49 protein-coding genes, 2 pseudogenes and 1 riboswitch (1 of these 52 running past the window's edge) are annotated in these 57,671 nt (G+C 41.6%); of the genes and pseudogenes, 20 read left to right on the top strand and 31 right to left on the bottom strand.

What is annotated here, in order from left to right:
• Both ACEYW6_RS23835 and ACEYW6_RS23830 read left to right on the top strand, forming a co-directional pair.
• Positions 1 to 351, top strand: partial view of an AbrB family transcriptional regulator gene (locus ACEYW6_RS23835; protein WP_412981701.1) — the 3' portion only. The gene continues 834 nt to the left of window position 1, outside the view; 351 of the gene's 1,185 nt are visible here — the last part of the coding sequence; its start codon lies beyond the left edge, outside the window; its stop codon occupies positions 349 to 351.
• Positions 352 to 455: 104 nt separating this feature from the next.
• Positions 456 to 1,271, top strand: coding sequence for a DUF1838 domain-containing protein (locus ACEYW6_RS23830; protein ID WP_412981700.1), 816 nt, complete (start codon positions 456 to 458; stop codon positions 1,269 to 1,271).
• A gap of 8 nt (positions 1,272 to 1,279) precedes the next feature.
• On the opposite strand, the gene ACEYW6_RS23825 is transcribed toward ACEYW6_RS23830, so the two are convergent.
• Both ACEYW6_RS23825 and glsA read right to left on the bottom strand, forming a co-directional pair.
• Positions 1,280 to 1,546 (bottom strand): response regulator, encoded by a 267-nt coding sequence (locus tag ACEYW6_RS23825; protein WP_412981699.1) that lies wholly within the window; start codon positions 1,544 to 1,546, stop codon positions 1,280 to 1,282.
• A 199-nt stretch (positions 1,547 to 1,745) separates the two neighbouring features.
• Positions 1,746 to 2,732: a glutaminase A gene (gene glsA / locus ACEYW6_RS23820; protein ID WP_412981698.1), complete on the bottom strand. Its 987-nt coding sequence runs from the start codon at positions 2,730 to 2,732 to the stop codon at positions 1,746 to 1,748.
• Positions 2,733 to 3,626: 894 nt separating this feature from the next.
• Here glsA and ACEYW6_RS23815 point away from each other — a divergent pair.
• The 6 genes from ACEYW6_RS23815 (at position 3,627) to ACEYW6_RS23790 (ending at position 10,650) form a co-directional block, all read left to right on the top strand.
• Positions 3,627 to 4,730 (top strand): septal ring lytic transglycosylase RlpA family protein, encoded by a 1,104-nt coding sequence (locus ACEYW6_RS23815; RefSeq protein WP_412981697.1) that lies wholly within the window; start codon positions 3,627 to 3,629, stop codon positions 4,728 to 4,730.
• A gap of 189 nt (positions 4,731 to 4,919) precedes the next feature.
• Positions 4,920 to 6,521 (top strand): bifunctional pantoate--beta-alanine ligase/(d)CMP kinase, encoded by a 1,602-nt coding sequence (locus ACEYW6_RS23810; protein WP_412981696.1) that lies wholly within the window; start codon positions 4,920 to 4,922, stop codon positions 6,519 to 6,521.
• Between the two features lie 642 nt (positions 6,522 to 7,163).
• Positions 7,164 to 7,766 carry a superoxide dismutase gene (locus ACEYW6_RS23805; RefSeq protein ID WP_190894228.1) on the top strand — a complete coding sequence of 201 codons (603 nt, stop codon included), beginning with the start codon at positions 7,164 to 7,166 and terminating at the stop codon, positions 7,764 to 7,766.
• A 266-nt stretch (positions 7,767 to 8,032) separates the two neighbouring features.
• Positions 8,033 to 8,239: a hypothetical protein gene (locus tag ACEYW6_RS23800; protein WP_190894227.1), complete on the top strand. Its 207-nt coding sequence runs from the start codon at positions 8,033 to 8,035 to the stop codon at positions 8,237 to 8,239.
• Between the two features lie 91 nt (positions 8,240 to 8,330).
• A complete protein-coding gene (locus ACEYW6_RS23795; RefSeq protein WP_412981695.1) occupies positions 8,331 to 9,467 on the top strand; it encodes an AIR synthase related protein in 1,137 nt (378 codons plus the stop codon).
• A 496-nt stretch (positions 9,468 to 9,963) separates the two neighbouring features.
• Entirely contained in the window at positions 9,964 to 10,650 is a 687-nt protein-coding gene (locus ACEYW6_RS23790; protein ID WP_412981694.1) for a PHP domain-containing protein, read from the top strand.
• An 85-nt stretch (positions 10,651 to 10,735) separates the two neighbouring features.
• On the opposite strand, the gene ACEYW6_RS23785 is transcribed toward ACEYW6_RS23790, so the two are convergent.
• The 6 genes from ACEYW6_RS23785 to ACEYW6_RS23760 all read right to left on the bottom strand — a co-directional run bounded on the left by ACEYW6_RS23785 (position 10,736) and on the right by ACEYW6_RS23760 (position 15,341).
• A complete protein-coding gene (locus ACEYW6_RS23785) occupies positions 10,736 to 11,440 on the bottom strand; it encodes a precorrin-2 C(20)-methyltransferase (RefSeq protein WP_412981693.1) in 705 nt (234 codons plus the stop codon).
• A gap of 2 nt (positions 11,441 to 11,442) precedes the next feature.
• Entirely contained in the window at positions 11,443 to 12,069 is a 627-nt protein-coding gene (locus tag ACEYW6_RS23780) for a precorrin-8X methylmutase (RefSeq protein ID WP_412981692.1), read from the bottom strand.
• Positions 12,070 to 12,117: 48 nt separating this feature from the next.
• On the bottom strand, positions 12,118 to 13,749 hold the full coding sequence (gene cobG / locus ACEYW6_RS23775) for a precorrin-3B synthase (protein WP_412981691.1): 1,632 nt from the start codon (positions 13,747 to 13,749) through the stop codon (positions 12,118 to 12,120).
• A riboswitch (cobalamin riboswitch) is annotated at positions 13,738 to 13,870 on the bottom strand. (Overlaps the previous gene by 12 nt.)
• A 129-nt stretch (positions 13,871 to 13,999) precedes the next feature.
• Complete coding sequence (locus ACEYW6_RS23770; protein WP_412981690.1) at positions 14,000 to 14,416, bottom strand: hypothetical protein; 417 nt, start codon at positions 14,414 to 14,416, stop codon at positions 14,000 to 14,002.
• Positions 14,413 to 14,709: a hypothetical protein gene (locus ACEYW6_RS23765; protein ID WP_323199601.1), complete on the bottom strand. Its 297-nt coding sequence runs from the start codon at positions 14,707 to 14,709 to the stop codon at positions 14,413 to 14,415. Before ACEYW6_RS23765 ends, ACEYW6_RS23770 begins: the two co-directional genes overlap by 4 nt.
• 35 nt (positions 14,710 to 14,744) lie before the next feature.
• Complete coding sequence (locus tag ACEYW6_RS23760) at positions 14,745 to 15,341, bottom strand: DUF3177 family protein (protein ID WP_412981689.1); 597 nt, start codon at positions 15,339 to 15,341, stop codon at positions 14,745 to 14,747.
• Positions 15,342 to 15,583: 242 nt separating this feature from the next.
• Here ACEYW6_RS23760 and ACEYW6_RS23755 point away from each other — a divergent pair, with 242 nt between their 5' ends.
• On the top strand, positions 15,584 to 15,766 hold the full coding sequence (locus ACEYW6_RS23755) for a hypothetical protein (protein ID WP_412981688.1): 183 nt from the start codon (positions 15,584 to 15,586) through the stop codon (positions 15,764 to 15,766).
• A 461-nt stretch (positions 15,767 to 16,227) separates the two neighbouring features.
• On the opposite strand, the gene ACEYW6_RS23750 is transcribed toward ACEYW6_RS23755, so the two are convergent.
• Positions 16,228 to 16,473, bottom strand: a complete 246-nt coding sequence (locus ACEYW6_RS23750) for a Calvin cycle protein CP12 (RefSeq protein ID WP_190894217.1) — start codon at positions 16,471 to 16,473, stop codon at positions 16,228 to 16,230.
• Between the two features lie 369 nt (positions 16,474 to 16,842).
• On the opposite strand from ACEYW6_RS23750, the gene ACEYW6_RS23745 reads away from it, so the two are divergent.
• Both ACEYW6_RS23745 and ACEYW6_RS23740 read left to right on the top strand, forming a co-directional pair.
• A complete protein-coding gene (locus tag ACEYW6_RS23745) occupies positions 16,843 to 18,078 on the top strand; it encodes an FIST N-terminal domain-containing protein (protein WP_196508610.1) in 1,236 nt (411 codons plus the stop codon).
• Between the two features lie 226 nt (positions 18,079 to 18,304).
• Entirely contained in the window at positions 18,305 to 18,478 is a 174-nt protein-coding gene (locus ACEYW6_RS23740) for a hypothetical protein (RefSeq protein WP_412981687.1), read from the top strand.
• Here the strand turns inward: ACEYW6_RS23740 and ACEYW6_RS23735 are convergent.
• Both ACEYW6_RS23735 and ACEYW6_RS23730 read right to left on the bottom strand, forming a co-directional pair.
• Complete coding sequence (locus tag ACEYW6_RS23735; RefSeq protein WP_196508608.1) at positions 18,446 to 18,901, bottom strand: cupin domain-containing protein; 456 nt, start codon at positions 18,899 to 18,901, stop codon at positions 18,446 to 18,448. The genes ACEYW6_RS23740 and ACEYW6_RS23735 overlap by 33 nt on opposite strands.
• Before the next feature lie 152 nt (positions 18,902 to 19,053).
• Positions 19,054 to 19,833, bottom strand: a complete 780-nt coding sequence (locus tag ACEYW6_RS23730; RefSeq protein ID WP_412981686.1) for a cysteine hydrolase family protein — start codon at positions 19,831 to 19,833, stop codon at positions 19,054 to 19,056.
• An 84-nt stretch (positions 19,834 to 19,917) separates the two neighbouring features.
• Here ACEYW6_RS23730 and ACEYW6_RS23725 point away from each other — a divergent pair, with 84 nt between their 5' ends.
• The 4 genes from ACEYW6_RS23725 to ACEYW6_RS23710 all read left to right on the top strand — a co-directional run bounded on the left by ACEYW6_RS23725 (position 19,918) and on the right by ACEYW6_RS23710 (position 25,619).
• Positions 19,918 to 21,315 carry an amidohydrolase gene (locus tag ACEYW6_RS23725; protein WP_412981712.1) on the top strand — a complete coding sequence of 466 codons (1,398 nt, stop codon included), beginning with the start codon at positions 19,918 to 19,920 and terminating at the stop codon, positions 21,313 to 21,315.
• Positions 21,316 to 21,920: 605 nt separating this feature from the next.
• The gene (locus ACEYW6_RS23720) at positions 21,921 to 22,301 is read left to right on the top strand and encodes a hypothetical protein (RefSeq protein ID WP_412981685.1); all 381 of its coding nucleotides are present in this window, start codon (positions 21,921 to 21,923) and stop codon (positions 22,299 to 22,301) included.
• Between the two features lie 57 nt (positions 22,302 to 22,358).
• A complete protein-coding gene (locus ACEYW6_RS23715) occupies positions 22,359 to 24,626 on the top strand; it encodes a caspase, EACC1-associated type (protein WP_412981684.1) in 2,268 nt (755 codons plus the stop codon).
• A 132-nt stretch (positions 24,627 to 24,758) separates the two neighbouring features.
• Entirely contained in the window at positions 24,759 to 25,619 is an 861-nt protein-coding gene (locus ACEYW6_RS23710; protein ID WP_412981683.1) for a hypothetical protein, read from the top strand.
• Here the strand turns inward: ACEYW6_RS23710 and ACEYW6_RS23705 are convergent.
• Positions 25,616 to 31,075, bottom strand: a pseudogene (locus tag ACEYW6_RS23705) (AAA family ATPase). The gene ACEYW6_RS23710 and the pseudogene ACEYW6_RS23705 sit on opposite strands and share 4 nt — an antisense overlap.
• A gap of 232 nt (positions 31,076 to 31,307) precedes the next feature.
• Between ACEYW6_RS23705 and ACEYW6_RS23700 the strand changes: the two are divergent.
• Entirely contained in the window at positions 31,308 to 32,516 is a 1,209-nt protein-coding gene (locus ACEYW6_RS23700; protein ID WP_412981682.1) for a NupC/NupG family nucleoside CNT transporter, read from the top strand.
• A 41-nt stretch (positions 32,517 to 32,557) separates the two neighbouring features.
• Here ACEYW6_RS23700 and ACEYW6_RS23695 read toward each other — a convergent pair whose 3' ends face one another.
• Positions 32,558 to 32,983, bottom strand: a complete 426-nt coding sequence (locus ACEYW6_RS23695) for a hypothetical protein (RefSeq protein WP_412981711.1) — start codon at positions 32,981 to 32,983, stop codon at positions 32,558 to 32,560.
• Positions 32,984 to 33,312: 329 nt separating this feature from the next.
• On the opposite strand from ACEYW6_RS23695, the gene ACEYW6_RS23690 reads away from it, so the two are divergent.
• Positions 33,313 to 36,570, top strand: coding sequence for a PAS domain-containing protein (locus tag ACEYW6_RS23690; protein WP_412981681.1), 3,258 nt, complete (start codon positions 33,313 to 33,315; stop codon positions 36,568 to 36,570).
• Between the two features lie 1,031 nt (positions 36,571 to 37,601).
• Positions 37,602 to 39,317 carry a fasciclin domain-containing protein gene (locus ACEYW6_RS23685; RefSeq protein ID WP_412981680.1) on the top strand — a complete coding sequence of 572 codons (1,716 nt, stop codon included), beginning with the start codon at positions 37,602 to 37,604 and terminating at the stop codon, positions 39,315 to 39,317.
• A 299-nt stretch (positions 39,318 to 39,616) separates the two neighbouring features.
• On the opposite strand, the gene ACEYW6_RS23680 is transcribed toward ACEYW6_RS23685, so the two are convergent.
• The 15 genes from ACEYW6_RS23680 to phnG all read right to left on the bottom strand — a co-directional run bounded on the left by ACEYW6_RS23680 (position 39,617) and on the right by phnG (position 52,571).
• Positions 39,617 to 40,282 (bottom strand): class I SAM-dependent methyltransferase, encoded by a 666-nt coding sequence (locus ACEYW6_RS23680; RefSeq protein ID WP_412981679.1) that lies wholly within the window; start codon positions 40,280 to 40,282, stop codon positions 39,617 to 39,619.
• A gap of 713 nt (positions 40,283 to 40,995) precedes the next feature.
• Positions 40,996 to 41,928, bottom strand: a complete 933-nt coding sequence (locus ACEYW6_RS23675; protein WP_412981710.1) for an alpha/beta fold hydrolase — start codon at positions 41,926 to 41,928, stop codon at positions 40,996 to 40,998.
• 234 nt (positions 41,929 to 42,162) lie between these two features.
• Positions 42,163 to 42,669 carry a DUF4112 domain-containing protein gene (locus ACEYW6_RS23670; RefSeq protein WP_196508595.1) on the bottom strand — a complete coding sequence of 169 codons (507 nt, stop codon included), beginning with the start codon at positions 42,667 to 42,669 and terminating at the stop codon, positions 42,163 to 42,165.
• A gap of 90 nt (positions 42,670 to 42,759) precedes the next feature.
• Entirely contained in the window at positions 42,760 to 43,269 is a 510-nt protein-coding gene (locus ACEYW6_RS23665) for a transposase (RefSeq protein WP_412981678.1), read from the bottom strand.
• Between the two features lie 242 nt (positions 43,270 to 43,511).
• A complete protein-coding gene (gene phnM / locus ACEYW6_RS23660) occupies positions 43,512 to 44,648 on the bottom strand; it encodes a phosphonate metabolism protein PhnM (protein WP_412981677.1) in 1,137 nt (378 codons plus the stop codon).
• Positions 44,649 to 44,711: 63 nt separating this feature from the next.
• On the bottom strand, positions 44,712 to 45,437 hold the full coding sequence (gene phnL, locus ACEYW6_RS23655) for a phosphonate C-P lyase system protein PhnL (protein WP_412981709.1): 726 nt from the start codon (positions 45,435 to 45,437) through the stop codon (positions 44,712 to 44,714).
• 104 nt (positions 45,438 to 45,541) lie between these two features.
• On the bottom strand, positions 45,542 to 46,315 hold the full coding sequence (phnK, locus tag ACEYW6_RS23650; RefSeq protein WP_412981676.1) for a phosphonate C-P lyase system protein PhnK: 774 nt from the start codon (positions 46,313 to 46,315) through the stop codon (positions 45,542 to 45,544).
• 45 nt (positions 46,316 to 46,360) lie between these two features.
• Positions 46,361 to 47,245, bottom strand: a complete 885-nt coding sequence (locus ACEYW6_RS23645; protein ID WP_412981675.1) for an alpha-D-ribose 1-methylphosphonate 5-phosphate C-P-lyase PhnJ — start codon at positions 47,243 to 47,245, stop codon at positions 46,361 to 46,363.
• 152 nt (positions 47,246 to 47,397) lie between these two features.
• Positions 47,398 to 47,958: a phosphonate degradation HD-domain oxygenase gene (locus ACEYW6_RS23640; protein ID WP_412981674.1), complete on the bottom strand. Its 561-nt coding sequence runs from the start codon at positions 47,956 to 47,958 to the stop codon at positions 47,398 to 47,400.
• Between the two features lie 38 nt (positions 47,959 to 47,996).
• Entirely contained in the window at positions 47,997 to 49,205 is a 1,209-nt protein-coding gene (locus tag ACEYW6_RS23635) for an alpha-D-ribose 1-methylphosphonate 5-triphosphate diphosphatase (RefSeq protein WP_412981673.1), read from the bottom strand.
• A 56-nt stretch (positions 49,206 to 49,261) separates the two neighbouring features.
• Positions 49,262 to 49,678, bottom strand: a complete 417-nt coding sequence (locus tag ACEYW6_RS23630; RefSeq protein ID WP_412981672.1) for a fosfomycin resistance glutathione transferase — start codon at positions 49,676 to 49,678, stop codon at positions 49,262 to 49,264.
• Entirely contained in the window at positions 49,675 to 50,880 is a 1,206-nt protein-coding gene (locus tag ACEYW6_RS23625) for a carbon-phosphorus lyase complex subunit PhnI (RefSeq protein WP_412981671.1), read from the bottom strand. Before ACEYW6_RS23625 ends, ACEYW6_RS23630 begins: the two co-directional genes overlap by 4 nt.
• A gap of 123 nt (positions 50,881 to 51,003) precedes the next feature.
• Positions 51,004 to 51,456: an N-acetyltransferase family protein gene (locus tag ACEYW6_RS23620; RefSeq protein WP_412981670.1), complete on the bottom strand. Its 453-nt coding sequence runs from the start codon at positions 51,454 to 51,456 to the stop codon at positions 51,004 to 51,006.
• Complete coding sequence (gene phnH, locus ACEYW6_RS23615) at positions 51,446 to 52,048, bottom strand: phosphonate C-P lyase system protein PhnH (protein ID WP_412981669.1); 603 nt, start codon at positions 52,046 to 52,048, stop codon at positions 51,446 to 51,448. Before phnH ends, ACEYW6_RS23620 begins: the two co-directional genes overlap by 11 nt.
• Positions 52,049 to 52,115: 67 nt before the next feature.
• Positions 52,116 to 52,571, bottom strand: a complete 456-nt coding sequence (gene phnG, locus ACEYW6_RS23610; RefSeq protein WP_412981668.1) for a phosphonate C-P lyase system protein PhnG — start codon at positions 52,569 to 52,571, stop codon at positions 52,116 to 52,118.
• Positions 52,572 to 52,795: 224 nt separating this feature from the next.
• Here phnG and phnF point away from each other — a divergent pair, with 224 nt between their 5' ends.
• On the top strand, positions 52,796 to 53,524 hold the full coding sequence (gene phnF / locus ACEYW6_RS23605) for a phosphonate metabolism transcriptional regulator PhnF (protein ID WP_412981667.1): 729 nt from the start codon (positions 52,796 to 52,798) through the stop codon (positions 53,522 to 53,524).
• A 39-nt stretch (positions 53,525 to 53,563) separates the two neighbouring features.
• Here phnF and phnE read toward each other — a convergent pair whose 3' ends face one another.
• The 3 genes from phnE to phnC form a co-directional block, all read right to left on the bottom strand.
• On the bottom strand, positions 53,564 to 54,337 hold the full coding sequence (phnE, locus tag ACEYW6_RS23600) for a phosphonate ABC transporter, permease protein PhnE (RefSeq protein ID WP_412981666.1): 774 nt from the start codon (positions 54,335 to 54,337) through the stop codon (positions 53,564 to 53,566).
• A gap of 75 nt (positions 54,338 to 54,412) precedes the next feature.
• Positions 54,413 to 55,414, bottom strand: a complete 1,002-nt coding sequence (gene phnD / locus ACEYW6_RS23595; protein WP_412981665.1) for a phosphonate ABC transporter substrate-binding protein — start codon at positions 55,412 to 55,414, stop codon at positions 54,413 to 54,415.
• 212 nt (positions 55,415 to 55,626) lie between these two features.
• Positions 55,627 to 56,424 carry a phosphonate ABC transporter ATP-binding protein gene (gene phnC / locus ACEYW6_RS23590; RefSeq protein WP_412981664.1) on the bottom strand — a complete coding sequence of 266 codons (798 nt, stop codon included), beginning with the start codon at positions 56,422 to 56,424 and terminating at the stop codon, positions 55,627 to 55,629.
• A 908-nt stretch (positions 56,425 to 57,332) separates the two neighbouring features.
• Here phnC and ACEYW6_RS23585 point away from each other — a divergent pair.
• Positions 57,333 to 57,593 (top strand): annotated as a pseudogene (locus ACEYW6_RS23585) (hypothetical protein); the annotation flags it as partial.
• Positions 57,594 to 57,671: the final 78 nt, after the last annotated feature.

The raw sequence follows: 57,671 nt of genomic DNA, 5'->3' as shown, positions 1-57,671 counted from the left end.
TTGGGTCAAATGCTCCTGGGAATTACTATTGGTGAATATTGGGGAGACAAACCCAACTTTAGGAAGCGGACTGTCGGCTATGCCTTGATCTCTGTGGGGATGACCCTCATAGCCGGAGCGATCGCTGCTATACTTGCGATGCAATTAACCTCTTGGGACTGGTTAACCTGTCTTTTAGTCACAGCCCCAGGAGGATCAGCAGAAATGATCCTAGTTTCCCTGACATTAAATCATAATGTTGAAATTGTCACAACTGGTCATTTAGTGCGACTAATTGCGATTAATAGTTCCCTACCACTTTGGCTGTTTTTGTTTCGCCGTCTGGATGAGCAACTTTCTGAATCAGTTTAATTGCCGAAGTATTGGGCATGGGGCATTAGTTTTTGACTAATGACTAATAACAAAGATGCAGGTTAGCTTATTCTTTTGTTATCCAGATACTAAGGATGCTTTAGATGGTTGCCCAAATTCAAGAACTTGAAGCGCAGCACTGGGTTAAAACTCGTTCTTCCCTCGACCCTACCGAATCCACTTTCCTGATTTGGAAAGGTAAAATTTACGCCTTTATCCCCGGCGAGAAAAAACAACTCCTGTTTAAGATGCTGGGATTGAGTGTTAGCAGATGTATTCCCACAGCAGAGGGGAGCTGGGATTTTACTTCCAGGGAACTGACTTACTACCTCAACCCAAAAACAGATGAGGTTTTATCCAAATGGGAGAATCCTTGGACAGGCGAGACAGTTCCAGTGATTCACGTTGCTAATAATCCTGTACAGGGTAAGTTTGAGGGAAATTTTCCCGCACAAGTAGATGGTGACAGCACAACTTTTGTTTTTGATATATTTCCCTATTACCCCAATCCCTTAGCAGACGATCCCAAATTTGCCGAATACAGCCCAAATCCAATTTATCAGGCAGCGGAATTATTTAAATTAACTGTGCCAACCGCAGATTTATTCAACACAGCCCTCTCCTCTGTTTCTGAACTTAAACTGAGTTGGGATCGGATTGGTCAATGGCTTCCCTGGATGAAAATGGGCGATCGCCCCGGTCAACTGATCTACAGTGCTGTTGGTAGCAAAGTCAATGGTTTAACAGAACTGCCCCCATTGCTGCAAGACGAAATTAATAACCGTATTCCTTTATATAAAAAAGCCCCAAAAGCATTGATAGATGGGGAAGATATGACTTCCTGGTTGTATTTTCAAAAGCACTTTCCAGCTTACTTGGCTGGTGAAATCTTCCCGCTTCCCCAAGCAGAAGAATTTTGACGTTAGAGCTAAGTAGACCGAATCAGGCTAGATATTGCTTGCACTAACGTCATTGGCTCTATTGGCTTAGAGATATGCTTGTGGAAACCTGCTTTTAGTGCCTGTTGCTGATTCATCTCTCCAGCATAGACTGTCAAGGCGATCGCTTTTATCTGTTCGCCTTGTACAAACAAGTTTCTCACTTGCTGTATCAACATGTAACCGTCTACATCCGGCATCCCAATATCACATATATAGGCAACTCGACTGTGTTTAACAGAAATGAAAAGGCTCAATTAGTTATTAGATTTATAACAAGCTCAATAATACATCCAGCTAAAAGCAAATAAATTTAATATCCAATTAAAATCTCATTTAAGCTGGCGGCTGTATTTTTTGAAATTCTTTAATGGCTTTGATATGGGCTTCATTTACCTTTATATGCTCCTCTACTGCTTTTGAAAATACATCTGTTGTTTTAACTTCAAGCAAAATTTATTGAAATTTAACCTCCTGACCTGAACAATCAAATAAATGTAAACCTAACCGTTGGGAAAGTTCTTCACACACCTTCACCCCCCGCACACTATTACCACGCACATCCAGCAGCGGCGAAAAAACTCCAATGCCCATCTTATTGGGTACAACAGCGATAATTCCACCACAAATACCGCTTTTCGCCGGAATCCCAATTTTATAAGCCCACTCACCTGCAAAGTTGTACATCCCACAGGTATACATAACACTCAAAATATCTTTGATGTAACGCTTATCCACCGCCGATTCTTTGGTGATGGGGTTAATACCTCTGTTAGCAAGGGTAGCCGCCATTACTGCTAAGTCTTGGCAATTCACCATCACAGCACACTGCTGGAAGTAAAGATCCAGCGACTCTTCAATGTTCCGGTCAATCATGCCAAAGTTGAGCATCAGATGCGCCATTGCACGGTTGCGATGCCCTGTACTCCGTTCTGAGGTAAAAACTGAAATGTCAACGAACACGTCGCGGCCAATATATCGCTTGAACATATCCAGCATTCGGTTGAGGCGTTCGGTTGGCCCGGAACCTTTAATTAAGCTGGTGGTTGCGATCGCTCCAGCATTTACCATTGGGTTATAAGGTCGCTTCGATTGCTCATCCAAAATAATCGCGTTGAATGCATCCCCCGTCGGTTCCACGCCAACTCTAGTCAATACGTAATCCAGTCCATGATCTTCTAAGGCAAGTCCATAAGCAAATACTTTGGAAATTGACTGAATGGTAAAGAGGTGATCGTAGTCGCCTACTTTGTAAACCTGACCATCTACTGTCACAATGCAAATGCTGAACAAGTCCGGGTTTGCCTTTGCCAGTTCTGGAATAAATTTCGTTACTGCACCCTCCCGCACTGACTTGTACTGGGAATGCAACTCGTTGAGAACAGCTAATAATGGCGATGGTTCTATTTTAAAATCTCCTTGATGTGCTTGGTTTGTCGTCATGCTGATAGCATTCCCCAAAATACTCACTATATATAGTAGGGGTGCAGCTGTACATCCCTAAAATTGGAAAGATTTTGGACAAGACAGCTTGCTCTAAAACATGATACTTGAGCAACTACTTAGGGTAAAAAGCAATCATTGTTATTTTTGATACTAATAAAAAATCATCTCCAAGCGATCGCTAAGTTTTCTTAATTTTTGAGTCATTCATCCTGAAAAATATTAAGTTGAGTATTTCCCTTTTTTTTATACTCAGTAATACTAGTGCAGCAAGTTATATATATTACTAGTTTCAGTCTAGTTATGGAGAATAAAAGTCATGATTAATCTAAGTAGAAAAAACTTTGAAACAAGATATTAAACTCAAACTAATCTGCATAATTATTTAAGATGTAACTCATATCACGACTTATTCATAGGGAAATCTGAATATTTCATTAAATAAGTGATTTTGAGTATTTATGCCGTTGCCATTTAATGAAAGTTATATTACCTTCTTATAGGAAATAGAAAAAATATATGTAATGTAGAATACACGGGTAGTTACGAGCCTTTAGAACAGATGTGAATAGGGTATCGTTACTTTGGTGTGGAATAAGCGTAAAGTCTTTTTAAGAAATTTTTGACTTGCTAAAAAAAGCGTTACATAGCCAAAGCCCCTATTTGAGAAAGGTTTCGCCCTTAAAATTGGAATTGGAATTAGAGAAAGCTGCCAATAATTACGCTAAAACCCTGATCCCCAAGCCAAAAGGTTCGTGTTAGTCTGTTGCAGTTATAAATAACAAAGTGAAAACGGAACGAGTTCGAGTTTTTCAGAAGGGAATTCACTTTCATTAGTGAAAAATCCCGCGAGTTATAAAACTTAAGTTCTACAGTCGCTTTAAAAACGGACGCATGAATCAAAGACATTTGTGGATTATTGTTACCCTCTCTATGGCTGTTTTGGGCATACCCTCAGTCGGTTGCACTCAAACCACCAAGGGGAATGCGCTAGCTTCCCAAAAATCACCTGCCCCTGAAGTGGTGAAGGTGGGAGAGTACCAATCCAGAGCAGGGAAACAAACCTTGGATGCTGTGATTACAGAAATTCATCCTCACAACATTAGAGGACGTAAGGCGGCAACCCTTTTTATCCGAAATATACCTGTTCTGACCTTTTTGAGTTCTGTATCAAATACGAATCTTGAAACTAAAAAAGTTGGTGAAATTCGAAATACTAGGGGCGTACAATCGTACGCCCTTATTGCTAGCAATTCATCAAATGGACTAAATGCTGGGAACGTAACAGATGTGAGTAACCAGATTAGCTACGGTGACAATGACCCGGTTCAGATAGCTGGTGTAATAGCAGCTAAGATCAACCAGTTGAATCGGGAAAATGTAGACGGGAGTAAGATTAGCGTAAGTTGGAAAGCAGGGGAAAAATCTACTGCGAATCAAGCGCAAAACAAAAGCGCCCCTCTCCAGCAAAATGGCGATCGCTATATAATCAAAATTAATGGCGAAGAATTGGTCGAAATCAACGAAGGTACACGACTAGCAGATAGCACTAACAATCTGGCGCAAGATGCATTGCAAGCAACCAATCGCCTGCGGAGGCTACTAGGCAATGCATCTCCCTTAAAAGAGATTGCTAATTTACCAGTGCGTCAACCAATATCAATGCCAAAGCAGCCTCAACAAATTGCCCTAGGCTCGGTGCGAGCCACCTTGAGAGGTATAGCTTCTTTTTATGGCTATGACTTTGCTGGTAATCGTACTGCTAGCGGCCAAAGATTCAACCCTGAAGGAATGACTGCCGCTCATCGCAGCTTACCCTTTGGTACAAAAGTCCGTGTAACCAACACCCGCAATGGTCGTTCTGTAGTGCTGCGAATTAATGACCGAGGCCCATTCATTCGGGGTCGAGTCATTGACGTGTCTACTGGCGCAGCTCGCATTTTGGGAATGATGGGCAGTGGCGTGGCACCAGTACATATTGAAGTTTTGGGGAAATAATTATAAGGGAGTAGGGACAGAAGAAGGGAATAGGGTACAGATTATTCCTATCACCTGTCACCTATCACCTGTCCCTTAACCCCAATTTCCAGTTCCGTATCACTTAATTCCCCTAGTTCAATCATCTCTTCCCTCTATTTCAGATATAAACTAACGGGGGAGGGATCGATAAGAACTAGGGGTATTTTTGTGCGCCTGCTGACAACAGTGGCAGCTTTACGCTGCTATTTAACTAAACACTGCTCAGAAAAGAAGCTAATTGCGGTTACTGAGGATCTGAGACTAGATGAGATGGCTGGCTGGTATCAGACGGCAGTCGGTCTGGTGCCAACAATGGGGAATTTGCATCAAGGTCATTTAAGCTTGATCCAACGGGCGCGACAAGAAAATTCTACGGTGATTGTGAGTATTTTCGTCAATCCCTTGCAATTTGCTCCTAATGAGGATTATCAACGCTATCCCCGCACTTTAGAGCAAGACCAAAAACTTTGTGAACAAGCTGGGGTAGATGCCATTTTTGCACCAACTCCTGAAGAGATGGCAGTTCCCCAGAAGAGTATACAAGAATCAAAGGTTACACAAGTTATCCCCCCATCTGCTATGATAACAGGCTTGTGTGGTCGTTCTCGGCTAGGTCACTTTCAGGGTGTCGCTACGATTGTGACCAAACTTTTCAACTTGGTACAGCCTGACCGTGCCTACTTTGGTCAAAAGGATGGTCAGCAACTGGCAATTATTAAACGCTTAGTAGCTGACTTAAATTTGCCAGTAGAAATTGTTGCTTGTCCAACAGTGCGGGAAGCGTCGGGTCTTGCCTTCAGTTCTCGTAATCAATATTTGACTGCAACAGCAAAAGAGCAAGCAGCGGCATTATATCGCGGCTTGCGACGAGCTGAAGCTGCATTCATTGCAGGCGATCGCAATAGCAACAAGTTGATAGCAGTGGTACAGCAAGAAGTGGCTATAGTCAGCACGATTTTAGTGGAATATATTGAATTGGTTGAACCGACTACGTTGATGTCTTTAGAAAAAGTTGAGGAGGAAGGAATGTTGGCGATCGCAGCTCGTCTTGGGTCTACACGTTTGATTGACAATATCATATTGCGCGATCGTCAACCCATTATCGCCATTGATGGCCCAGCCGGGGCTGGAAAATCCACAGTGGCGCGTCAAGTCGCAGCAAACCTGGGTTTAGTGTATTTAGATACAGGAGCAATGTACCGGGCTGTTACTTGGTTAGTACTGCAAAAGGGCATTGCCTTTGATGATGAGTGTGCGATCGCTGAATTAACTAACCAGTGTAAAATTGAACTTACTCCTACTCAGGATTTACAATCGTCCGTGCAGGTTTGGATTGACGGTACTGATGTTACCCAGGCAATTCGCACGATTGAGGTCACATCTAAAGTATCTGCGATCGCCGCACAAAGCGCTGTCCGTCAAGCACTGGTTAAACAACAGCAAAATTGGGGTAAAAAAGGTGGTTTAGTGGCTGAAGGTCGTGACATCGGTACTCACGTTTTCCCTGATGCCGAAGTGAAAATCTTCTTAACTGCTTCTGTGAGTGAACGCGCCCGTCGCCGCCAGGAAGACTTTAACAAACAAGGTCAACCCGAAGTGAGTTTAGAGCAGCTGGAACGAGATATTGCCGAACGTGACTGGAAAGATAGTACACGCAAAGTTTCTCCTTTGCAAAAAGCTGCCGATGCGATCGAAGTTCAGACCGATGGTCTGAATATTTCTGAAGTCACAGCACAAATTGTTGATTACTACCAGCAGCGTTTATCTTAGTGGTAATCACCGCTATTTGCTGTTAGTTTTTTAGTTCAAAAGGGTGGTAGATGAGTAATTATTCACTTACCATCCTTAAAACTGCATCCACCAGAAACAGCCCAGAAACAAAATAAATAATTTTCAAACTTTTAGTCTCGTATTCTAAATTTTATATTTTTTCAGTACTAAATCATCACACTTTCGACTGATACCTCACGTCTCAATTAATCTTGCTACAGATAGAAGCCAGAAAGCTTTAATTCCTAAATGCTAAGTAAAAAGCAGTTTTTGCTGGAGGTAGAAGGACGGCAGTTAATCCACTTGGGGAAACCTCAAGATGGTACTACCTCAATAAGCTAAAACCTTCTCAGGAAGCTGATTTCAGTGGTTGGCATTTTACGTTTAATTATGCCTACTTAATTACTTATTGGTCTTTAAGCTAGGAAATATTAGCCATTTTTATTTATAGTCATTATTTACTAGCGATTTGACTTATTGGACGAGTACTTTGTTTTTATCTTCACTTTGGTAGTAAAATGACGATGTTAAGTTTTATGTTTCATCATTAAAGACATAAAACCCCAAAAATAAAAGCTGTTAATTTCCTAAGCTTCTGTAATAGCTTAAAACTAGAAACCGGTAAAGAGAGGATTTGACACAATGGCATTTGTACAGCCCCCACTACCCTTCGACATTAATGCTTTAGAGCCACATGGCATGAAAGCTGAAACTTTCGAGTATCACTATGGCAAGCATCACAAAGCATATGTAGACAACCTCAACAAGCTCACTGAAGGTACAGAACTTGCTGATAAGTCTCTGGAAGAAGTGATCAAAACTTCCTTCAAAGATTCCTCTAAGGTGGGAATTTTCAACAATGCTGCCCAGGTTTGGAACCACACCTTCTTTTGGAATTCCTTGAAACCAGCCGGTGGCGGCGCACCTACTGGTGATCTCGCAGCCAAAATCGATAAAGATTTTGGTAGCTTTGACAAATTCAAGGAAGAGTTCTCTAACGCGGCTGCAACTCAATTCGGCAGTGGATGGTCTTGGTTGATTGATGATGGTGGGACGCTGAAGGTGATTAAGACACCAAATGCAGAAAATCCACTAGCTTATGGTCAGAAGGCACTCCTAACCTTAGATGTTTGGGAACACGCCTACTACATTGACTACAGAAACGCCCGTCCGGCGTTCATCAAGAATTTCCTAGAAAACTTGGTCAACTGGGACTTTGCTGCTGAAAACTTGGCCAAAGCTTAATTAATTGTCAGTTTTAAACTGGCTGCTATACATGTTAGCAAGCTGCTACCCTACCTTTTGGAAACAGTAAAGTTAAATGTGTATACATGGCTTGTGCCAGACTATGTAAAGTATAAACAATCAGTTAATTTACAAAAGTTGAAGCAGAAAGCCCAGCAAGAAAAGGGAGAAATTAAAAAGAATTTCTCCCTTTTCCATTCTTCAGTGGCGGGATGGGCAATCACTTGAATAAAAGTAGTTAAATGAAAATCAAAATATAAAACATTATGGATAGCAAAGAACTAGCGCAATACATCGAAGCAACGAATAGCATCACTAAACCTTGGGTATTGGTACAACTGCGCCTCCAGAAATTGCAAGAGCGTCGAGCGACTCTTACAAACGATGTCTACACCAAAGAATTAGAAGACATTTACAAAGACTTGATGAATTTAGGGGAATGGTGGCGTGGTATTGAAGATGAGGTATTTTAAAGTTAGGAGTTATGAGTTTTCCTAACTTTTAACTCTTGCACAGACGCGATTAATCGCATCTCTCCTAACTTCTAACTTAAAACGCAACCTGATGGCTCAAGCTCTCGATCAAGTCGATTACGATACTCTCGATGCCGCAAAACGACGCTTCATCGATGCTGCAAAACGCACGCTTGGCTTTGCAAGCGCCTATGGCATTGTGCCCGCATCGGGTCTCGGAGCAAGTGCTAACGCTTTCAGCTTCAACCTTGCTCCATTTATAGAGGCGGGAGCTAGAGAACTTTCTATGACACTTGTCCCGGAAGGACTGGGCACCGCAGACGATACTCGACCTGACGACCTTTCCGAAGAAGAGCTTCGACGCTTCTGGTGGAATATCGGTATCAAGATCATCTCGTGTCTTACGAATGATGCTGCAACATCAGGTATGCAGACTATACTTCTCGGTTTATATCTGCCATCGAGTACTCCTGAAACGATATTTACCCCCGCGTTCCTTGATGGGTTTCTTGATGGAGTGGTTGAGGCGTGCAAACGAGTGGGGTGTGTGTACCTCTCAGGAGAAACTCCTCAACTAAAAACGAAGATGATTCCAGGTCGGCTCGACATCGCAGGCTCGGTTTTTGGGGTTATGCCGGCTGGTGTCGCTCCCATTGATAGCTCGCGTCTAGATGCCGGAAATACTATTGTTCTCGTCGAAAGTTCGGGGCCCCATGAGAATGGCTTTACCCCACTGCGAAAGCTTGCTGAGTCTCTCCCTGATGGCTACAGAACAAAACTTCCAAGTGGGCAGGAGTTCTGGGAAGCGATGAATGCCGCTTCGTATCTCTACACGCCGCTTGTGCAGGCGGTGCTCGGTGAGGGAATTTGTCCCACCGCAATGGAGAACATTACCGGCCATGGCTGGCAGAAGCTGATGCGGTCGGTGAAGCCGCTCCGGTACGTCATCGAAACGATGCTCCCAGTGCCAGAGATATTTACCTTTGCCGAGGGTCATCTTGAGGGCGGGGCAGCAATGATGCTTTCCGTGTTCAATTACGGAGCAGGATTTGCATTTTATACAGAGTCGGTGCAGGATGCAGAGAGGATCGTTATCCTCGCAAGAGAACATAAGCTTTCGGCTGTGATTGCCGGAAAAGTTGAAGCGTCTCTTGCCCGCGAGGTTGTGGTAAAACCGCTTGGAATCACCTTGAAGGGAGATTCTTTTGGGATTGCGCGAGGGGTATAGTTAGCCGCAAGCGTAGGCATAGCCCGTCGTAGACATCGCTAGTTTTCTTGGAGCTATTGTGGACAATTATCCATTTTCAATCACTGCGATCCCTGCGGCGGGCTACGCCTACGCTGAAGTAATTACTAGTTAGATAATTTTAGTGTAATTACCGTTATAAACAGTATTTTTTACACAATATATAAAGCCACATCTTAGGCTTGCTAGAGAAAATTACTCTCCTAAGCCTTTAAACATAAGCCATTTCACACAAATACTATAAGCCTATTTATAAAATTTTATATGCAATATTTTTTACTACTTATATTTTAAGTAGTCCAAATTACCCATGACTACTGAGGTTAAGATTTGCTAACGTAGTCTTAACATATTGAAAAATTTGCTGAAAAAGCTGAGAAAGTAGCCACCAATACTAATTTACAGTGTTGGAGGTTTCTCATCTGTAGATAGGGCGTTTTAGTGTGTTAAAAATATATATTTTTATTCAGAGGGGGTTATGGCTGTAAATTTGGCCCGGACTACTGCTTCCACAGAACTTTTGAAGCAAGTATTCCAGAACATTGATGCACAAAGTTGTCCAAGGTTATTTAACTTTCATATGCACACTGTCTACTCGGATGGGAGGTTGCAGCCGATTGGATTGATGGAACAGGCGATCGCTATTGGGCTAAAAGGGTTAGCCATCACCGATCATCATGGTATTATCGGCTATCAAGCTGCACAATCTTGGTTAGAAGATTGGAAGTGGAGTAATCCTGGTGCAAGTACTCCTTACCTGTGGAGTGGCGTGGAAATTAATGCCAGCCTTTTGGATATAGAAGTTCACATTTTGGCTTACGCTTTTACACCAGAACACCCTAGCATGAAGCCTTATCTCCAAAGAAGGCCGACTATAGGCCAAGAATATCAGGCAAGTAACGTGATTGCCGCTATTCATGAAGCTGGGGGATTGGCAGTTCTGGCTCATCCGGCTCGTTACAAGCGATCGCATTTTGACTTAATTCCAGCTGCGGCCCAAAAGGGTATCGATGGTGTGGAAACTTTCTACGCCTACAATAACCCTAACCCTTGGCAACCCAGCGTATTGGAATCAGAACAAGTGCAAAAATTGGCTGATGAATACTTTCTTTTCAATACCTGTGGTACTGATACCCACGGTTTGAGCCTGCTACAACGTTTGTAAAGATGAATCAATTTTTTTGAACTCTCCTGGTTTAATCTGCCAGGAGGTTATTCGATTTTCGATTTTCGATGAATTTATCAAAGGACTATAGCCGATTCTTGGTGGGAATCACAATCATCGAGAAATAGGGTACTTCGGCTGGATCAACTTCATCTAAGGGTACGATGCGTTGCTGTGAAGTTGATGCCCGCTCAATATATCTTGCCCGTGATGCTAGCCCTAATTTATGCAGGATATCTCGTACTTTGGTAAAATGACGACCCAACTTCATAATTGCAGCGGCATCAGTCATCAGCAGATGTGTAGTCAGTTCTTCTGCGGGTAATGGGGCAGGTAGCACCGTGAGGATATCGGTGTAGTAGGTGAACGGGACACCCAAGGCTACTGGACAAGCCATCAGCGAGGAAACTCCGGGGACAACTTCTGTTTCGTACTGGTCACATAACCGCGTGAACAGGTACATGAACGAACCATAGAAAAATGGATCGCCTTCACACAGCACCACGACATCTCGACCGGCTGCTAAATGGTCGGCGATTGGTTCAATTTCCTTGTCATAAATAGACTTTGCCTTTTCTGGCTCCAAAGCGCGGGGGAGGTGAAATAGCACCTCGATTTGATGGCCAGGAAGATATTGCGCCACGATCGCTCTAGCAATACTTTCTTTATCTGTTGCTGATTGATAGGCTACCACAGGAGCCGCACGTAATAACCGCAACGCTTTCAGAGTCAATAGTTCGGGATCGCCTGGGCCGACACCAATTCCATAAAGACGACCTTTGGTTTTCATATTCATTCTTCCTCCGTTGCCAGGGCGTTAACTGCTGCGGCTGCGATCGCACTTCCACCACGCCGACCATGTAAGGTCAAAAATGGTACATTTCTGCTATCTGCTGCTAGTGCTGCTTTCGATTCTGCTGCACCGACAAACCCAACTGGAAAGCCTAAGATAATAGCAGGTTTAGGCGCTCCTTCATCGAGCATTTCTAACAGCCTAAACAGTGCTGTGGGTGCATTGCCAATTGCGATCACTGATCCTTCCAGGTGCGATCGCCATAATTCTAAAGCTGCCGCCGACCTTGTAGTATTTAGACGCTGGGCAATTTCTGGCACTTCCGGCTCGTTGAGGGTACAAATAACTTGATTGTTTGCAGATAACCTTCGCCTGGTAACGCCATCGGCAACCATCCGACAATCGCACAGAATCGGCGCTCCCTGTGCTAGTGCTTCCCTTGCGGATTGCACCGCTGTGGGGGAATATGCCAAGTCAGGAACAATATCCGTCATCCCACAGGCATGAATGAGACGTACAGCAACTTTTGCTACATCTGGTGGCAGCACATCTAGGTTTGCTTCTGACCGGATGATTGCAAAGGAATTACGGTAAATTTCGTTGGCATCTCGGATGTAGTCGGGCATTAAATTTGGGATTTTAAATTTGGGATTGACCAATGAAAATCGAAAGACTCAGATTCCCGACTTTTCCAATAACTTGGGAATCTTGTTGTTCACGAATGATTTAGGAATAATTTTAAATAAATCCTGTAATTGGGCGATCGCATATCGATTAGCAAATTTCCCAAAGGACTCATCAGAATTTAGGCGTTGATTTTTATATACATATAGCATCCGCTCTATGAATGCAGGTAGTTCGGCAAAAGTTACATATTGATATATTTCACGTCCGGATTTCTGCTTGCTGTCACCAACATAAATGTGATAACCCTCCACAGTTCCATTGTCAGCCTCAATGCTGACACCGAGCAGAGTAATATCACTTTTGCTATGCTGGGCGCAGGATTTTTCGCAGCCGCTGAAGTGGATATTAACAGGGCAATCTAGAATGACGCGAGTTTCAAGATACTCTGCTAATGCCAATGCATGATCCTTGGTGTTCGTAGCAGAAGCAGCACAACCCTTTTTTCCAGAACAGGCAACTAATGCACTCTTGATGTTGGTTGCTGAGAAATCTAATCCTAAGCAAGCAATTTCTCGCTGGACATCGCCAACCCATTGCTGAGGAATATCAGTTAGCAACAAATTTTGCCAAGGGGTTAGCCTGAGAGTTCCACTGCCATATTTTGCTGCTAAATCTGCTAAACCCCGCATCTGTCTACTCTCCAATCGCCCAAGGGGCAAGACAACACCAAGGTAAAATAAGCCTTTCTGACGTTGGGGGTGGATGCCAATATGCTGATAGCTAGCATTTGACCTCTCTCCCAAACCCTCTCTTTGCAAAAGAGTAGAGAATTTCTCCCCCTTCCCTTGCAGGGAAGGGGGTTGGGGGGTTAGGTCATTTCTTGCTTCACTGCATAAAAGAGGGAAAGGTAGACGCTGCTTAACTTCCTGGAGATAATTTTCACAACCCAAAGTATTCAATAACTCTAAGAGACGTAGCCGACGCTTACTTGTAGTATTACTATGAGCTAGATAGACATCTGTCAACGCTGCCAAAACGGGCAAACATTCCTCTGGTGGTAACAATATTCCCATATCGCTGGGCGGTTGACCCTTTGTCCCTACACTGAGAGAGAGGCGGAAGTAAACATTACTGTTAACTAAGACAGCAGCAAATAGGATATCATTCAAGCGATCGCACACCCGAATTATCCCACCACCATCAAAGCAAACGCTAAATTTTGCTGACAGTCCCGAAAGGGCCGGATGTGCAGCAATATAATGATCCCAACCTTGGACAAAAGGGCGAGTGTCGATTAATTCTTGCGGGTCGATACCAGCAGTAGGGCTGGTCATAATATTACGAATATGGTCTACAACAGGATTGTGAGAACCGAGTCCTATACTCTGTAAATACTTTAGAACTTCAGTATTTATCCCCTTGTGGATTTCGCGGACTTGTAGATTAGCTCGATTAGTCACATCCAGATAGCCGCCACCGTGCTGTTCTGCTATATCTGCGATCACACGGCACTGCTGACTACTAATAATTCCACCTGGTATTCTAATGCGAGATAATATACCATCTGCGGCGGGTGTAGCATAAAACAAGCCAGGACAAGTGGCAAATCCAGAAAGCAAACTTGGAACTCCTTCCCCGTGCAACGCAGGGAGTAGACGCTGAGTGTGTATTGAGGACATCTTGAGGGTTGGCATTCTGACTTGGGTGATCCCATCACAGCTGCGGCACAGTCCCGGAATTTCACCGGAGTTTCCCAACTCCAAGCTTTAGTAATTTAGCACGAGAAGGTAGTCAGAAAATTTAATGCTTCATAAATTTTGCCATTTGTAAGCTGTAACTAGCAGATTGCTTCATCAGTTGGATCTGCGATCGCAAAATGAAACGTTGGCAGAAGAAGCGATCGCTAGACATTACAATATAACAATTGAGCTATTCAAAAACATAATTTTGGGCCACTTTCCAATAGCGCGAGAACCGCTTCAGGTCAATATAGCCATCATATTCAAAAAATGGTTCTACCTCAAGCACTTCCACTGCTATAGAACCCTTTATTTGATTGCAGATATCATCAAACCGGGGACTGGGACTGTTGGCTGCGACGACTAAATTCGCATCATGTTCTTTAGCAAAAGCTAAAATTTCTTGTGCCACATTACCGCGACGGATAACAACAGGTAACTCTAGCAAGCATTCGTATATGAAGGTGAGACGTTTGATACTCAGTTTCCATTCATCTATCAAAGCCTCGTCCCAAACCCAGATAGCTGGGACATCGGGATATTTTTGCAATACAGGGTTGTATGGACTGAGGCAATCTCCATGTATCCAAACAATCGGTTTATTCATACTCCCACTTCTGATAATAAAGCTTCCATAGCTTCCCAAGAAAGTCCTTGTTGAATATAACGGGGTGCTTCAGGATTGTAAGGACTGGCTACTCGGTCAATGTTGAGGATGTTTGCTCCATCTGGCAAAACTGGTACATCTGCATCAAATGCCGTAGGGCGCATCAAAGAACTGGAAAAGCCTTTGAAAACAGCAATGGTATCTTGCTCATCAGCAATTTCCACCGTTACAAGTAGGACTTCTTGGGGGCGTTTAGCGGTGTATTGTTCCAGTCGCTTGCCAATGGAATTCATGTTTTTAAAATTAGAGGTACTGTGGGCAGCAAAGATTACTGTGGTGTGGCTGAACGTCCCTGCTTGCCCAGCTTAATCAGAACAAAATAGCTTAAGTAAAGCACATAAATTACTAAACTAGTTATGCCAAGAAAACCTAAGAACTCAGCCTTGCTATTAGCATGGAAATATTCTTTGAATAGCAACGGAGCTTCAAACCAGACACGACAATAGGCAGTCTTTAGCATATTGGCAGAAAAAGCACAACCCAAAAAAGGGATAAAGGCTAGTGCACTCAAAAAACAATAAACAGTTGTAGCCCAGCGCCAAGAGGTAAAAATCAATTTCAAAGAGCCACTAGTTTGATACTCAATTTCATCATTAATATCCACCCAGAACCACAGCGAAATCGGGATCAAAATCTGAGCTATCAACCCAGAGATAAAGCTAACTGGATACTGGGCAATCATTAAGTAAATAGTGATTGCCATTAGGCTTGATACTCGCCAATATATAGCTAACAAGCGTTGTATGCCTTCTGCTTTTTGCACAAATGCCCAAATCAGGAGAATTAGCGGAATAATTACCAGGAATAATACTGCCAGTCGATAATCAATCCAGACGAAAGGGCGAAACCAAACGTTATAGTCCATAATTTTTCTCAAACGATAAATAAAACATTTTTAACCAAGAGCAAGTATCTATAACTGACAACCCTGTAAGCTATTAGCTAGCAAGTAGTCTATCTATATTACATAACAGTTTAATCAAAGCACAAAGCTTAGTGTCTAGCCTCAAGACTGTGCTCTAACTTCTTTGTACAAGCAAGTGGCTCCTCAATTCATTACTATTTCACGAAATTTATACTATAAACACGATTGTAGGGACATATAGAATGTCATACGTGTCAAAAACCCTTTTCAATCCTCGTTTCCAGCCTCAGGCTGGAAATGCTGCTCCTGGTGGCTCTGCCGCCAGTAAGGGAGGCGACAGCCCCAACGAAGGGCATTCCCAGTCAGAGACTCTTGACGAGACAATCCTAAAAGCTGTTTCTAGAATCGTTTTTTCGTTAAATTGACACCAAAAACATTCTATACACCTCTACAGCCAATTCATTTGTTGCAAAGATTTGTGCAAAAGGTATTACATAGTAAATTTTTTAATTTACTTTCCTCAATCTCTCTATTTAGCAAAAAAAAACAAGCAACTCAAATATCCTCAACTTAGATTTTGCACCTACGTGTAGTAACGCTAGGGAGCCTGTTCAAAACCCACCCAGCGGCTATATACTCGATACTCCCGGACAAAAACCCAATTTTTTTGGGTATAAAGGTTTCCTTTTAAGATAAAAACTCTCAAAGTTTAACCTTTATACATCCTTAACTCCAGATATTTCACCAATTTTTTGCCCGTTAGGGAAAATTATGAAAGAAGGAGAGGAAGATTTTAGGCGGGAGTGAGGTAAAAGTGCTAAATCTCAGTAAGTAAATCTTGGTTGCTTGCTGACCAAAGGGACAGAAAATTCACTTGTCTCAATATTTAGTCGTCGTAAACCCGGCATTCAATTGCATCTGGGTTGTCATCACAATACTGTTCTAGAGAATTCTTTGGCTTGCTTTGGCGCTTGTGGGAAGCTTCGGCTTGCAATTCTTCTACTGCATCCCAAGCAGCAGCACACTCTGGTGAGCCGCTACCGCTAATGTCACAGACAGTACGCGCTTGCTCCACTTCTTCTTGGATTTTCTCTTGGATGTCGCTCTTTGCTGTTTCTTGGATGTTGGTCATTGCTTTAGTCTCGTTGTGTGTTGTTAATACTAGTATAGAAAAACTTCAGAAATGGCAGATTTTAGCTTGATTACTAACCATTCTAACCACTTAGCTAATAAGTTAGTATTTTAGCCTATTGATTTATAACCATTACAGTAAACTGCCGCATCTATAATGCATTCATCTTTATTTTTTAAGATTTTGTGGAATCGGTACCATAGATAAACAATCATACAATATATTTAGATGCATCTATTAGGAATGACAACCCCAACTTCTTGGGATAAAGGAGACAAAGGGCTGGTGTCAATTCTTGTAGGATGCAATTCTTCCCAAAATCAAAAATCAAAACTTACTAGCCTAAAAAGAAAAAGAAGTCCGAAACTCATGGCAGACCAAATGCAGTGGGCAAACGCCCTATCAACCCGTCATTCTTTGGAAGCAGCTGTTACAGATGTGGTGGAACGGGCTGTCTCATCATTAACAGCACCTGCGGATCTAGGACTGGTATTCATTTCGTCTGCTTTTACGAGTGAGTATTCCCGACTGTTACCCTTGTTAGCTGAGAAACTTTCTGTGCCTGTGCTAATTGGCTGTAGTGGTGGAGGTGTGATTGGGACTACAGTTAGCGGAGAAACCCAAGAACTAGAAGCTGAACCAGCTATTAGCTTGACTTTAGCACACCTTCCAGGAGTGAAGGTTCAAGTTTTTCATGTTGTTGCTGAAGAATTACCTGACTTAGACAGTTCACCAGATGCTTGGGTTGATTTGATCGGTGTGCCAGCATCACCAACACCCCAGTTCATCTTGCTGTCTAGTTCTTTCGCCTCTGGAATCAACGATTTGTTGCAGGGACTGGATTTTGCTTATCCAGGATCGGTGATAGTGGGGGGACAAGCTAGTGGTGGAGGTATGGGTGGTCGTGTTGCTCTTTTTTGTAATGATACCGAGGGCGAGGAATGCCAAAGTTTGTATCGTGAGGGCACTGTTGGTATAGCTTTGACTGGCAATATTGTTTTGGAAACGATTGTAGCCCAAGGATGCCGGCCGATTGGAAAACCATTACAAGTTACAAAAGCCGATCGCAATATTATTTTAGAGTTAGATGAGAAAGTGCCTCTAGTGGTGTTGCGAGATTTGATTGCCAGTCTCAGCGAACACGAACGGACTTTAGCACAGCACTCTCTGTTTGTTGGTGTGGCGATGGATGAATTTAAGTTGGCTTTGCAACAGGGAGACTTTTTAATTCGTGGTATTCTTGGGGTCGATCCAACCGCTGGGGCGATCGCAATCGGCGATCGCGTCCGTCCTGGACAAAGGCTGCAATTCCACCTACGCGATGCCCAAGCCTCTGCTGAAGACCTAGAATTACTCCTTCAAAGTTATCAACACCAACGAGAGTCTGAACCCTCTGCCGTAGCTGCCTTAATGTTTTCCTGTCTGGGGCGAGGTGAAGGACTGTATGGTAAACCAAATTTCGATTCTGAACTATTTCGACGCTACCTCAACGATATTCCTGTAGGCGGTTTTTTCTGTGGTGGTGAAATCGGCCCTGTTGGTGGCAGAACCTTCTTACATGCCTACACTTCAGCATTTGGAATTTGTCGCCAAAATCAGTTATGAATTAGACTCCTGACTCTTGAATTTATTAATCTGTCAATCAAATTTGAATTTTGAATTTTATTACAGACCTAACAAGAACAGCCCCTTTTTTTGAGCAAAATATAGCAATCCTATTTGATTTGTGAGGATTGCAACCCGCAGATCCCCAACTTCTTGGAAAAGTCGGGGATCTTGTTTCTCACGAATGATTCAAGATTGCTATGGCAGCCCATATTCGGCAGGTGCGATGGCGTACCCGCTCGCTGTAGGCGATCGCAAATGCTGTATTTTTGAAAATGACGTAAATGGTGCGGGAGGCATAACAGCTTCACCATCAAATATCAGAGTAGAGGGTATTGATCGCTGTGGGTACGAATTACGAATTATTCTAACAGGGCATCAAAGCATCGAATCTCCCTAGTACTGCCATATCTTCTTCATCTAACTCCGTTGGAATCCCACTGCGAATCAATTCCGAAAAGTCTTCATTGGGAACCATAACAGTCAACGTGTACAAGCGAGTAGAACCAGTATTTTTAATCAAATGAGTACCGGTGGGAGGCACTAATAAACTATCTCCAGCTTTGATCATGGCACTCTTGCCGTCACACATAGCGATCGCTTCCCCTTTGAGGACAAAAAACATTTCTACCGCCCACTGATGGCGATTTGGCGGTGTTTGTCCACCAACATCAAAAATTTCTATGCAGCAAGTCAAGGAAGTATTAGCATTTGTCGAATCGAAGATAATTGCTAATCGATTAGAGTCGTTGGGACTGATGCGATATACTTGGTAATCTTTGGTAGATTTGATAACCGGAATTACACAACGAGTAGCGTACATTTATTTATCCCCTCTGAAGTTATCGATGGGTACGGAAATTCCTAAAATCCGAGTCTTGAATATTGAGTTGTTAGTTGTATCTCTAAATCACAAAATCACTAATTACTCTTAACTCCTGTACAGACGCGATTAATCGCGTCTCTCCTAACTCCTCACCCCTCACCCTTTTGCAGCGCTGTTAAAATCTCTTGCGAGTCAGTGACAAAACCGAAGCATTGTTTGACATTGTACAATGTCGCTAGCCAACAATATTCAGGAGAAGTGGTAGCGGTACAGTTTTTAACTAACACGCAGTCATATCCTAAGAAGTTGGCATCACATAACGTAGTGAGTACACATTGATCAGCATTAACACCAGCAAAAAATAATGTTGTCCTTCCCAGATTCTGCAAGATACTATCTAATGGCGTATCCCAAAATCCACTCATGCGGTATTTGTCCACACGAATATCTTCAGGAATTTGTTCTAGTTCGTCTACTACTGCTGCGGCCCAACTACCTGCCATGAGTACTCTAGCACCATTGCTTGGCAGTGGATCGCCCAATCCCACACCCTCCCCTGTGGGATTATAGACGTGACGCGAACCAGCACTAATATTGAGCAAGTCGGGACGATTTCCCCAATTTATCCAAATTACCGGAACACCAGCCTCACGCAGTTCTGGAAGTAAGTTGTTCAAAGGTTCAATAGGCTGACGCGCTGGAGTTACGTCCACGCCGATATGCGCTAACCAGCCATCAGGGTGACAGAAGTCGTTTTGCATATCAATGACGAGGATAGCAGCTTTTGCTAAGTCTAGGCGCAGGGTTTTAGTTTCTGTTGATAAAATAACGGGTTGTGGGGTCTTTTGGGGACGAGTGATATCTGCGATCGCATCATTCACTGTCCACGCATTTGGTGGAACTCCCAATGTCCGTAATGGTAAATTCATAAAATTGCAATACCCAACACCATTTTCTATTTTGTAACTTGAAATTCAGTCAAGAATACAATTACTTAATCAAGGTTAAATATGGTGAATTTCACTGTCCAGAATGTTTTGATTGCCGTCAGTGATGATTATGCAACGGTAGATGTACAGATTGTAGATAGTGTGATCGCTGCGATCGCCCCCAATCTACAAGTAATCGGCACTGCCATAGATGGCAAAAATAAGCTCTTGCTACCTGGCTTTTTCAACGCCCACACCCACTCATCAGAAATGTGGCAGCGAGGAATCATGTCAACGTTCCCTTTAGAGTTATGGTTGGCGGAACTTTATGATTTTGCCCCCCTCGATCCCGAACAGGTTTATCTCAGCGCCTTGGGGACTGCGGTAGAAACCTTACTTTCCGGCGGGACAAGTGTGGTAGATCATCTAGTGTTAATTCCCGGACTTGAGTTAGAAACGATCGCCATTGCCACTCGCGCTTACAGAGAAGTGGGAATTCGCGCTTTTATCGCCCCCTTAATTCAAGATGAATCCCTCACCGCAGGTATGCCATCAGGGGAATCAACCCAAACTCATGAACCTTATTTTCGCTCAACTGCGGCAACTTTGGAAATCATCGAAGAAGCGGTGAGACAGTTTCATCGCCCAGATGAGGGTATAAATATTTTAGTTGCACCAACGGGAATTCAATTGTGTACTGATGCTTTATTTGAAGGGTGTACTGAGTTAAGCGATCGCTATAATCTTTGCCGTCACTCCCATTTACTCGAAACCAGGGCACAAGAAAAACTCGCTCAAGAAAAGTACGGTTGTACTGCTGTGGAACATTTGAAACGAATCGGGTTTTTGAGCGATCGTACTTCTCTTGCCCATTGTGTTTGGTTGAATGATGCTGATATCGCCATCCTTGCCGAAACTCAATCTACAGTCGTCCATAATCCCTTAAGTAATCTGCGTTTAGGTAGTGGCATCGCCCCAATTTTAAAATATCGCCAAGCTGGAGTAAATGTAACTTTTGGTTGCGATGGAGCTTCGAGTAATGACTCCCAAGACTTGCTAGAAGCCATCAAAATGGGTTCTATCTTACATAATATTACAGACTCCGATTATCAATCCTGGGTTACACCGCGTCAAGCAGTAGAAATGGCATCTTTGGGAGGCGCAAAGGGACTGAATATAGCAGATAAACTCGGTTCCCTAACTGTGGGGAAACAAGCAGATTTGGTGCTTTATGACCTCACCAATTTATCATTATTACCCCGTACAGATCCCATTGGGTTGTTAGTTTTAGGTCGTCCTAGTAATGTTGTAGATAGTGTTTGGGTAAATGGTAGGCAAATTGTTGCTGATGGGAAAGTGACAACAATTAACGTTGATGAATTACGACAAGAATTATTTAATCGTAGTCAATGGGAGACAAAACGCAAGTCTGAAACCGTCGCGCAAATAGAGGCTCATTATCGGACGGTTATGGGGTTGTGAAACTGCGATCGCAAGTGAAGCAGAGTTAAAAATTGTGTTAATTCAACTAGTCCCTCTGCTTCTAGTTTTTTTCAAGCCTAATTTTGACCTGTTTAATTTTATTTCTACATCATTATAATTTCCGTACAATCCAATACAATGTGCTTTATTTATCTAGTTTTCTAGGGTTTGTACGTAGTATACTTCTGATCTTGAATATAAGCTAGTGATGTATCAAAAAAATCATTTGTCATCCAGATTATGTAAATGGTTTTTCTCACGAGTGATAAATCCGGTTTATGGTCAAGCTAGAATTAAATCGTATAATTTTTGATACCCTACTTTATTAAGTAATATTAATGGGCTACAATCTGCCATAAAAAAGCAATTACGTAGATTACCCTTAGAAGATGTTTGAAAAGTCCCCTGGTCGGTATCAAAAGTTTTATATCCCTCTAAATCCCCTTTGCAAAGGAGGACTTTGACTCCGGTTTCCCCTTTTTTAAGGGGAGCCAGCGCGGTCTTCTCCCTTGGCGTGGGTTGAGGGGGATATAAAAGTGCCTCAAGTCACAGGGAAACACTTTTCAAACAACCCCTTATAAATGAATAGAATAAGGCAAAAAAGAATGGCGAATAAATCTAATGTAAGACTTACGTTCAATTTCAACGATCTAAATTTAGATCCTACAGAGCAAGATGAGCAGGTTCAATCGTTCATAGCTGAACTGAAAGAGATGGATGAAATAGAAAATGTTGCTCGTGTACACGATCCCAATCCTCCAGAAGGCAATAAAGCTTTAGGTGGTTTTTTAGTAGGAATGTTAACAGCAGAATTCAATGTAGATAATACAAAAAAATTATTCAGGTTTTTGGGTGATCGTCTTGGCGAAAAGTCTATTCAGCTAGAGGTAGAGGCAAACGGTAGGAAATTAAAAGTATCTGCTCATAGTCGAGAAGAATTAGAACTTGCTATTAAAGCTGCTCAAGAGTTTATAGCAGATAAATAAAAGGACTATAAAAGCAGCAAACAATTTTGTTTTTTACCGCAATATAAAGATATTAAAATGGCAAAAATAGCACTGTTAATTGGAGTCGATGAATACGAACCTGGATTAAGCTCTCTACCAGCCGCAACGAAAGATATTGAAGCATTACGTCGGGTTTTACAAGACCCTGACATGGGAGATTTTAACGAGCTAAAGAGTTTAAAAAATCCTGATCCCCAGACAATGCAGTACGAAATTGAAGCACTTTTCTCAGAGCGAACTAAAGAAGATTTAATACTTTTCTATTTTTCTGGGCATGGTATTAAGGATGACACTGGTAATTTATATTTTGCAACTCGCGCAACAAAGAAAACCCCAAAGGGAGAATTAGTACGGTCAACTGCTGTACCTGCAACCTTTATTCATGAAGTAATGAAACGTAGCCGTGCGAAGCGGCAGGTAATCATACTCGATTGCTGTTTTAGTGGAGCATTCGATCCAAGCCTATCTGCTAAGAATGACGATTCCGTTGATTTACAAGGACAACTAGGTTCAGAAGGAAGAGTCGTTCTGACATCCTCCAGTTCTACTGAGTATGCTTTTGAGCAACAAGGTTCAGAACTATCTGTCTATACTCGTTATTTAGTAGAAGGCATAGAAACAGGAACAGGCGATCTTAATAAAGATGGACAAGTATCAATATTAGAGCTTCATGAGTATGCTACTAGCAAAATCAGAGAAGTTCTTCCTAGTATGACTCCTAAAATCATTGTCCTCAGAGATAAGGGCTTTGAAATCATATTAGCGAAAGCAAAGTCTATGCCCATTCCAGTTTTAGAAACAATTCAGACCAAGATTCACATCGGAGAAATTAAATTAGAATACTCTAAAAAGCTAAGTAATACTAGGTACTATAATCCTATCCCAAGCTTATTACAACCTTTTGAATCCTTTATTAGCAGATTAGCTGAACGATTAGGAGAATATTCTGGTAAATATTTATCTCATAACAGTGGAGATAGAGCAGCTACAGTTCAAAGTTTTATTCTTGAAGTTATTAGACAAACTTCGGATGCAGACTTAGTGTTTGTAATGCATCGCGTCGAAAATCAAAATACTTGGAATATAAAAGCACAAAGCAATTTTAGTGAAATTGTTGATGATGATGCTTATGGGAATATTCTCAAAAACAAAATTCTTTCTAATATTCCAATTAACTCTATTTTTACTTCAGATCATCAGGGTATTTATAGAATTCATTATGATGATCAAGAATCAGTATCTAAAGCTTTTATATTGATACCTTTAGATACCTTGGATAATGAGTTTATATTAGTTTGTGGTTTATTAAAAGATTCTTATTTACTTAGCGATGCTTACTGTACAATCATATCTAGTTTCTATGAAGCTAGCCAGGAATTATATCTCCAACCTACAAGAGTTGAGGCAACAATTCTTGACAATTTGAAAAAGAATTACGGATTTGTTCCTTTTTCTTTCTATGAGAAAAGGTTTCATCTTTTTTGTGAGCGTCTAGCTAAAATTGTTATATATTTTGAACCTATTCTTGACTTAGATACATTTTCAATTAGTGGTTGGGAAGCTCTTGCTCGTGATCCAGATAGCTTGATAGCTCCTGTTGATCTATTCTATGCTGCTGAGTTATGGGGACGTAAATTTACAATTGAGTTAGACCAAGTTCTTCTCAATAGGGCAACTGATAGCTATAGACGAGCATTGATTGAAGCAAAACAAAGTAGATCTCATGAAATACTACCTCTATCAGTTAATGTGTATCCAGAGTCTCTGATGCGAACCGCCTATTTTGAGACGGTTCGTGAGATTGTTAAAGAAGGAACAAGCAATCACATTACAGCCAAAAAACTAATTTTAGAGATTTCCGAAAAAGCTGACTTGCCAATTTATCAGGATGGAGTGAAGCTTAAATCTCCTTTAGATACATTCAGAATTAGATTGTCTAAATATGTTCAAGAGTTAAAAATTAAATTTGGGATTGATGATTTTGGAGTTGGTTATGCGTCCGTATCTCGATTAGCAGGACTTAATCCGCCTTATGTAAAAATTGACCGTGAAATTCTTTATCACGAACCAGTTAATGTTATTATCCAGTTTGTTCAACAAATAGTTTCAACAACCAATCCACTCAACCCAGCAAGCATAATTGTTGAGGGATTAGATGAGAATTCACCAGTTACACTAAATCAATTGAAAAAATTAGGTATTAGCTATGTGCAAGGTCATATAATTGGAAAAGCTGAACCTACAATTTATCGTTTATCTCAAGAGAAAAGTGAGTTTTTAAGAAAGCAGATATTAGGAGAATAATTCTCAGATATGTTGCTCGTAAAGCCAAGATGGAGAAACTGAAACCGATCGCCTAGAGGTTATATCGTGGGTGTTCAATGTTATCTGTCACCAGTTATCTTGGTCTTATTTCGTTGTGTATATCTTTAGATAATGGGTACATTTCAGGATTGGTTCTGGGAAATCAAAGAGTGCGGCCAAGGCCCTCATTACTACTTCAGTGCCACTTTTGCTCCATCTGATGCTGAACGCCTTGCTGCTTTGGTGCGCCAACATCCACTGTCTGGCTGCTTTGAACACTGCCATTTTGTTGGCAAATTAATCAATGCGCCATGTGGAAACTCCAATACTCCAGGTTCTTACGATTTGTATGTTGACCAGAGCAACTATACTGAAGTCATGTCGGGTATACAAAGAGATGAACCGATAGTTACTGTTGCACACTATATCTGGCAAATTATTGGTGTTTGCGATCGCAATTTTGGCATTGAGTCTGGTTATGGTGGCATAACTGGTACAGATAACCAAGCTGATACTTCACTGATTGTGGCGCTGGCGCAATCACCAGAACTCACCTTAGTTGATTGGAGAGTCGTTTCTGGAGGAGACGGTTATGCACCAGTGTTTTTTAGAACTGGCACATCAGCCACAGAACTGCTTGCTTACTTGCAGATGAAGCCAGAAAAGCCTGATTTCACGCAAATAGAAAGAGAGTTACGTCTAGCTTTATCAGATCCGGCATTATCTAAAATTTATCGCTTGGGCGAGTGCAAAATCAATGGTTGGCGGCTGGAAGTGGTTGTTTTGCATAATATTGAAAAAACCACAAGCAGCTATGGTGGCGAAGGATGGGACATGACACCACACACCACTAAGCTTTACAAAGTCGCCCAAATTGTTAGCGATAAGTGTAAGGTTCCAGGTTGTGCAGGGGGTGCTGCACACGCCCCAAATGATTTCTACACAATCATTGGCAGCCATCTCAGCTTTGGCTACCCACGCCAGGAGAGTTAAATCGGAATTTGAATCACAAATTCTGTACCTTCTCCCTGTACAGAATTAACCTCCAGAGTACCGCCATGTTTTTCTACAATAATTTGCCGGGCGATCGCTAATCCTAATCCTGTACCTTTACCTACAGATTTAGTTGTAAATAAATGATCAAAAATCTTTTGTTTGACTTCATCAGACATTCCCATACCATTATCTTGAATGGAAATTAAAACATGATCTTTGTCTTCACTCAAACAAGTTTTAATCTCAATTTTATTATTAATATCGTGAAAATTACGCCCAATATTAGATTCTTCTAAAGCATCAATGGCATTAGCTAATAAATTCATAAATACCTGATTGAGTTGTCCAGGAAAGCATTCTACTAAAGATATATTTCCGTAGTTTTTGACTACTTGAATATCTGGATGAGTCTCCGATGCTTTCAAACGATGCTTAAGAATTAAAATTGCGCTGTCAATACCTTCGTGAATATTAAAAGCAACTTTGTGTTCTGTATCTGCTCTTGAAAAGGTTCGCAAACTGTTGCTAATACTCCGAATGCGGTCAATACCTAACTTCATTGAAGAAATCAATTTTGGCAAATCTTCTCGGATATATTTTAGGTCAATGGCTGCAATTTCTTCTTCAATTTCTATACCCGGATTCGGAAAATTTTCCTGATAGAGATCAATGAGGTGAAACAAATCTTCAACCAAATTAACGGCAGGTTGGATATTACCTGCAATAAAGCCTACAGGATTGTTGATTTCGTGGGCTACACCTGCAACTAAATTACCCAATGCTGACATTTTCTCACTTTGCACAAGTTGTAGTTGCATCTGCTTTAAATCTGTAAGTGAGTGTTCTAATTGTTGGGAATTATCTTGCGATCGCTGATAGAGAGAAGCATTTTCTAAAGATATGGCAGCTTGTGAACATAATAGATTTATCACTTGGAGTCTATCATGGGTAAATACTCCAGCAATTAGATTATTTTCTAAGTAAAGAATGCCGATTAACTTACCTTGATGGAGAATTGGGGTACACAGCAAACTCTTGGGTTGTTGTTGGATAATGTATGAGTCGGAAATGAAGGGATTTTTCACAGTTGCATCATCAATTACCAATGTTTCTAAGGTGCGTTTGACATAGTTAATTGGAGTTAGAGGGAGATCTTGGCTAAACTCAATGGGAATAGATTGCAGAATAGTTGGCACTTTCTGAAATGTTGCGATTGCTTCGATCACCCAAATATTATCCTTGAGTAAAATTAAAGCAGATTTTTTCGCTCCGGTATTCTCCATCACCACTTGCATTAATGTAGAAAGCAACTTCTCTAAATGAATTTCGCTAGATAGTGCTTGAGAGGCTTTGAGAACACTTGCTAAATCCAAAGCTTCTGAAATGTTGGTGCTACTGGAAGAAATTGTTGTACCAGCAGTAAAATTAGACAGGGATATGCTATGGAGAGTAGATGCTGTTTCCGTGGGATTGAGGCGAATTTTTTCCCATTGCAAAATCGGGGCGAGTAATTGAGGATAACGTTGTTCTAAGTCATAGACTTTAGCTTTAGCGCCCCAACGAACATAGCGGTAGTAAGCGTTTGTCAAATAGTTTTGGGCAATTTGCTCTTTACCCCATCCCAAGTAAAACTTGGCAGCGAGTTCGTGGGCAAGAGCTTCTTCTTGGATATATTCGTTTTCTTTGGCTCCCTGAATGGCGCGATCGTACATTTCCATTGCTTGAATATATTCACCAAGAATGCGATCGCGTTCAGCCTCTACTAAGTGAAACTTATGTAAATGATTCATCGGCGCATAATGCGCCCAATTCTGCATTTTTTCCTGATTATCTGTAACCCGTTTGAGGATGATTTCTTGTACATCTTCAGAAGCATCTGGATAAACAGCTAATCGGCTCAGAGAATCATAAAAATAAAATAAAGGAACAGTAATACTTCCAAGAACACTTTCTAAATAATTTTGTGCTAATTCAGCATTTTCAATAGCATGAGTATACTCAGAAAATAAATAGCAGAGAACCAATTTATTAAAATACAAGAAACAGATTATGGTTTGATCATTACCTTGCTGATGAATTGGCAACATCGTTTCTTCATTGTAAGCGTCACCAATTAAACGGCAAGGATTTTGATTTTTTGAAAGTAAATTAAGCACTACCTGCCGAAAGAGTTCATTTTTATGTAGAGATGGTTCTTGGCGAAGTTGCGCGAGTCCTTGACTATAATTCGCTATTTCCTGTACCAGAGAAGATAATTCTTTTCCAGCTAAATATGAATTAAACGAATAAATCCATGCACAGTAACCTGCAAATTCTAAATCTCCTGTTTCTACTCCACTAGAATAGCCTAATCGTATAGGATGCAAAATTTCCATAACATGCTTTTTCCAAGAATTCAAAGAACCATAGACAATTGTATAAGTCTTAGCTATGAACTCTTTAGCATTCAATTTATCTAATAATCTGAGAGTTAGTTGACCGAACTGATAACCAGATTCAACATCTCCAACAACAGCACACAGAATCAGTCCATAACACGAATAACCATAGAGAGAATTAGCAGTATTGCCATACTTGATCGATAAATTAACCTGTTTAAACAATATTAGAGGATAGAGTTCTGGGATAACTAAATAAGCAGCAGCAGCAATATTTGTCAAGATATTCATAGCTGCTAACTTATCTGGCTCAGTCATTAATTTTAATTCTAGTAAGTCTTCAATAGCTTTACCCTCTAAAGCTAATTGTGTCTCCTGTAGTCCACGGGGAATATCTGCTGGTATTGGCTGTTCGGGAAGTTCTATGCCTAATAGTTTGAGAACTTGGAGTCCCGTTTTTATCGCTTCCCACATTCTGTTTTGTGCTACTTGAGATAAGATTATGACTTCGTAGGCTTTAACTTGGTCAATCAGTGTTTTGCCATTTTCTAAGATTACTTCTACCGATTCTTCCATCTGTTCAAAATCACCGTTAAGATGGGCTACTTCGGCAGATGTTGAGTATAGTGTCAAAGCTAACTCATACTGATGTTGCCAACAATCTTCTGTGAGTAACCCAATCCCAAAATTTGTGTACTCTACAGCAGCTTCATAAGCAGTCGAAATTCTGGCTTTATGACTTGCAGTTAAATTTAATTTTGCCAGTTCTTATCGTTCCTCTGGCTGAGTAATTAGTTCAACTCCAAAATTTAACTGATTAACTAATTTAAAGAGATGTTCTTCGCGCTGTTCAGACGAAATTTTCCTCAACATTAATTGCCCAATTTTGAGGTGTACTGTCTGTTTTTGATCTTCAGGAATTAGAGAATAAGCAGCTTGTTGAACGCGGTCATGTAAAAACTTATAGGAACAATAACCAGAATCCACCATCCAGGAATCAGAAGTAATGATAGATTCTGCTGATTCCTGTTGATAAAACTTATAAACTTCAGTTGTAGGTATAACCAAACCTTCTTGCAAAGCTTTCCATAAGTCTGCTGCTGTCTCCGCTAGAGATTTTTCATGAACAATTGCGAGAGTTGCTAAGTCAAACTGATTATCAATACAAGCTGCTAGCTGCAAAACTTTTTGAGTTGCTTCTGGTAGTCTCTGCAACTGAAACACCATAAACTCTACCAAATTATCAGTAAATGCTAATGCTCTCACTTGAGCAATATCACATTGCCAATGACCCATGTCAAAGTTATAGTTAATTAACTCTTCTTCGTGTAAAAACTTGAGAAACTGATTAGTAAATAAGGGGTTACCTTGAGTCTTTTGATATACTAAGTCTGTGAGAGGTAGGGCAACTTCTAAGTTACATTTTAGAGCATCAGTAATTATATAATTTAAATCTCTATGCTTGAGAGGAGCTAAAGTAATAGTATGAATACTTGCCTTATTTTTATAGATTTCTCCTAATGTAAACATTAGCGGATGTGCTGGATGTACTTCATTATCTCGATAAGCACCAATCACTAACATATAGTGAATTCCGGCTTTACTCATCAGCAATTGTGTAAACTTCAAAGATGCTGAATCTGCCCATTGCAAATCATCTAGAAATATCACTAAAGGATGTTCTTTGGTTGTGAAAGCTTGGATAAATTTCTGAAACAGTAAATTAAAGCGATTTTGTCCAGCAGTTCCTGAAAGTTCAGGTACTGGCGGTTGTCGTCCAATAATTTTTTCTAGTTCGGGAATAACTTCGATAATTACTTGAGCATTCTCACCCAAAGCTGTCAGAATTGTGGTTTTCCATTGTTCAAGTTGGGTATCGGTTTCACTCAGCAATTGCCTCATTAAATCCCGAAATGCTTGTACAAAAGCTGAAAAGGGAATGTTGCGTTGGAATTGGTCATATTTCCCTTTGATAAAATAACCACGCGATCGCACAATTGGTTTATGGAGTTCATTAACAACAGCAGTTTTACCAATACCAGAGAAACCTGCTACCAAAATCATTTCAGTGCTTCCCTGTGCTACTCTGTCAAATGCTGCGAGTAAACTCTCTACTTCTGCTTGCCGTCCATAGAGTTTTTCTGGGATGATAAAGCGATGTCTACGACTGGCTACGCCTACGCAAATATCTCGCACTCCTAACTCAAAGACATCAATACTGCCAGTTTCTCGCCACTGACGACAGCAAATTTCTAAGTCATACTTCAACCCCAATGCACTCTGATAGCGGTCTTCGGCATTTTTCGCCATCAGTTTACCGATAATTTCAGACAGAATTGGGGGAATGTTGGGATTGAGACTATGCACCTGTGGAGGAAGTTTTGCTAAATGACAATACACCAACTCCATCGGTTCATCAGATGTGAAAGGTAACTGGCCGGTGAGGAGTTCAAAAAAGGTGACACCCAAAGAATAAAAGTCGCTGCGGTAGTCAATTCCCCGGTTCATTCGTCCAGTTTGTTCGGGAGAAAGGTATGCCAATGTCCCTTCCAGAATATTTGGATTGCTGAGAGTTTGCGTTTCTCTGGAAAGTAACGAAGCGATACTAAAATCGATGAGTCTTATATCTTTTGTGGTGGGGTTAATCAAAATGTTGGCGGGTTTGATGTCTTTGTGAATCACTCGGTTGTGATACAGTCCATCAAGTATGGAGACTATTTGCAAAGCAATGTGAAAAAATGCCTGCAACCCATCAGCAGTTCCTCCCATCCCCGTATCTTTCCACCTCGCCATCTCTTCTTGAAGAGAAATACCGCCCAAATCTTCCATGACTAAGGCATAGCTGTTTTGATAGTTCTCCAGGCTATAAGTTTTGATAATTCCATCAATATTTAGATTTTTTGCAATGGTGTACTGATTGCGGAACCGCACAAGTTCATAAAATGTAGGATACTCACGCCGCAACAGTTTGATTACTACTGGCATTTTATCTGATTCTCTAATGCCGCGATGCACTAGGGTTTTTGAGCCAGAATAAATTAGCTCATGTATTTGATAACCGGTTAGTGCCACCATAGTTTTTTTCCTACAAAATTAATTTTTCCTCTTTACATTGATTGTTCCCATTAATACAAATGTGCTTAACGTTTGGCGAGACAATTTTGTAACAAGATATAAATGTGCGATCGCTAAATCCTTGATTACAGCATCAAAACTCTAGTAATTGACTACAAAACCAGAAAAATACGCCTATTTTTATGTATGCTTTGTGACCATATGCCTTAGCGATACATTTCCGGGAGTAAACATGGAACGCGCCATTTCTGCGTTGGGAATTCTAGTTTTTATTGGTATATCCTACGCCTTCTCTGTTAATCGTCAAGCGGTGCGTTGGCGCTTAGTGGCGTGGGGCTTGGGGTTGGAATTTGTGTTTGCGCTGGTGATTCTTAAAACTCCTTGGGGTTTCAATGTGTTTAAATCCCTAGGAGATTTTGTCAGCCAATTTTTAGCATTTTCTGATGTGGGTGCAAAATTTGTCTTTGGAGAAAATTTTAAGGATCATTTCTTTGCCTTCCAAGTGCTGCCGACAATTATCTTTTTTTCTGCCTTCGTCAGCGTCTTGTATTACTACGGCATTTTACAGCGAGTCGTAAACGTGATGGCGTGGGTAATGATGAAGACGATGAAAACATCGGGTTCTGAATCTTTATCCTGTGCAGGTAACATCTTTTTGGGGCCAACAGAGTCGGCGCTGATGGTTAAACCATATATAGCGAAGATGACGCAATCCGAACTTCATGCCTTGATGACGGGTGGTTTTGCCACAATTGCGGGTGGAGTTCTAGGGGCATATCTTTCCTTTGGGATACCCGCAGAACACCTGATTGCTGCTTTTTTTATGACTGCTCCCACATCGCTGGTGGTATCAAAATTACTGTATCCAGAAACAGAAATATCAGAGACGGCTGGTAAAGCAAAAGTGGATCTAAAAACCAATTATGTAAATGTAATTGATGCTGCTACTACCGGAGCAATTGACGGCGTGAAGCTAGCAGTTAATGTTGGGGTGATGATTATCGCCTTTTTGGGATTATTAGCTGCTCTCAATGCACTGCTGAGATGGTTGGGGGCATTTGTGGGCTTACAGCAACTGTCATTACAGTGGATTTTGTCTTTTGTTATGGCTCCCGTGGCGTGGCTGATGGGCGTACCTTGGGCTGATTGTCGGCAAGTTGGAGCTTTATTAGGTACAAAGACAATTTTGAATGACTTTATTGCTTTTTTGGATTTAAAGGCACTAATCGAAAGCGGTAAAATTTCCCAACGCGCAGTAATTATTGCGACCTATGCCTTATGTAATTTTGCAAATATAGGTTCAATAGGAATTACCATTGGCGGCATTGCTGGGATAGCACCTAATCGCCAGCATGATTTAGCTCGCATGGGTGTAAGGTCAATGATTGGCGGATTGTTAGCGGGTTTTATCACCGCTTGTATTGCTGGGATGTTGATTTGAAGAAATCGGGGATCTGGACAGCAACTTTTGCTGAAGTAAAGTTAAATTGGTTGAGGTTTTCTTTGAGAATAAACGCGATCGCAATAGAGTGCCCATGTAGCAGTAAATAAACCAGTGATAGAAGTAGCAATTGCTGCTGCAATAACCCATCCCACCGGGCCTAGCCAGTCTGTGATCTCACAGGCGATCGCTGTAGTGATTTTGCCAACAATATAAGCAGTTCCAGTGGCAGCAAGGGTGACTAAACCCAACTCTGCCAACATATCTAAAACTCCTTGATTGGATAAATCTTCTTGAAAATAGATTTTCCAGATAGTGGTGTACATAGCCACATCAGACGCAGTTAACACAATTTGTTTGGGAATTTCTCCGCCAGGGGTTGGTGCAGCTGAAGCAGTAGCGTTACCAATAGAGTAAGTAGCGATCGCTAAAACAGCTTCCAATCTTTTCTTACCCAAATTACTCACGATCTCATCTCCTGTAAAGGTTGCATCCACATAATCAACTTTTGTACATTAGACTTCTTACATAAGTCGGGAAAAGGGAAAGGGGATAAGGTTCTGTATTGTCCCCTTCCCCTTTAACCTTTAACCTTTTTCCTCTCTTGCAAAAGTGCTTTTTGCAAGAGGTCTAGTTCAGATACTCTAAAACTAGATTAACTGAAACACCTTAAGTCCCCAGCCATAATGCCAATTCGCTAATCAGCTATATTCAGCCTAAAGTTGGAAGAAATTGCCCTAAAATTTATGTAAGTATGAGCCGCTGAATCTTATTTAAATTTATTTATCTTTTTAGAATGCCAGACGCGGAAAAATCTCAAAACCAGCTGGCTAATGAGAAGCTGCTGAATCGGCAAGTTAGTAACAAAGCAAATTATTCGCTGGTAGAAGAGGGAATGGTGCTTCAGTTAGCTGATGGCACTATCCAGGCTTGCAGTGCAACTTGCGATCGCATTCTGGGACTGACCGCAGAACAGCTTGTAGGGCAAAATTTGCTTAATTCCAAGTGGCAATTTATTCATGAAGATGGTTCTCCTTTGCCCAGTGAGACTCACCCAGCGATCGTTGCCTGCAAAACAGGTAAACCTTGCTTGAATGTAGTATGTGGCTTTTATAAGCCAAATGGTGAGCTAGTCTGGCTATTGTTGTCTTCACAACCTCTATTCCAAGCTGGAGGAAGCACTCCCTACGCGATCGTTACAAATTTTTCGGATATTACAGAATCTAAGCACGCACAGCTTGAGGAAAACCGTAGCTATGCTCAAGATCTTCAACAAGTTGATGCAGATCAATTTAAGCCACAGTGGGATAGTCAACGTCTGCTTCAACAAATTGCTGGCACTCTTCCGGGGATACTTTACATTTATGACCTAATTGAGCAACGAAATTCTTACGTTAATTACAAAATTGCTCAAGGTTGGGGCTACACACCAGCAGAAATCCAGGCAATGGGAAAGGAGTTATTTACCCAACTTCTACACCCTGAAGATTTGGCTAGACTCCCTAGCTATTTTGAAAAATTTAATTCTGCTCCTCAGGGCGAAGTCATCAGCTTTGAATACCGAATTCGACACGCTAATGGAGAGTGGCGCTGGTTTTGTAGTTATGACATTCTCTACAGCAGAACTGCTGAGGGATTACCGCAATATCTTTTGGGGATCGCTTTTGATATTACAGAGCGACGACACATAGAAATTTCCCTACGGCAAAGTAACGAAAGGTTTGAGCTAGCAGCGGCGGCGGTTAATTGCCTAATTTACGACTGGGATGTTCATACAAATACGGTGGAGAGAACTCAGGGTTTAACCCAGGTTTTTGGCTACACACAACAAGAAGCTGAACCTACCTCCGAATGGTGGCAAGAACGCATCCATCCCGATGACCAACAAATAGTTAATGACCAGTTCATGGCTAGTATGCTTACTGGAAACCGATATAGCATCGAGTATCGAATTCGTCACAAGGATGGTCGCTATTTGTGGGTACAAGACCAGGGTTTTGCTGTCAGGGATGCAAATGGTCAGGTAGTTAGGGTAGTTGGTGCTAGTACTGATATTACTGAACAGCAAGCTGCGCTGCACGAACGCCAACAAATTGAAACAAACCTGCGCGAGAGTGAAGAACGGATTCGATTGGCCACTACCGCTGCGGAACTGGGTATGTGGTTTTGGAATATCACCACCAAGGAGTTAATTTGGACAGAGAAGTGTAAGCAGTTGTTTGGACTGTCCCCAGAAGCCGAAATGGGCTATGAGATTTTCCTCAACTGTATACATCCAGAAGATCGTCAACGCATCCATGAAGCGATCGCTCGCTCTTTTGAAGAAAAGGTTGAGTGTGACATAGAATACCGCAGCGTTTGGTCTGATGGTAGCATTCATTGGATTGCTGCTAAAGGTCGTGTCTTTTACGATGCCGAGGGTAATGCAGTCCGCTTGATGGGTACTGCCCAGGATATTACCCAGCGCAAACAGGCAGAAAATAATTTGCGCCAGCGCGAAACTCAATTAAGGCGATTAGTTGATTCCAACATTATTGGCATTATGTTCGCCACTCCTAACTACATTACTGAGGCGAACGAGGCTTTTTTAGAAATGGTGGGCTATAGCCGAGAGGAACTCTTGGCGGGTCAGGTACGCAGAAAAAATATCACCCCGCCTGAATATCACGCTCTTGATGAGCAAGGGATAGAGCAACTTTTAACGGTTGGGGTATGTACACCCTATGAAAAAGAATACATCCGCAAGGATGGTTCCCGTATTCCCATACTAATTGGTGGTGCTTTAGTGGAGCGAGATCCGGCATCTTGGATCTGTTTTATTCTTGACCTAACCCCCAGGAAGCAATTAGAAAAGGCACTTAGACAACAAGCAGAGGAACTCAAACAGGCAAACCGCAACAAAGATGAGTTTCTTGCTATTCTCTCCCACGAATTGCGATCGCCCCTTAACCCGATTCTTGGTTGGTCATCGCTACTCAAAAGTCGCAAATTTGATGAAGCTACTACAAATCGTGCTTTAGAAACCATTGAAAGAAATGCTCAATTGCAGATTCAATTAATTGATGAATTGCTAGATGTGTCCCGAATTATTCGCGGTAAATTGAATCTGACTTTTGCTGCTGTTAACCTGGTATCGGTAATTGATGCTGCATTAGAAACAGTCCGGTTAACAGCAGAAACCAAATCCATCCAGTTAAAAATACAGCTTGACCCCAATGTTGGCAAAGTGTTAGGCGATTATTATCGCTTACAGCAAGTTGTGGGGAATTTACTCTCGAACGCTGTCAAGTTCACTCCCCCGAATGGTTCAGTAGAAGTCAGCCTATCATTGAGCCGGGAATTGACTTCCCACTCAGCACTAATTCAAGTTAAAGACACAGGACTAGGTATTTCACCTGAATTCCTACCCCACGTATTTGAATATTTTCGCCAAGCCGATAGCAGCACAACCAGAAAATTTGGTGGTCTGGGACTGGGATTGGCAATAGTTCGTCACTTGGTAGAGTTGCATGGTGGGGCTGTCACAGCAGATAGTCCAGGAATTGGACAGGGAGCAATTTTTACTGTTAGGCTGCCTCTGATGAAGGAGGGTGGGGAAGCGAGGGAGCAGAGGAACAGGGGAGCAGAGGAGCAGGGGATTGGGGGAGTGGGGGAGAAATTTAACTCGTCACTTCTTAGCGGACTACGGATATTGATTGTTGATGATGATGCTGACACACGGGAGTTTTTGCACTTCTTGCTACAACAGAATGGAGCGCTGACAACTGTTGCAGCATCGGCAAAAGAGGCGCTGGCTTTCATCGCCCAGACTGTACCTAATCTATTAATCAGTGATTTAGGAATGCCAGAGATGGATGGCTACAACCTGATTAGGGTCATCAGAGCAATGCCAAAGGAGGAGGGAGGGGAAATTCCTGCGATCGCTCTTACCGCCTATGCTGGAGAAAGCGATCGCGATCGAGTCTTAGCAGCTGGTTTCCAGAAACACCTTGCTAAACCAGTACAACCAACTGAATTACTAACCTCAATTGCAGATTTGCTAGGTCAAGACTAAGTAATGCTTCTGACTGGCTCAAAATGCGAACCACAGATATGGTTTTTTAAATCACCTATATAGCGGTTCTCGAATGGAAGCAATACACTTTGACCTCTCTCTAAACCTCTCTCCTAAAAGGAGAGAAGCTTTGAATTTTACTCCCCAACGCTAGCTCTTAAGGGGCTGGGGGTTAGGTCTGTATTGGACTCAACCGAGAAGCGCTATATTTAGTCTTTCTTATCAATGCGTAGCTCCTAGCGTGGAGTCAAAAGCGGATTTGTTGCCCTACCTCCAGAGGAGTTATGAGCAAGATTGACACAAATTAGCCACCTTTCAAAAATCCTAGTTTATCCGTGGCTTCATTTTCATGAAATTGTCTTTTGCAAAAAAATAAACACTAGGCAAAAAACTTGACGAAATCATGCCCCAAATTTTTGATTGCGATCGCTAATTTCCAGTCTAGTATTTTAAAATTTACCATCACAGACAACTATCTAAAGAGTGAAAGTTTTTCCTTGAAATCCAGCCATTAGTTAGTTGTATTATTTTGATCAAAGCTTAATAATCAGGTATATCGCCAAGACACATTTCATTTTTTAAATGTTGCTCAATATGATGATGCATTGAGCTTGACGGCGTTAACCCTCCTGGGCAATTATAAAGAGACGGCTATTCAAAGCCAATTATCTTGCTGCTTGACTGCGATTTTATGACTGATAAAACCGCATATTTGCAATAACTATCTTTATTTTTGCAACATACCATATTACCACAATACGCTTGCTTATGCTTATTAGTGTTATCTGCGTTTCTTTAAAAATCAAATAGGAGTTTTATATGTGTGGTGAGCATTTGGATAAATATGAGTTATGAGATATCAGAGCAGCTACTCATAATGTCCAACATTTTAATTTTACAGAGTTAATGGTTGTATTTGTGGTTTCCATATCGAGGCAAACCAAACAATCATCTCGATATTTGTATTCACTTAACCTTGCATCCAGTCTTTTTCAATAGTCAATCCAAGAATTTGAAGAGAGGATATTTCTATGTTTAGTTTCTTTCGTTGGTCATCAGCAAGGGTTGCTTTATTAGTTCTGGGAATGACAGCTGCTACAATAACCCCCATCGTAATTTCTGCCCCAGCTTCATCTCAAAATACTGTTCCATCTACGACACCATCACCTGCAACACCATCTGCGACACCATCGCCTACTTCAACAGTTAACTTGTCTGATGTTTCCTCAGATTATTGGGCGCGTCCCTTCATTCAAGTCCTAGCTGACAATAACGTGATTACTGGCTTTCCTGATGGCAGCTTTCGGCCGAATCAGGCTGTGACTCGTGCCGAGTTTGCCGCCCTACTTCAAAAAGCTTTCCCTAACCAAAACCGAGTTCGGCAATTAACCGCAGGTGGATTTGGTGATGTTCCTGCTGGCTACTGGGCGGCTTCTGCAATTCAGTACGCCTACGAAACCGGATTTCTGGCAGGCTATCCTGGGAATGTGTTTTCACCAAATCAACAAATACCCAAGGTACAGGCGATCGTTGCTTTAACAAATGGTTTGGGTTTAACTGCTAGCGGTACTGGAACCAGTACTGACCTCAGCACCTACTACAACGATGCTTCAGCCATCCCGAACTATGCTGTTAATAGTGTGACAATAGCAACACAATCTAATATCGTTGTTAATTATCCAGATGTAAAACAACTCAATCCGCAACAGCCCCTGACTCGTGCTGAAGCTGCGGCACTCTTATATCAAGCTTTGGCTAGACAGGGACGGGTGCAACCCATTGCTAGTAATCTTCCAGCTACTCAATATATTGTCGGTGGAACTACTGGCGGTACTCAAACAGGTAGCGATATTGTTTCTCTTGCTGCATCCAGTACTTCTTTGACAACTCTGACTTCTTTATTAAAGACAGCTGGTTTAGCAGATATTCTACAACAGCCTGGCCCTTATACAGTCTTTGCTCCCACCGATGAAGCATTTGCTGCTTTACCTGCTGCTACCCTACAACAGTTGCAGCAACCAGAGAACAGAGAAGCATTGATTAAGATTTTGAGATATCATGTGGTTCCTGGTGCAGTAACTTCTAGTCAACTCTCGGCTGGGGAACTGAAAACCTATGAAGAAAGACCTGTAAATATTCAAATTGATCGCGCTAACAATCAAGTCGCGGTAAATAATGCCAGAGTTATCCAGGCGGATGTCCAAGCTAGCAATGGTGTTATTCATGCGATTAACCAAGTCCTGATCCCGCCTGATATTAACATCAGTCAATTAAATCAACCACCAACAGGAACCACAAATGGTACAACGCCTGATGTTACGCCAGGTAGAACCACTCTTGGTGGGCCTAGCTATATCGGTGTTGCTGGTAATATTGGTTTGAGCGGTAATGATACAGCTGTGAGCGACGGTAACTTTGCAGTGATCAGCAAAATTGGTCTGACACGTAACATATCAGTGCGGCCATCGGTGCTGTTTGGTGGCGATACAATATTTTTGGTTCCCTTGACTTTAGATTTTTCTCCGCGCACAGCAGGTGCGGTGGGTGAACAAACTTTCTCTATATCTCCTTATGTAGGTGCTGGCGTAGCCATTGAAGCTAATCTCGACACTGATTTTGGATTGCTGCTAACTGGTGGTGTAGACGTTCCTGTAGGTAATCGATTTACGGTGACAGGTGCTGTAAATGCTGCTTTTATGGATCAAACTGATGTAGGGCTACTATTTGGAGTTGGTTACAACTTCTAAGTAGAAAACGCACTAGGGGCGAACAGATATCATTAGGTGTCAACTTAAGCTAAAAGCCTTTTCAAATCTCGTTTCCAGCAAGAAGCTGGAAATGCAACTCAAAAGCGTCTCTGCCGCCAGCAAGAGAGGCGGAGTCTCTAGGACGGCATTCCCAGTCAAAGACTGGGAACGAGACAATATCTAAAAGCTGCTTCTAGGCTGACTTTCACGTTAAGTTGACACCAATGCACATCTGTGCAGCCATACTCTATTCCAACAAATAAAAAACAGCTATAACAGTAAGTTGGCATCAAACTGGATTAAGGTCGCTTGATTGCTAAAGTAAGTCCATCAGCAATGGGGATAAGGGAGAGGGTAACCCGTTCGTCATGATGTAACTTTTCGTTGAGCGCCCGGATAGCTTGGGTGCTTTCATCTTGATTTTGCTCCTGGGCAACTTGTCCTGACCATAAAACGTTATCAATAGCAATCAATCCACCTGGACGCACCAATTGCAGCGATCGCTCATAATATCCATCATAATTTTCTTTATCAGCATCAATAAAGGCAAAATCAAAAGTCTCGGCTTGGCCAGTTGCCAACAGTTGATCTAAAGTTTCCAAAGCTGGTGCTAATCGCAGATCGATTTTATCGGCAACCCCGGCTTCTTGCCAATAACGCCGGGCGATCGCAGTAAATTCTTCACTCACATCAGCAGCGATAATTTTGCCATCATCTGGTAGTGCCAAAGCTACAGAAAGTGAGCTATAACCTGTAAATACTCCAACTTCCAGGGTTTTCTTAGCTCCAATAAGCTGCACCAGTAGTCTCATAAACTGCCCTTGTTCTGGTGAAATCTGCATTCCGCTACGGGGATGGCTGGCTGTTTCTTGGCGCAACTTCAAAAGAATCTCCGGTTCCCGTAGCGAAACGGATAAAAGGTAATTATATAGTTGGTTATCAAGGCCTATAGACTGTTTTGGCATGGTAGATCAGAGAATTGAAAGAATCTACAGCTATACTATCGCCCAACAGTAGTTTTTTAGGAATCTACTGTGAGCTTAATCTCTGTCGTCTGAGTCTGGATCTATTTCGGATGGTGCTGCAATAGGAAAGGCGAGCAATTCGGAAATTTAAAAACCTGCCAAAATGGCAACCAGATTCTAATTAACCAAGTTAAATTGTACAAAGATAAACGACTTCAAGGGTTTTGTTATCAGGGACTACCACGTAAGCAAATTCCTTTTGTAAAACACTATCTACTAAGTGATTTACAAGAAAAAACTATCTCTACCAATTATTTGCAGAGTATTTTTCTCAGCAGATAAATATCAATAATTAGGTTTGGCATTTGCTGCAACAGGAATATTAAATGTGTGCGGGCGTTGTTGTTGAAGTACGCATTAGCCCTCAAATAACGGGCAACGTCTGTATACATTCCTGTTCACTTCAGTGGCAAATGGCAGAGTGGGAGTTTGAAAGCTGACTGATATGCTTCCTCCCATTCTCTTTTTATATAATTCGTAATTCGTAATGACGCTCTCTACGAGACGCTAGAAGCGTAGCTTGCAACTCTTACAGAGTAAGCAGACTCGCTACCGCTACGCTAACGTAATTCGTAATTATTGTTGAAATACTCGTGCGTAATTGTGAGGTATTTTACATATTTGGGATGCTCTCATCAAAATATGAACTATCTTTAGAAATCAGTATCTCGTAAAAACTCAATAATTGCTGCATTCAACACCTCAGAAGCACCAGTTGAAGCATCATGACAGCAGTTAGACAAAATTTGTAATTTAGAATTGGGGATATGCTGATGCAATTTTTCACCATGACTAGCAGGAAACCAGCTATCTTGCTTACCCCACAAAATTAGTGTAGGACACTTAATCGCACTCAGGTTATTTTGAATTTGGGTGAGCATATTTGGCTTATTTACTTGCCAATTTTCAATTTCTCGCGCTGCTATTTGTAACTCTTCGGCGACTTTTGCAATAGTACCAGGAAATTCAATAAACGGGTAAGTTATCCAATAGACATCTTCCTGTGTCAAAATTGACGGATCAAATAATACCCCACGTCTTTCTATAGCCATAATTTCTCTCAATAGAGGTGCAAACAAATATGCCAGACGTAAGGAGTCAATTGTTTGGATTATTTCCAAGGGTGTTTGGGCAAGTAACCACATAGCCCAATGAGGTAGACGTTCGGCAAAAACAGGTACGTTTACTACTACAAGCTGCCCGACTAACTGTGGATTTTCTTGAGCAAGGGCAAGGGCTACTAATCCTCCCAGAGATTCAGCTACAATCACTGCGGGTTCATCACATAATGCCTGAATAACTCTTTGAAACTCAATAACTTGATGACCATTGTGTTCTCTCCGAGACAATGGTTTTTCGGAAAAGCCAAAACCTTTGGCATCAAAACAAATTACCCGAAAATATTTAGATAATGGTTCTATACTGTAACGCCAATTATAGCTCCAACTACCCATGCCATGTAATAAAATTAGCGGTTTACCTTTACCTTTTTCGCCATAAGAAATTTGTACAGGATAGCCTTTAGCATCAGTAATAATTAAACTTTGCCGCCCTTTAGGAAAGGTAGCTTGCCACCAATCTTTCATTCCGTTATCAATAAATAATTTAACTAATTCTGTGGGTTTAAGTTGCATAGCAACTAATAAGACACTCGGTAAGCACTCTGTCGAGTCAAGGCAAGTTTTGTGGCACTTGTGTTTATCACCGTTACAAAACTTAATTACGAATTACGTTAGCGTAGCGCTAGCGAGTCCGCGTTCGCTTTTAGCGTCTCGTAGAGAGCGTCATTACGAATTACGAATTACGAATTACGAATTATTTTAACCGCCTGTTAGGGCATTCCACAGCATTCTAATTAGTATCACGGGCAATGCTACTAAGACAATGGCAATCAGCAACAATCCAGCCAAAACTGCAAAGATAAACCACCCATCTGCACTCTTTTGCTGGCTAGGAAACTTTAAGTAATCTTCCAATAGCTTGATATTATTAGTGTTAGCTCTCCAGGCAAAATCAAAAAAGTCTCCCAAAACTGGGACAGCGCCTACCAAGCCATCAACGATCACATTCAGAACCATTTTGCCTAAAGTGGCTCTAGATACACCCAGCCGCGCCGCTTCTAGGATGATGTAGCTAGAAAACATGATTCCCAAAAAATCACCACCAATAGGTATTAATCCTATAATTGGATCTAGACCAAAACCAATCTGCGTGCCAGGAATGGTAATAACATTATCCAGCAGTCGGCTTAATTGACGCAGGCGCTTCAATGTGGGTGCTTTGGCATCAGGTTCAATCATCGAAAACCGAAAAGGAGAATCAGGCATGAAGGCGATCGCTAACTTTGTGTTGAATCGTTAGACATTTTACTCCCCTACTGAACTTTTGCAAAAACTTTCTCAGGGATTTACTAGAACCTATCCCACTAATAATATTTTGTTAATCCAGAAGTGAATGGTAGCGAGGTCAATGAATGCGTCCAAATAAACCTTTTGACGTTCCCATCTAACAACGAGACGACGGTATTTGCGTTGATACCAAGCAAAACACCGCTCCTGCTGAAATCTCGGAACGGAGATTTTAATAGGTCTTCCTTTGTTTTTCTTAGTTTTCCAGACTCGTTTTGGGATTTGAGGACGAATACTCGGAAAGCGTAGGTCAGCACGTTTTTGCTTTGATTCGTAACCTTTGTCGGCAACCAGTACCTTGATTCGCTTACGTGGTCGCCCGCGCTTCAAAGTTTTTAGTTTTACCTTATCAAGTAGAGGTAAGACTTGTTCTCTCTCGTTTCCGTTGGCTGGAGTAGTGGAATTAGCTAAGGGCATTCCATTGCCCTCAGCCAGAGTGTGAATGAGGATACCCTTTCCTTTGCCACCATAGGCAATTTCTTCACCCCCTCCTTTCCCAGGGGGAAAAAGACCCGTCAACCGCGCCAAACTCCCAATTTATCAGTCCTTTTTCATCTGCGTAGGCGTAGCCCGCCGCAGGCATCGCTAGAATACGTCCTTGTAAATGTTCAAATGTTTCATCACAACGCCATTTTTTCAACCATCGGTGGGATGAGCTTTTCGATTTTATTGAGAATCTACCTCTGTAACTGAGAATTTAAGTCCGATCTAACAAAATCGCATCAAGCATAAAGGTTATATTTATATGTAATATTTTTAACTTAAGAAATACGATTGCCTCGGCAGATAGTTGCACTCAAACGGGGTATGATACCATCATCATGAACAGCGATCGCATCAGCTCTTTTTCCGACCTCCAAACTACCGCGATCGCCAAATACATTAATGGCTTTAGCTGGATTACTGGTAAATAATTGCATAGCTTGGTAAATAGGCTTGCCCGTCTTATGGGCAATCATAAAAATGGATTGTAATAAGCTTTGAGGAACATAATCAGAAGAGATCACATCAACTAAATCGTGCAAAACAAGTTCCATAGCTGAAACATTACCAGAGTGAGAACCACCTAAGACTAAATTAGGCGCACCCATCAAAACTTGTAATCCTAAGCTGTGTGCTGCTTTAGCTGCTTCTAATGTAGTAGGGAACTCAGCTAGGACTACTCCATCTTGCACCGCTTCTTGGACGTGTTCCACGGTAGCATCATCGTGACTTGCTAAGGAAATACCTTTGGCTTTGGTAAGTTCTACTAAAGCCATACGATTTTTTTGTGCATATAGTTGTTGCTGTTGCTGACGAATGATGATGAACTCGTCAATTTCGTCAGGAGTAACACCGTATTTGCCCATGTAATACTCTTTGAACTTGTCCAACCGGGTAAACTGCCGTTGACCGGGAGTATGATCCATCAGCGAAATCATTGATAAAAGAGGATGATCTGCGTATTGTGCTGTAATCTCATAAACCTTGTCAAAAGCCAGTTCACACCGCAGATGAATTCGATGTTCCACACAAAAGCGTCCGGCGGCTTGTCCTTGCGAGATGACATCAATCATCGGCGCATAGTTAGTTAAGCGAGGAGAGCCAGCCGCCACATCACCAATTGCGATCGCATCACATACTGTTGTTACTCCTGCACTGGCTAAATCTCGATCATGATAAACTGCTGCGGCTTCTAAAGGCCAGCGAATACCGGGACGGGGAGACATGCAGCGTTCGAGATTATCGGTGTGTAACTCAATCAACCCTGGTAATAGATAATCTCCCTGTCCATTTTGACCATGACTCACAATTCCTGGCTGAATATCAGCAATCAATCCATTTCGCACTACCAAAGTACCTAACAGTTCTTTGTCTGGGAGTTGTAGACGATAGTTAGTGTAAATCTGTTCACTCATAATATTGTTGACTGTTGACTGATGACTGATGACTGATGACTGTTAACTGTCAACCGTCAACCGTCAACTATTAAAAATTAATTCGCGGTTACAAAGTTGCGATCGCACTTCTTCATCGTGAAAAATGCCAATTAAGCCACAGCCTTTAGCTTTTTTTTCTTGCAACAGTTCAATGACTACTTGGCGATTGGTAGAGTCTAGGGCTGAAGTTGGTTCATCTAGTAGCAAAATTGGATAATCAACTGCTAAAGCACGAGTAATATTTACCCGTTGCTTTTCGCCTCCAGAAAAGGTTGTGGGGGAAAGATACCACAGTCGTTTTGAGAGGTTGAGGCGATGAAATAGGTCTTTAACTTTGTTATGTGCGACATCTATATCTATCCCTAATTCCAACAGTGGTTCTGCGGCAACTTCTAACGCTGGCACTCTGGGAATTACTCTTAAAAACTGACTGACATATCCAATAGTTTTCTGCCGGACTGCTAAAATTTCGTGGGGAGCGAGTTGACACAAATCAACCCAATCTTCCTGATGTTTTATCCAGACTGAACCACTATCAACGCGATAGTTAGCATATAAACAGCGCATAAATGTAGATTTCCCACTCCCGGATGCTCCAGAAAGGGCGACACATTCCCCAGCATTAACGCTCAAGGACACTCCTTCTAACACCGATAGATTAATGCCTCCCTGCTGATGCAGAGTAAAACTTTTTCGCAAATTCTCAACTTGCAAAAGTAGTTGGCTAGGAAAGTTTACTGGATGATGATTAAGAGTTAATGATTGCATAGTTAAGAAAATAGATGACTGTTGACTGATGACTGATGACTGATGACGGTAAACACTTTGTTGAGCAATCAACCGTCAACCGTCAACCGTTAACAGTCAACACATCAGGGTGTTAAAGCAGCGCTGACTAATAATTGAGTGTATGGATGTTGTGGATCATCAAGTACTTGGTCAGTTAAACCTGATTCCACTACCTGTCCTTGTTGCATGACTAATAATCTGTGTGCCAGCAGTCTGACTACGCCTATATCGTGGGTAACTATAATCACGCTGAGGTTAAAATTGCGGACAAGCGATCGCAACAAATCCAATAACCGCGCTTGTACTGATACATCCAACCCACCTGTCGGTTCGTCCATCAATATCAACCGAGGACGCGTCACCAACACACGGGCAAGTTGTAATCTTTGTTGCATCCCCCCAGAAAAGTGAACTGGCAGATCATCTATCCGTGCTGGGTCAATTTCCACTTGTTTTAGCCAGTGGGCAGCCTCATCCCGAATATTGCCATAGTGCCGTATCCCAATATCTAGTAGGCGTTCGCCGATATTCGCTCCAGCACTGACCTTCATTCGCAGACCATCACGGGGATTTTGCTGCACAAAGCCCCACTCAGTTCGCATCAACAACCGCCGTTTAGCTTCCGCAAGTTGAAAAATTTCTAAGTCTTCACCGCTACCGGTAGTATAAGTAACATTACCTTTATCAACAGCAATGTGATTGGCAACTGCACTCAGCAAAGTAGACTTACCTGAACCTGATTCTCCAACAATACCGAGAACTTGCCCAGGAAAGAGATTAAAAGAAATGCGATCGCACGCTTTGATTGCGCCGTAAGATTTACTCAGTTGGTGAACCTGTAAAAGAGGTTTAGTCATTAGTCATTAGTCCATACTCATCATTCATCAGTCATCAGTCAACCGTCATCCGTCATCAGTCATCCGTCCCCCACAAAAGTCTGTATCTGAGCAAATCCACATTCGCCCACCTTGGTCGTCAATCACTACCTCATCTAAGTAGCTTTCTGTAGAACCGCATAACTCACAGGCTTTATCCCATTTTTCTACAGTGAAGGGATGGTCTTCAAAGTCCAGGCTTTTGACTTTGGTATATGGTGGAATGGCATATATGCGCTTTTCTCTCCCTGCACCAAATAATTGCAATGCCGGATTCATCTGCATTTTGGGATTATCAAAGCGTGGGATCGGGCTAGGACTCATCAAATAGCGGTTATGCACCATTACCGGATAGTCGTAGGATGTAGCAATATGTCCATGTGTAGTAATGTCTTCGTAAAGCTTGACGTACATAGCTCCGTATTCTTCTAGAGCGTGCATTTTGCCTGTCTCTACCGATGAGGGTTCTAGCCAGCGCAAAGGTTCGGGAATCGGTACTTGGTAAACTAAAATCTGTCCTTCCTGTAATGGTGTTTCGGGTATGCGATGGCGAGTCTGAATTAAAGTTGCTTCTTGTGTGCGTTCTGTTGTCTTTACGCCACAAACTTTTTGAAAAAAGCGACGAATATTAACAGCGTTAGTGGTGTCGTCTGCTCCTTGGTCAATGACTTTCAAGACATCAGTTTGACCAATCACAGCAGCTGTTACCTGAATTCCACCAGTACCCCAGCCGTAAGACATGGGCATTTCTCTCGAAGAAAAGGGAATTTGATGTCCTGGAATTGCCACAGCTTTTAGCAAGGCGCGACGAATGGAACGCTTTGTTTGCTCGTCTAAATAAGCAAAGTTAAAGCCTGCTTCTGGGGATTGGGGATTGGGGGTTGGGGATTGGGGATTGGAAGAGATATTCATTAGGCTGATGACTGTTGACTGTTGACTGTTGACTGTTGACTAATGACTGTTGACTAATGACTGTTGACTGTTGACTGATGACTGTTGACTGATGACTGATGACTGTTGACTGATGACTGTTAACAGACGATACGAAAAGATGTATATAGAACTTATATGCGCGACAGCTTATTTAAAGAGGCGGTCATAAATTGGGTGAAGTGGTTTAAATCGGGTGTTGGCAAATTTGTGATTTTGGCTTTGTCGTCATAAATCCTTAACTGCACAGCGTCTTGGGCATAAGGTTGCTGAATAAATTTCTCTGCTTGTTCAGGGGAAAATATGCCTCCTTGTAGTTCTAAGCTGCGTTTGGATGCGGCTGAGAGACTATCCCAATATTCAGGAACAACTGAGCAAAGATAGCGTTTGGCGACGACATGAAGCCTAATTGGTTGTGTAACTGCTGACCCAAACATCTGACTTAGTAAGGGAATGGCTCGATGTTCATGTTGATCGTCTATGCCTTGGATGGCGGGATTATCGCCCAAGTTATGGATTAAATGCCCTAAATCATGGAGTAGACAAGCGGTAATCAATTCATGGTTTTGGCCTGATATTTCAGCGAGGCTAGCACATTGCAAGGCATGTTCTAGCTGACTGACGGCTTCTGCACCATACAATTGAGAACCCTTTTTGGTGAACAGGTCAATAATGCTTTCAATGGTAGCTTTCATAATAGGTAACTGATGACTGTTGACTGTTGAGTGGATATTTATTGAATTTGATATCGAGCAACTTCTTGTCCTGCTACGTATACGGATGAGATGGCAGTAATTGCAGAGAGTAAAGAATTATCAGGAGATATCAACAGGAAATCAGCATCTAAACCAGGAGCGATTTTACCTTTTTGATCGCTTATCCCCGCCGCCTCTGCTGGACGGCTGGAAACTAATGACCATGCTTGTTCAAAGGACATTAAGCCTAATTCTTGGAGTTTGAAGGGTGCATAGAACAAGGAAGGATAATGATAATCTGAGCAAAGACAATCGATAACGTTATTTTTTACCGCCTCAGCGACACTCATTAAACCTAAGTGAGAACCACCACGCACTAAGTTAGGCGCACCCATGAGGACGGCTGCACCATATTCACGAGACTTAGCAGCTAAGTCTACAGTAGCCGGAAATTCTGCGATCGCTACTCGGCGTTGTTGACTTAGTATTACTTTTTCTGAGGTATCATCATCATGAGAAGCAAGAGGAATACCGTAGGTATGAGCTAAATCCACCAGTTGTTCGATTTGCACGTCTCCTTCATGTCGCCGTTCTGTTACTTGGTTGATTAATTCTTCAATTTCTTCTATGGACATGGATGATCTTTGCTTCACACTATTGAGATATCGGCTCAATCTCTTTTGATTTCCTGGGGGTGGTAGGTGATCGTTGATAGACAAAATATGCACGCGACCGGATATCATCCAATCACACAATTCTTGATGTCCGGCAATATTTGCCTCTTCATGTCTAATATGAATGCGATGGTTGCAATTTAAAACTTGTTTTCCTGCCCCTAAGATGAAGTCAATTAAAGCACGGGCAGAATCTCGGCTGCGTAACCCTGGTTCGTAAGAGTCGGTAATTGAGCAGTAAAAAGTTGTGATACCCGATGCTAAAAGGTTGCGGTCATTATCTGCGATAGCTATTGGTAGAGGAAAGTTAACTCCAGGGCGAGGGCAAATCATCCTTTCAAAAGCATCGCCGTGTAAGTCAATAATTCCCGGCAACATTTGGAGTCCTTGAGCATTTACCAAATGAAATCCATTAGGACTACTGGCCTGATCAATGCTGGTAAATTGACCATCTTCAATTAAAACTGTGGCATCTTCCAGCCAACCATCGGGAGTTAGTACATTTACTCCTTGGATAGCAATTTTTGTATTGGTTGATTTTGAAGATATTTGAATAGTTTGTGTTTTTGTCACTGACTTACACCTATTTTTGATTTGAGATTTATTAATTACGAATTACGAATTACGAATTACGAATTTACAAAGAAACTCATGCCTTCATAGGGAGCTTTTTGAGTGGCGGCAATTCTGGAAGATAAATCACCTATATGCAGTTCCAGCTTGTGGTGATCGGGGTCAAGAATATATATAGATTCGCCTTCACTTGTATTTTGTTTCCACTGTTTGACTCCTAAAACTTTGAGGCGATAGCTATATTCTTGAAACCTTTCTTCAGAGATACTAAAAGCAATATGAGTGTACTCGTCCATAGGATTTGTGCGTGTGTTGGAATCTAAAGATAGGCACAACCACAAGTCACCTGCCAGTAAATAAGCACCTGTTTTCCACTTAGCGATCGCTTGACAACCTAGAATTTCGGTATAAAAACTAAAAGATTTCTCCAAGTCGCAGACAGACAAAGTAATATGGTTAATTCCTGTAATCATTTCGCTTGTTCCAAAACCAAATCACCGCGTTCTAAAGATTGAGATTCTTCCCCAGTACCCGTTAACTCTGAAGATTGATTATTTAACTGCTGCCCTCGGATTTTCCGCACCAGATTTAACTCTGCTTGAAAGTCAATGTAGTGTGGGAGTTTGAGGTGTTGGACAAAACCTTGTGCTTCCACGTTATCGGAGTGGGAAAGTACAAACTCGACGTTTTGGGCTGGGCCTTGAATTGTTTCCCCTAATTCCTCTGCTCGCATTGCTCTATCTACTAACGCCATCGACATCGCTTTACGTTCGTTGTAACCAAAAGTAAGTCCATAGCCACGGGTAAACTGAGCAGGTAATTCTTTACTACCTTTAAACTGATTTACCATTTGCACTTCGGTGACAGTAATATCTGCGATCGCTATTTCAAATCCCAATTCTTCTGGGCAAATTACCACCTCTACTTCCCCCATACGAATTTCTCCAGCAAAAGGATGGTTTCTGCCATAGCCTCGCTGTGTAGAATATGCCAGAGATAGCAAAAAACCCTCATCTGCACGCGCTAGATTTTGCAGTCTCGCATCCCGTCCAGCAGGAAAGGTTAATGGTTGACGAGTTAAATCAAATGGTTGAGATGACGGAGATAACGGAGAATCATTATTTACTTGCTCCCCCTGCTCCCCTGCTCCCCTGCTCCCCTGCCCTTCTTCCGCTTGCATCAAGCCTTCACGATCTAAAGTGTCAATTACACGTGGAACTGATTCTGTAATTGCTTCTGCTTCTGGTGCTGTCGGGACTTGTCCTTCTGCTATCAATTTAAAGTCTAGTAGACGGTGAATGTAGTCGAAGGTAGTCCCTAACCTTTGTCCTCCTGGTACATCTTTAAAAATGGCAGAAATGCGGCGCTGAATCTGCATTTTGCTGGTATCTAATGGCTGGCTATAGTAGAAGCGGGGTAGTGTTGTCCGATAGGCTCGTAACAAGAAGATTGCTTCTACTAAATCACCCCAAGATTGTTTAATAGCAAGGGCTGCTAACTCCCGATCATATAAGCTACCTTCACACATCACCCGTTCTACTGCTAGGGTAAGCTGTTGTTCAATCTGGTCTAAGCTCAATTCAGGAATTGCAGGATCACCTCTGCGTCTGCTTTGCAGGAGCGCTTCTGCATTTTGAATTGCCTGTTCACCGCCTTTGACTGCAACGTATGGCATAATTTTTAATTCGTAATTCGTAATTCGTAATTCGTAATTCGTAATTTTTGATTAAGAAAGTTAGGCTTTAATTGGGTTTTAAGATTTCCATTATTTATATTTTTATTCTCGATAATTTTCGATTTACTGGCTTGGTTGGAGTATGCATTTAAAACTCCAGCCATGCTGCTCGAATCCTAGTGATTGATAGAATTGATGGGCGCGATCGCGTTTCAAATTAGAAGAGAGAGTGACTTTATAACACCCAGCCTCAGCACTAAATTGGAGCGCGGCTTGCACCATTTGGCTACCAATTCCCTCTCCTCGCATTTGAGAAATAACTGTCACTGCATCTAGAACTGCAAATTTGTGATAGCCCCGGTGCATCATTGTTGGCGCATAAAGGAGGCTGAAAGTACCTACAAGTTGCTGGTTTAAAAAAGCAATATAGATGTAGTAGTTAGGAACTTGTGTGATTTCTGTCAAGATTCTTTCTACATCATTGCTTGGTAAGGGTGGCTCACTATCCATGTCAGCATAAAGCTGATTTAATAGAGGCCAATCCTCACGGGTAGCAATGCGAATCTCAAGAGTCATAGTACACCTCTGGTTTGGCGGTGCGTGGTAGTCCCATTACTGCATATTCTGTAAATAAAAATACATCTACGCCTTGTGGATAGGCTTGGTGATTCTGCATCCAGAAATCCCAAAAATGGACGGGAACTGTCGGAGCGATTGTTTGCTGGTCTAAAATTCCTGGCCCCGTTAACATCACAGGTTGCCCCATCTCAAAACTTTCCAGCTGTACCAATAATGTTGTTGAGGCTTCTGGCTTTTCTGCTGTACCCCAGCTAAAAATAGATAATTCTTCCAACCCTGCCAAATCTTGAATTAAGGCAAAGTCAGCTTTCTCTGGGTACTGTGTGAACCGACAGCCAGTATGGAACAACAACCAAGCTCTCACTTGATCTGCAAAACTCGGCTGAAGCCATACCACAACATCCAAATCCAGCAACGTCAAACAAGCAGCCCCACAAGCAGGCGTTAAACCCAAAGGCACACTCATCTCAGCAGTTATCCAATAAGGTGTCCCCGGTCGAGCATTTGCATCAAGCAACGCCCGAAATGCCCTCTGAGCATCATGAATTGAGTCTTGAAAGCCCTGTAAATATTTAACTTTAGTCATCATTCATCAGTCATCGGTTATCAGTCAACAGTCAACAGTCAACAGTCAACAGTCATCAATCATCAGTCATCTATTCGCCCCTTGCCATCGTGAAGAAATTAACCTTAGTAGCAGCTGCTTGACGCTGTTTAAGTTCCTGCTGCTTTTGGTGTTCTACTTGCAAGGGTTGAATTATCTCAGCCTGAATCTGATCGTGCCAATTTGGGGTTTGTAGTAATGCATCACAAACAGCAGCTAGTTCTGCATGACGGTGCGATCGCCCCGCGACATAACCAAATCCAGCTAACGCTTCATCTCCTTGGCTCTCTAACTGCACAACACAGCGAGTCATGGTAATTTCTCCTAAGTTAAATAGCTCTCCTGTACCCCCAGCGCGTCCCCGCACCATTGTTAGACCAATCTCTGGGCAGCGTAAAAAGCTATAGTTGGGCAAATTAACTAATTTGTTTACCAGTTTTTCTAATAGCTCTAACTCGGCTTTAGCTAATGTTGCCATCCATGCTTGTCGCTGGCTCACAGTAGGCATAAGTTGGTTTGTGGTATTTTGTTTTAAACTATTCTTAACTTGTCTAGACATCTAGATGAAAGTAGATTAACGCAATTCTGACAAATTGACAATCTAATATTGATAAGCTCATCCCACTCCTAAAAGGGAATGGGATAACACGAAACACTGTTGACCGTTGACAGTGAACAGTCAACAGTTAACCGTCAACACTATTTATTGATAATTGATACATGAAGGAAATAATGCCAATTTATGTCCAGATTGCTGATCAACTGCGACAAAACATTCATCAGGGGGTTTATCAGATTGGGGAACAACTACCGACGGAAACGAAGTTAGCTGAACAGTTTGCAGTTAATCGCCATACCATTAGACAAGCGATCGCTCTCCTAAAAGACGAGGGATTGTTACGAGTTGACCGAGGACGCGGAACTTTTGTAGCTGCTAAAACCATCCGCTATGCGATTGGTAAGCGAGTGCGTTACAACCAAACACTGAAAGCACAGGGTTGGCAAGTAAGATTTCAACTGCTGCGTGTCTTAGAAGTACCTGCCGATGATGCGATCGCTAGAGGGCTAGAAATTCCTTATGGTGAGCCGATAGCGTTAATTGAACGTTTAAGTTTAGCTGATGAAGAACCTATAAGTATAGGTACTGGGTATTTTCCCCTCAAGCAATTCCCTGATATTTTAGATCCGAAAAATATCAAGATTTTGCAAGAACAGCAATCAATATCTCAGTTTTTACAACAGGTATATGGATGCGATCATATCCGCCGTAGTACCTGCGTTTCTGCTCGTCTAGTCCAGCCTCAAGATGCAAAGTGGCTACAACTATCCCTCAATCAACCCATCCTGTTAGCGGAGTCGGTGAATGTCGATCAAACAGGTAATGTCATTGAATATGGCGTAACGCGACTGCGGGGCGATCGCATGGAGTTATTTTTTGAAAATGACTTAGTGGGTGAGTGATGACTGTCAACTGTCAACTGTCAACAGTCATCAATAATACTAAATTAACCACCCTCTGATCTTTGCAGAGAGTAAATCAATAACACCAGTAGTAACAATCAAAATAATCAGAATTGTACAGACTTTTTGGTATTCAAATGCACCAAAACTCTGATATAGTGAAACGCCAATACCGCCAGCCCCGACAATTCCTAAGACAGAAGCAGAACGCACATTTGATTCAAATCTGTAAAGAGTGAAAGAAGTCCACAAAGGCATTACTTGGGGAATCACTCCATAAATAACTTCTTGAATCTGACTTGCACCAGTAGCTCTAATTCCTTCTACAGGACCTGACTCAATTGATTCTACTGCTTCTGAGAACAGCTTACCCAGAATACCGGCAGTATGAATAAATAATGCCAAAACTCCAGCAAATGGCCCCAACCCAACAGCAACTACAAAGATTAGTGCAAAGACGATTTCGTTAATCGCACGCATAGCATCTAATAAGCGACGTGTTGGTTGTACAACCCATATTGGACAGATATTATTAGATGCTAAAATAGATAAAGGAACAGCTGCGATCGCAGCCATTAAAGTTCCCCAAATTCCCATTGATATCGTAACCAGTGTTTCTGAAAAATAATAATTCCAATCGCTAAAGTCTGGCGGAAAATATGAACGTATATATTCCACCATGTTGTCTCCCCGTTGCAGAAGTACAGGGAAATTCAACTCGCTTTGATTATAGGCAAAAATTAATACAGCAGCAATGACTAAAAGAAACAGAACTTTTTGGGTATTCACAAGCTTTGCTTCTTTCTCTAACATTGCTGCTACACGAGGAGATGCGTAAGTAATTATCTGATTTCGTGGGCGCACTTTTTTCTAGCTATAAATCTAATTTTATTTAATTCCTTTGAGTTGCTGATTTAGTTCTGCTATTGTTTGCTGTTTTTCTTGCTCACTAAGATTTTCTTTAGCTTGAGTCTCTTGGATTTTTTTAGCAATTTCTAGTTCTCGAATTGTATGCCAATTTTTATCTTCAGCCTGTACAAAACCAGAAATTTTAAATTGTCCTAAAACTTGAGTATCTTTGTAGTTATAAAAAAAGTTTTGCAACTTCTTTTTGATATCATCTGGTAAATCCCGGCGGTAAACAATCGGATCGCTGGGAATTAAAGGTGATTTCCAAATAATTTCAATCTTCTGTCTAGCTTTAGCGTTGGTATTTTCTAAACGGCTTAATGCTTCATTACTGACGGTAGCTACATCTACTTGTTTATTCGCTACAGCTAAAGCACAAGCTTCATGATTGCCAGCAAAAATCAAGCGTTTAAAAGCTTTCTTAGGGTCAACATTGTTTTTAGTAAAAATATAGTAGCTGGGAACTAAAAACCCAGAGGTAGAATTGGGATCATTAAAAGCAAAGGTGAGCTTGGCTGCATTTTTAATCACATATTTATCACCACCTGCTGCTATAGCTTCCGCAGTGATGGGATTATCTTTATTAGTAATTAAATGAGAATAGTAGCCTCTACCGCCATCTGCACTTACAACTTGAGCAAAAGCTTCTGCATCAGCAATTTTTGCTGCTTCAATATAAGATTTACCACCCAACCAAGCTGCCTGCACTTTACCAAAGCGCATAGCCTCTATGACTGCTGCATACTGTGTAACATAGAAAGGCTTAATGGTAATACCAATTTCTTTAGACATAGCAGCAGCAAAAGGTTCCCAAATTGGTTTTTGATTAGCTTGAGATTCTGTAGACAGAACACCAAAATTAATTTCTTTAATTGCTGCTGTACTATTCTCAGCATTAGAAGTACAAGCTGAAAGTATCTTGGCACTTGCCAAAGTTATAGTAAATAAAGAAGCCTGCTGAATAAATAACCTTCTGTCCATAAATTTAGTTGTGAGATGTAAGTAAAATTTTGTATTTTGAGGTTAAGCTGATGCGCGTCTAAACTATATAAACACTTTTGATGTCGTTAACTGTTGACGGTTAACGGTTGACGGTTGATTGCTCAACAAAGTGTTTACCGTCATCAGTCATCAGTCATCAGTCATCAGTCAACAGTCATCAGGTAAATGTACAATATTATTTGCGTAACAGCTTACACTACCAGTTCTCCGTGTCCTCTCATAATGAGTTCTTCGGCAGCTGTGCCATAAAGTTCATTGAGTTTGTGATCATTCATCTCTGTGGTTGCACCATCAAACATCACTTCTCCATCTTTGAGAGCGATCGCTCGATCAAAGTAACTACGCACCATTTGAACCTGATGTAACGAAGCGACTACAGTAATTCCGCTTTGGCGATTTAGCTGCACGAGCAATTCCATAACTTTACGCGCCGATTCGGGATCTAGAGAGGCGATTGGTTCGTCTGCGAGGATGATTTTCGCTCCTTGCACTAAACAACGAGCGATCGCAACTCGTTGTTGTTGCCCTCCAGAAAGCATAGATGCCCGTTTATAAGCATGTTCAAGAATGCCTACCCGCTCTAATGCAGCAAGAGCTTGAATTTTTTCTTCTTTGGTAAATAAATGTAGTATTGAACGTAAGATAGACAATTTTGCTAAGTTACCAACGAGAACATTCTCGATAACTGTTAGCCGATTGACTAAATTAAACTGTTGAAAAATACAACCTATCTGACTTCGTAAAAACCTAATTTTAGAGTGTATTTTACCCTCGCTCTGTAGTATTGAGCCAAAAATATAAACAGTTCCTGCATCTCCAATATGCAAGCCATTAATATGCCGTAAAAGGGTAGATTTACCTGAGCCAGATGCACCTATAAGCGCAACTAGCTCTCCCTCATAAATTGTGCAAGATGCGTTTTTAAGTGCTGTCTTACCTTTGAAAGCCTTCGAGAGATTACTAACTTCGATAGCTACTGTATTTGCCATTTTTTGACATTGAGATGTCTATGATTAACTTGAATAATATTTTTTAGTTAAGAACTAATTAAGAAAAGGATAATTACTGATTTAATTTTTAAGTTATCAGCCTAATGAATGAGCCAATTCTAGATATACATCAATATAATGTAAAGCTTATAATACATAGACTGAAATCCATTTTTTGATTAAAATTTAATTAACAAAAGGCTAATTTTTGGTAAAAATGCAATTAACCCGCTAGGAATTAGTACAGCACGGCGTAAATAAACCACCCATTCCAAATCAATAAAATGCTTCTACTGTATACCTGTTTGAATTTTGTAGGGACAATTCATGTGTACGCAACGCAAAGCGGCTACTCTTACGAGAACGCTTTCAGCGTTAGCGCAGCGGTAGCGACGTTCGCGTAGCGTCTCGCAGAGAAGGAGCATCACCCGCAGAGTATTGCCCTTACCACATATGTACTTTTTTAAAGCATCTATATTTGGCATTTGCTGTCAATACGTAAGTCCTAGTAAATAAGCTTTGTTGCTATAAAAAACATTAACAATATGTTATTAGCTGGATTTTAACTATTGGTTATTGATTGAGCTAGGAAACACAGACAATCTTTAATATATCAATATCCATTGAGTTAAGAATAGGTAAACAAATGACAATTGTTTTGATTTCAAAATAATCTCTAGATTGTGGTACATAGTTGTGCTTTGATATTGTTAAAGTTGATTTGAAAAAAATTCTTACAAAAGATTCATTTTTTCTATATCTAACATTAAATTTTCTGATGCAAAGGTTAAAATCACGCCTTAATTAAATCAATTTTGCTAATATTTGTGATTTACCAATTAGCAAACTTTTAATGTTATAAAAACTTTGATTTTTCACTAATTTCTATCAGGTGTGAGGGTACATTCGTGCAGAAGTTTTGGTTGAATTATTTGTTATTTAGTCCAGCAATTTTGGGCTTATTTATAGTTGCGCTACCAGCGATGGGTTCTGAAGTACCTTTAAGTCAAGCACCTGCAAGAAATCAACCATCCAGTTTTAGCAGTGCTGAGAATATCGGACAAGTAACTTCAGTTTCACAGCTTTCTGATGTCAAACCTACAGACTGGGCTTTTCAAGCTTTGCAATCCTTAGTTGAGCGATACAGCTGCATTGCAGGTTATCCTAACCCTCTTTCAAGAAACACTTGATGTAAAGCTTATGTAGAAAGGGTTTGATAAAATGAAGCTTCCTCCTTATCTTGGGAT

The sequence above is a fragment of the Nostoc sp. UIC 10607 genome (genome assembly GCF_047228265.1).
Taxonomy (GTDB): domain Bacteria; phylum Cyanobacteriota; class Cyanobacteriia; order Cyanobacteriales; family Nostocaceae; genus Nostoc; species Nostoc foliaceum_A.
This window is presented reverse-complemented; position numbering and strand designations above follow the sequence as displayed.

What these genes read in the sequence shown, in the direction of transcription:
- ACEYW6_RS23830 (WP_412981700.1), top strand. Translation starts at nt 456, where the DNA reads ATGGTTGCCCAAATTCAAGAACTTGAAGCGCAGCACTGGGTTAAAACT.
- glsA (WP_412981698.1), bottom strand. Translation starts at nt 2,732, where the DNA reads ATGACGACAAACCAAGCACATCAAGGAGATTTTAAAATAGAACCATCG.
- ACEYW6_RS23815 (WP_412981697.1), top strand. Translation starts at nt 3,627, where the DNA reads ATGAATCAAAGACATTTGTGGATTATTGTTACCCTCTCTATGGCTGTT.
- ACEYW6_RS23805 (WP_190894228.1), top strand. Translation starts at nt 7,164, where the DNA reads ATGGCATTTGTACAGCCCCCACTACCCTTCGACATTAATGCTTTAGAG.
- ACEYW6_RS23800 (WP_190894227.1), top strand. Translation starts at nt 8,033, where the DNA reads ATGGATAGCAAAGAACTAGCGCAATACATCGAAGCAACGAATAGCATC.
- ACEYW6_RS23795 (WP_412981695.1), top strand. Translation starts at nt 8,331, where the DNA reads ATGGCTCAAGCTCTCGATCAAGTCGATTACGATACTCTCGATGCCGCA.
- ACEYW6_RS23790 (WP_412981694.1), top strand. Translation starts at nt 9,964, where the DNA reads ATGGCTGTAAATTTGGCCCGGACTACTGCTTCCACAGAACTTTTGAAG.
- ACEYW6_RS23785 (WP_412981693.1), bottom strand. Translation starts at nt 11,440, where the DNA reads ATGAAAACCAAAGGTCGTCTTTATGGAATTGGTGTCGGCCCAGGCGAT.
- ACEYW6_RS23780 (WP_412981692.1), bottom strand. Translation starts at nt 12,069, where the DNA reads ATGCCCGACTACATCCGAGATGCCAACGAAATTTACCGTAATTCCTTT.
- cobG (WP_412981691.1), bottom strand. Translation starts at nt 13,749, where the DNA reads ATGTCCTCAATACACACTCAGCGTCTACTCCCTGCGTTGCACGGGGAA.
- ACEYW6_RS23770 (WP_412981690.1), bottom strand. Translation starts at nt 14,416, where the DNA reads ATGAATAAACCGATTGTTTGGATACATGGAGATTGCCTCAGTCCATAC.
- ACEYW6_RS23765 (WP_323199601.1), bottom strand. Translation starts at nt 14,709, where the DNA reads ATGAATTCCATTGGCAAGCGACTGGAACAATACACCGCTAAACGCCCC.
- ACEYW6_RS23760 (WP_412981689.1), bottom strand. Translation starts at nt 15,341, where the DNA reads ATGGACTATAACGTTTGGTTTCGCCCTTTCGTCTGGATTGATTATCGA.
- ACEYW6_RS23755 (WP_412981688.1), top strand. Translation starts at nt 15,584, where the DNA reads ATGTCATACGTGTCAAAAACCCTTTTCAATCCTCGTTTCCAGCCTCAG.
- ACEYW6_RS23750 (WP_190894217.1), bottom strand. Translation starts at nt 16,473, where the DNA reads ATGACCAACATCCAAGAAACAGCAAAGAGCGACATCCAAGAGAAAATC.
- ACEYW6_RS23745 (WP_196508610.1), top strand. Translation starts at nt 16,843, where the DNA reads ATGGCAGACCAAATGCAGTGGGCAAACGCCCTATCAACCCGTCATTCT.
- ACEYW6_RS23740 (WP_412981687.1), top strand. Translation starts at nt 18,305, where the DNA reads ATGGCGTACCCGCTCGCTGTAGGCGATCGCAAATGCTGTATTTTTGAA.
- ACEYW6_RS23735 (WP_196508608.1), bottom strand. Translation starts at nt 18,901, where the DNA reads ATGTACGCTACTCGTTGTGTAATTCCGGTTATCAAATCTACCAAAGAT.
- ACEYW6_RS23730 (WP_412981686.1), bottom strand. Translation starts at nt 19,833, where the DNA reads ATGAATTTACCATTACGGACATTGGGAGTTCCACCAAATGCGTGGACA.
- ACEYW6_RS23720 (WP_412981685.1), top strand. Translation starts at nt 21,921, where the DNA reads ATGGCGAATAAATCTAATGTAAGACTTACGTTCAATTTCAACGATCTA.
- ACEYW6_RS23715 (WP_412981684.1), top strand. Translation starts at nt 22,359, where the DNA reads ATGGCAAAAATAGCACTGTTAATTGGAGTCGATGAATACGAACCTGGA.
- ACEYW6_RS23710 (WP_412981683.1), top strand. Translation starts at nt 24,759, where the DNA reads ATGGGTACATTTCAGGATTGGTTCTGGGAAATCAAAGAGTGCGGCCAA.
- ACEYW6_RS23700 (WP_412981682.1), top strand. Translation starts at nt 31,308, where the DNA reads ATGGAACGCGCCATTTCTGCGTTGGGAATTCTAGTTTTTATTGGTATA.
- ACEYW6_RS23690 (WP_412981681.1), top strand. Translation starts at nt 33,313, where the DNA reads ATGCCAGACGCGGAAAAATCTCAAAACCAGCTGGCTAATGAGAAGCTG.
- ACEYW6_RS23685 (WP_412981680.1), top strand. Translation starts at nt 37,602, where the DNA reads ATGTTTAGTTTCTTTCGTTGGTCATCAGCAAGGGTTGCTTTATTAGTT.
- ACEYW6_RS23680 (WP_412981679.1), bottom strand. Translation starts at nt 40,282, where the DNA reads ATGCCAAAACAGTCTATAGGCCTTGATAACCAACTATATAATTACCTT.
- ACEYW6_RS23675 (WP_412981710.1), bottom strand. Translation starts at nt 41,928, where the DNA reads ATGAAAGATTGGTGGCAAGCTACCTTTCCTAAAGGGCGGCAAAGTTTA.
- ACEYW6_RS23670 (WP_196508595.1), bottom strand. Translation starts at nt 42,669, where the DNA reads ATGCCTGATTCTCCTTTTCGGTTTTCGATGATTGAACCTGATGCCAAA.
- phnM (WP_412981677.1), bottom strand. Translation starts at nt 44,648, where the DNA reads ATGAGTGAACAGATTTACACTAACTATCGTCTACAACTCCCAGACAAA.
- phnL (WP_412981709.1), bottom strand. Translation starts at nt 45,437, where the DNA reads ATGCAATCATTAACTCTTAATCATCATCCAGTAAACTTTCCTAGCCAA.
- phnK (WP_412981676.1), bottom strand. Translation starts at nt 46,315, where the DNA reads ATGACTAAACCTCTTTTACAGGTTCACCAACTGAGTAAATCTTACGGC.
- ACEYW6_RS23645 (WP_412981675.1), bottom strand. Translation starts at nt 47,245, where the DNA reads ATGAATATCTCTTCCAATCCCCAATCCCCAACCCCCAATCCCCAATCC.
- ACEYW6_RS23640 (WP_412981674.1), bottom strand. Translation starts at nt 47,958, where the DNA reads ATGAAAGCTACCATTGAAAGCATTATTGACCTGTTCACCAAAAAGGGT.
- ACEYW6_RS23630 (WP_412981672.1), bottom strand. Translation starts at nt 49,678, where the DNA reads ATGATTACAGGAATTAACCATATTACTTTGTCTGTCTGCGACTTGGAG.
- ACEYW6_RS23625 (WP_412981671.1), bottom strand. Translation starts at nt 50,880, where the DNA reads ATGCCATACGTTGCAGTCAAAGGCGGTGAACAGGCAATTCAAAATGCA.
- ACEYW6_RS23620 (WP_412981670.1), bottom strand. Translation starts at nt 51,456, where the DNA reads ATGACTCTTGAGATTCGCATTGCTACCCGTGAGGATTGGCCTCTATTA.
- phnH (WP_412981669.1), bottom strand. Translation starts at nt 52,048, where the DNA reads ATGATGACTAAAGTTAAATATTTACAGGGCTTTCAAGACTCAATTCAT.
- phnG (WP_412981668.1), bottom strand. Translation starts at nt 52,571, where the DNA reads ATGCCTACTGTGAGCCAGCGACAAGCATGGATGGCAACATTAGCTAAA.
- phnF (WP_412981667.1), top strand. Translation starts at nt 52,796, where the DNA reads ATGCCAATTTATGTCCAGATTGCTGATCAACTGCGACAAAACATTCAT.
- phnE (WP_412981666.1), bottom strand. Translation starts at nt 54,337, where the DNA reads ATGTTAGAGAAAGAAGCAAAGCTTGTGAATACCCAAAAAGTTCTGTTT.
- phnD (WP_412981665.1), bottom strand. Translation starts at nt 55,414, where the DNA reads ATGGACAGAAGGTTATTTATTCAGCAGGCTTCTTTATTTACTATAACT.
- phnC (WP_412981664.1), bottom strand. Translation starts at nt 56,424, where the DNA reads ATGGCAAATACAGTAGCTATCGAAGTTAGTAATCTCTCGAAGGCTTTC.